Here is a 57671-nt window from a genome sequence, read left to right as displayed (position 1 = left end):
CCCGGAGTGCCTGATCGAGGCGAAGAGCGGAGCGCTGCGGATGGCCGAGCTGCTGCCGCACGCGTTCGACGCGGCGGATCTGGAGGCGGTGACCGGGGCGAACCCGGTTCCGGTGGTGCCGGAGCGGCTGGCTGCCTGGCGGGGGCGCGGTACGGTCTTCGTGCACCCGGACCTGTCGGCGGGACAGCAGGTGTGGACGGCGTACTGGGAACGCTCGGCGGGGGAGGCCGGCGACGGCGAGACCGGCGTTCTCGAGGAGGGGCCGAGCTGGGATGATCCAGCGGAGGCGATCACCTGGGGGCTGGCCCGGGTACCCCGGGTCGTGGTGGTGGACGCGGCGGGCACGATCTTCTGGGCGGGTGAGGGCGAGCCGCCGTTGGAGATCCCGATCCGGTGGCCGGGCTGAGCGTACGGGCCGAGGGCCGACCGACAGCGGGACACATCGGAGCGTGCGGGTAGCCAGCCCGGGCTGAGGGACGTGGGAAGAGAGAGTTAGCTCATGGCGGATTTTGCGGCGGTTGATGTCATTCGGGCCAAGCGGGACGGCGCGGTCCTCTCCGATGCCCAGGTCGACTGGGTGGTGGACGCCTACACCCGGGGCCGGGTGGCGGACGAGCAGATGGCCGCGCTCGCGATGGCGATCCTGCTGAACGGGATGACCACGCCGGAGATCGCCCGGTGGACCGCGGCGATGATCGCCAGCGGCGAGCGGCTGGATCTCTCGACGGTCGACCGGCCGACGGTGGACAAGCACTCGACCGGCGGTGTCGGAGACAAGATCACCCTGCCGCTGACTCCGTTGGTGGCGGCCTGTGGTGCGGCGGTGCCGCAGCTGAGCGGCCGGGGCCTCGGGCACACCGGCGGCACGCTGGACAAGCTGGAGTCCATTCCGGGCTGGCGGGCATCGCTGGGCAACGAGGAGTTCCTCGCCCAGCTCCGCGAGGTCGGCGCGGTGATCTGCGCGGCGAGTGCCGGTCTCGCACCGGCCGACCGCAAGCTGTACGCGTTGCGGGACGTGACCGGCACGGTGGAGGCCATCCCGCTGATCGCCAGTTCGATCATGAGCAAGAAGATCGCCGAGGGGACCGGCGCGCTGGTGCTCGACGTCAAGGTCGGTTCCGGCGCGTTCATGAAGTCGGTCGACCAGGCCCGGCAACTGGCCCGCACCATGGTCGAGCTGGGCGGCGCGCAGGGTGTCCGCACGGTCGCCCTGCTGACCGACATGTCCACCCCCCTGGGGCTGGCCATCGGCAATGCGGTCGAGGTGACCGAATCCGTGGAGGTGCTGGCGGGCGGCGGCCCGGCCGACGTGGTGGAGCTGACCCTGGCCCTGGCCCGCGAGATGCTGGACGCGGCCGGGCTACCGGACGCCGATCCGGCGGCGGCGTTGCGCGACGGCCGGGCGATGGACGCCTGGCGGGCGATGCTTCGGGCCCAGGGTGGGGACCCGGACGCCCCACTGCCCACCGCGCCGGAGGTCGAGGTGGTCCGCGCTGACGAGAGCGGTGTGGTGGCCCAGGTCGACGCGTACCGGATGGGGTTGGCCGCGTGGCGGCTCGGTGCCGGCCGGGCCCGCAAGGAGGACGCGGTGTCCGCGCCGGCGGGGGTGCTGCTGCACAAGCGTCCCGGTGATCCGGTCCGGGCTGGCGAGCCCCTCTTCGAGCTGCGGGCCGAGGAGGCCGATCGGATTCCGGCGGCCCGGACGGAGGCGGTGCGGGCGGTGCGGATCGCGGCGGCTGCCCCGGAACAGCAGCCGTTGGTGCTCGAGCGAATCAGCTGACCGTCCGTTCCGTTCCCCTCAGCGGAGGGCTATCCTGCCTGGCCAGGAGGACGATTCGGCCAGCCAGTCCACACAGACGAGGATAACTGTCGTGGTGGTACCTGCCCCAAACCCCCGAATGGTGCGTGCGGCCAGCCTGGAAGAGTTGTCACGGCTGGGTCTGCCACTGCCGCCGGCGCACTTTCCCCTGGTGTGGGAGCCCGGTGACGAGATCGAGCTGCGCCCGACCGGTGAGATCGAGACGCGGGTCGCGGTGCTGCACCTCATCCTGGCCCGCTGTTTCGGCATGCCGCCGCAGGCGGCGATGAGTTGGCTGCTCGCCTCGCATCTGGTGGAGACAGTCACCCCGCCGGAGTGGCAGTTCGTTACCGGCGGCAAGGGTGACCACCGCTCGTTCGTGCTGCACTACGATGCGCTCTACGCCCTGGCCTGGGTGCTTGGCCTGACTCGGCAGCTGGACCCGACACTGCCGGTGGACGAGCGGCTGGTGGAGCGGATGCCGAACCTCCTGGCGGGCGAGACGGTCCGGCGCTGGCGGTCGCGGACCCTCTCCGCCCCCCGGGATCCGGCGGACGCGGCGGCCCTGCTTGACCTGCACTACTGCCTGGACTGGGCTTATCTCGAGGTGGAGCACGCACACCGAACCCTGCCCGGCCTGGTGGACGCCAATGCGATCGGGCAGCGTCGGTGGGCGCTGGAGTGGGCAGTGGTCCTCCGGGGCCCCTACCACGACGAGCCCCCCGGCTGGGAAGAGGTGGATCTCTCTACCTAGCGGCGACGGTGGACGCCGAGTCGGACGGCCACGGTTACCTCGACCGGGTCGGGCAGGGTGGCAATCCGTTCGGTGAGCCGCGCCGGATCGGTGTGCCAGGCGCTGGGTCCCATCCCCACCAGAGTGGCGATCTCCGGGCGGGTCAACGTCAGCCGGGTTCGGTGTTCGGTCTCCGACTCGGTGGCGAAACGTGTGCCGAGGTGCCCGGCCACCCGGTCGGACTTCGCCGGATCAACCTGGAGCAGGCCGAGCGCGCCAACCAACTCGGTGAGGTGGTCGGCGGCCGGCGTGACGACCAGCAGCGCACCGGCCGGATCGAGTATCCGGTGAAACTCCGCTCCGTTGCGCGGGGCGAAGACGTTCAACAACACGGCGACCGAGGCGTCGGGCAGGGGCAACTGCTGCCAGGTGTCGGCGAGCGCAGCCCCGGCTCGTTCGTGGGCGCGGGCCGCGCGGCGTAGCGCCGGCTTCGACACGTCCAGGGCCAGGCCGACGGCGTCCGGCAGCGCCGCCAGCACCGCGCCGAGATGCCGGCCGGTGCCGGCGCCGGGCTCCACCACCAGGGGGTACGCCGCGGCGGTCGTCCCGGGCTGGGGGTGCGCGGCGCGGTAGCGGGCCGCGGCGACCGCGGCCGCTTCGGCCAGCGCCTGGGAGATCAGGTCGTAGTGACCGGCGGCGAGGAAGTCGGTGCGGGCGGCAACCATGTCGCCGGTGTCCCCGACGTGTGGTGCCCGGCCGGCCAGGAGGTTCACATAGCCCTGTCGGGCCACGTCGAAGCTGTGCCGGCGCGGACAGGTCAGCGTCCGGGTGGTGCCAGCGGTCGCCTCGGTCAGCGGAAGGGCGCAGATCGGGCAGCGCAGCCGCTGGCGGATGCGGGGATCCATGTCGGGCTCCGGGGCCGGTCGGTGGTCGGGCGTCGGGCGTCGGCCCCCGCAAGTCGGTGAGCCGGGCGGTCACCCGGTGGACCGGCATCCTATCGACCCCGGGCGGGCCCGTTGCCGAGGACGACCCGGTTGCCGCGTCGCGCACTGCCACGCCTGGCTGGCGGGTGACCCGGACAACGCGCCAACAGGGCTGACGCTGTGCAGACGTCGGTGCCGACTAGGGTCTGAACATGGTTGAGACTATCCGGTACGAGGACATCGTCAAGGTCCCCAAGGCGCTGCTGCACGACCACCTCGACGGTGGCCTGCGACCAGCGACGGTCGTCGAGCTGGCCGCCGAGGTGGGGCACGAGTTACCGACGACCGACCCGGAGACGTTGGGACACTGGTTTGTTGACGCGGCCAGCTCCGGCTCGTTGGAGCGGTATCTGGAGACCTTCACGCACACCGTTCAGGTCATGCAGACTGCTTCGGCGCTGCGGCGGGTCGCCCGGGAGTGCGCGCTGGACCTGGCGGCTGACGGTGTCGTCTACGCGGAGGTCCGGTTCGCGCCGGAGCTGCACCTGGAGCGGGGCCTCAACCTGGACGAGGTGGTCGCGGCGGTGATCGCCGGCTTCGCCGAGGGCAGCGACCTCGCCGCGGCGCAGGGCACGCCGATTCGGGTCGGCACGCTGCTGACCGCCATGCGGCACGCCGCCCGGTCGCAGGAGATCGCCGAACTGGCCGTGCGGCACCGGGACGTCGGCGTCGTGGGCTTCGACATCGCCGGGGCCGAGGCCGGTTTCCCGCCCACCCGGCACCTGGATGCCTTCGAGTACCTGCAGCGGGAGAACTCCCACTTCACGATCCACGCCGGCGAGGCGTTTGGGCTGCCGTCGATCTGGCAGGCCATCCAGTGGTGCGGAGCGGACCGGCTCGGCCACGGTGTGCGGATCGTGGATGACATCACGCCCGGTGCGGAGCCGGCACTCGGCCGGCTGGCCGCGTACGTGCGCGACAAGCGGATTCCGTTGGAGCTGTGCCCCTCGTCGAACGTGCAGACCGGGGCGGCCACGTCGATCGCCGACCACCCGATCGGGCTGCTGCGGGATCTGCGGTTCCGGGTCACCGTCAACACCGACAACCGGTTGATGAGCGGCACCTCGATGTCCCGGGAGATGGCCTTGCTGGTGGACGCGTTCGGGTACGGCTGGCGGGAACTGCAGTGGTTCACGATCAACGCCATGAAGAGCGCCTTTATCCCGTTCGACCAACGACTGCAGATAATCGACGAGGTGATCAAGCCGGCGTACGGGCGACTGTTGGCCGGTGCGGAGCCGCAGTAGGGTGGAGTCCCCTACTCGCGAGTAGGGGACTCCACCCTTGGCGTCGCGCGTAGCCTCCGTCAACAACACCCGTTCGGGGTAAAAAATTAGCAGGCTAGCTACCTTTTTTAACCGAATGACTGTACAAAAGTCGCAACCGATTGCGTATAATGCCGGACCGATTCGACGGGTGTTGGACTGAAGTGCCGTCCCCCTGCCGTGTCAGCGCGCGCAGGGCCGGCGCCACCCCGTCAACGTGGTCTTCGGTGGTAGCTGCAGCGGGTGCGCGGAGTAATGCGCATCCGTCGTTCACGTCAAGCCGGGAAGTCCGTTTCATCGAGCTATATGCGACTTTCGTCGGCCGGAGGGTTGCCTAACGGGACGACGTGGAGGGTCGCCCATTGCATTGGGTAACCCTGGTCGCACTCAAAGCAACCAAATTGCTAAAACATCTCACCGCGTCAGGGGTTCGGCCCGGGCCGGGCTTTCTCTTTCCCGGGCGGCGTGGTGGAATCTCGGATGGTCTGACCCAGTGGGTGGGTCACCCAGTGTTGCCCGCGGGCAACGAGAAGGCTGCAATCGCGAGGCGGTGACGTGAGCAAACGACCGAAGACGGCAGGTTCTCTCCTGTCGCGTCTGCGCCGGCCTGCAGGTCGGCTCCGCGACCTGCCGATCTGGTCCAAGCTCGGTCTCATCTTGATCGTGCCGACTGTGGCAACGGTCGTCGTGGGTACCAGTGGCATCGTCGACCACCTGCAGACGCTCAACAACGCCAACCGATCCGGCGACCTCGCCAGCCTGGTCGCCTACTCGGGCGACCTGGTTGGCGAGCTGCAGGCCGAGCGGACGGAAGCGATTCGGCTGCTGGGCGAAGATCGGCCGGCCGAGCGGGAGGAGCGCCGTAAGGCGTACGATGCGGCTTCCGCCCGGGTTGACAAGGCGAAGGAGCCGTACGCCGAGCGGCGGGGCGAGGTTACGGGCCTGCCCAACACGCTGGAGAACCAGCTCCGCTTCATTGACCAGACCCTCACCGACCTGCCCGGAACACGAAGTCAGGTTTTCAACGGTCGACTCAGCACCACCCAGGCGCAGCAGCAGTACGACAGCCTGCTCGCCGACCTGATCAACCTGCGGGACTCGGCCACCCAGTTGGCCGGTGACTCCGAGCTGAGCGACCTGATGCGGGCCGCGACCGCCCTCACCCGGAACAAGGAATACCTGTCCCAGCAGCGGGACGTGGTTCACGTAGCCCTTAACCGCGAGCTCACCTCCGAACTACGGAACACCTACATCTCCACCTGGACCGGCCAGCAACAGTGGCTGGAGACCTTCGCCGCCGTCGCCGACCGTGCCGACCAGGAGCTGTTCGACCAAACTGTCGCCGGTCCCGACGCCCGCGAGGCGGACTCCTACAACAGCAACCTGCGCGGCCTCTCCGACGCCAGGAACCTGGGGAGCGCCGGCTTCACGCCCGACCAGTGGGATAACGCGATGGCCGCGTACGCCGCCCTGGTTCGGGAGGTGGAGGCGAAGCTTGACCGGGATGCCGTCGGGCTCGCCGACGAGCTCCGGTCGGCCGTGCGGATGCAGGTGTTCCTGGAGACCGGGCTGCTACTCAGCATGCTGCTGCTCGCCGTCCTCTTCGCGTACCTGGTCGCCCGCTCGATGGCGCGGTCGCTGCGTGACCTGCGGCAGGGCGCTCTTATGATCGCCGGGCACGGGCTGCCGCAGGCCGTCGCCCGACTGCGGGAGACGCAGGCCACCGGCGGCCAGCAGACTCCGGTGCAACTCGCCAACCAGATCGCCGAGCCGCTGCCGGTGCGCAGCAAGGATGAGTTCGGTCAGGTGACCGAGGCGTTCAACGCGGTCCACCTGGAGGCGGTGCGTACCGCGGCGGAGCAGGCCGCCCTGCGGGCTTCCGTGGCGACCATGTTCGTCAACCTGGCCCGCCGGTCGCAGATCCTGGTCGACCGACTCATCGGTCAACTCGACCGGCTTGAACGGGGCGAGGAGGATCCCGATCGGCTGGCCGAGTTGTTCCAGCTCGACCACCTCGCCACCCGGATGCGCCGCAACGACGAGAACCTGCTGGTCCTCGCCGCGGCGGACTCCACCCGCGTACAGCGGGAGCCGGCCGCCCTGATCGACGTGCTCCGGGCCGCCCAGTCCGAGGTGGAGCACTACACGCGGATCGAGTTCGGGGTCATTGACCGCGATATCGAGGTCGCCGCCGCCGCCGTCAACGACCTGGTGCACCTCATCGCCGAGCTGTTCGACAACGCGACCGCGTTCTCGCCGCCCGAGTCGCAGGTCGTGGTGGAGGCCCGTCGGGCCGGCGACCGTGCCTCCCTCTACGTGGAGGACCGCGGCATCGGCATCAGCCCGGAGCAGCTGCGGGAGCTGAACGAGAAGCTCGCCACCCCGCCACAGGTGGACGTGGCGGTCTCCCGGATGATGGGCTTGGTCGTGGTTGCCCGGCTGGCGTCCCGGCACGGGGTCAAGGTGGAACTGCGCGCCGGCACCGATCGGGGAGCCGTCGCGGAGGTGAGCCTTCCGGCTGGTGTGCTGGTGCCCCGGGCGCTCGGCGCCGGGCAGCAGCTGCCCCCCGGCCTGCCGCCAGCGCCGAACCCCATCGCGGGGAGGGCGTCACTCGACGCCCTCCCCGCGTCGGGTGGCTCAATCTCTGGCCCCCGCCCGGGCGAGTCGGGTAACCAGGTAACGCTCGGTGGCCGGCCCTTCGATCCGGCCCACAGCAACGGGGCGGGCACGCCCTCGGGTTCGCCGCAGGCGATGCCAGCGTGGTCCGACCTCACCGGTGCGACCAGCGCCGTCACCGGCGGTGAGTCGCACGACCCGTACCCCATGCACGGGCAGCCGAACGGCATGCTGCCGCAACGGCGTTCCTCGAGTGAGGCGGACTCCACCGGGCAGCAGCCGGGGATTCCGCGACAACTGCCGAGGAGCCCGGAAGCCCAGCCGTACGGCACACCGTCGACTCCCTACTCCGGGTGGCCGGCTTCCGGCCAACCCGCCGCCGGCATGCCGACCTCCGCGTCACCGGTGTCGGCTACCCCGGCCTCCGGCCAACCGAGCTCGGGCCAGCCGTACGGGGCGCCGACCTCCGCGGCGCCGAGCTCGGGCCAGCCGTACGGGGCGCCGACCTCCGCGGCGCCGAGCTCGGGCCTGCCGTACCGGGCGCCGACCTCCGCGGCGCCGAGCTCGGGCCAGCCGTACGCGGCGCCGTTGCCGCAGTCGCCGGCCGCCACGGCCCCGAGTAGCGCCGCCCCACCGGCGTGGCCACCGGTGCCCAGCGCCGCTTCCTCGGTCTCCGAACAGGTCCCCACGGCCCCTGACCTGACTACCGAGCTGCCTCGGATAGCAGGTTCGGCCGGCTCCCCGCCCGCCGCATACCCCGCTGCGCCCGCGTCGGGCGGCGGCCCAGCCGCTCCGGTGCCGGGCTCCCCGCCGGTGGCGCCGGCCGCGCCACAGCCAGCCGTGCCGCCGGCCGCGGCGCCGCAGCCAGCCGCCCCGCAGCGCCAGCAGCCGTCAGCCGCGCCGCAGAGCCAGCAGCCGCCTGCCGACGCGACGATGGAATTGCCGATCTTCCGGGAGCTGGAGTCGGCCTGGTTCCGCACCCGCCGACCCGGCTCCGAGGAGACAGCCAAGAATGCCGACCCTGTCGGGGCCGGCGGCGCCACGGGGCAGGGTGGTGCCGCGACCCAGCAGTTCGCCAGAATAGCTGCGGACCGGCCGCAGCAGGCACCACCCGCAACGACAGGTAACACACCAATGGCAGAAAGCCCGACGAACGGCGGTACGTCGCGTCAGAACGGCCCGACCGCGAACGGGAACATCTTCCCCACGGGCGGGTTCACCTCGCCGCCGGGAAGAGCCGGTGAGGGTTGGAGCACCGCCGCCGACGACGGTTGGCGGGCCGCTACCGCCGCCAGCGACGTACCGGTGGCGGCGACCACCTCGACTGGTTTGCCGAAGCGTACGCCGATGGCGCAGCTGGTACCGGGCGCGGTGGAAAAACCGTCGGCTGCGGTTCAGCGGCGAACGCCTGAGTCGGTCCGAGGGCTGCTCTCCGCGTATCACCGTGGGGTCCAGCGAGGGCGTAATAATCCCTCGGACAGCAACCCGACCAGCCCGGAGGGGAATCCGGGTGGGCAGTCCTCGCAATCTGGCTCAGGCCCAATGGCTGGGAGCGGGCAGAAGGAGCAAGAAGGATGACTACTACGCAGGACCTCGGCTGGCTGCTCGCCAACTTCGCCGACCGGGTGCCGGGAGTCGCGCATGCGGTCGCCGTGTCGGCGGACGGCCTGCTCCTCGCGGCCTCACGGGACCTTCCGCGGGACCGAGCCGACCAGCTGGCTGCCATCGCATCCGGACTGGTAAGCCTTACTCAGGGTGCAGCCCGCTGTTTCGAGGGCGGCGCCGTGCTCCAGACCGTGGTGGAGATGGACAACGGTTTCCTCTTCCTGATGTCGATCTCGGATGGCTCGTCGTTCGCCGTGCTCGCTGCCCGCAACTCTGACGTCGGGCAGGTCGGTTACGAGATGGCCCTCCTGGTTGACCGGGTGGGGGATGTGTTGACCCCGCAGCCGCGTGCGGCCGCGGGTATGCCGGGCTGATGTTTCGCTGACCAGATGCTGGCCGGCGGGCAAGGACAACAAAGAGGGGTCGGCCCGCGCCGGCCCCGGGTGCGAAGGAGGTGAGCGGTGACATGACTGATCGTGACGAACCGACCGGCGCGTTGGTCCGTCCGTACGCCGTGACCCGGGGTCGCACCCGCCCCCGACTCGATATCGCGATGGAAGCGCTTATCGAGACAACGGTGCGCGGGCGGGCCGTTGCCACGGGCAACGGCGGGCACGGCCGTGAGCACCAGTACATCGCCGCACTCTGTGATGGACGTGTGCAGTCGTTAGCCGAGATCGCGGCGCGGATGCAGCTTCCGCTCGGAGTGGCCCGGGTGCTCATCGCCGACATGGCGACAGACGGCCTGGTCGCGGTCCATGAGCCGACCATCCTGGACGACTCGGACGACGTGGTAGGCACTGAACTGCTGGAAAGGGTGCTGAGTGGACTTCGCAGGCTCTGACGTGGCGCGTCCGCCGACCGCGAGCGGCCGCGTGACATCGGCAAAGATTGTCATTGCCGGTGGATTCGGCGTCGGCAAGACGACGTTGGTCGGCTCGGTCTCGGAGATCACGCCGCTGACAACGGAGGCGATCATGACCTCCGCGAGCGTGGGCGTTGACGACAATCGGCAGGTGCCGGGGAAGTCGACGACCACGGTCGCCATGGATTTTGGTCGGATCACGATCGACCGAGACCTGATTCTGTACCTGTTCGGTACGCCGGGTCAGACTCGGTTCTGGTTCATGTGGGACGAACTGGTCCGTGGCGCCATCGGTGCGGTTGTCTTGGTCGACACCCGTCGGCTCGCTGACTGTTTCGCGGCGATTGACTTCTTCGAGCACCGGCAGCTGCCCTACCTGGTGGCCATCAACTGCTTCGATGGGCTGCAGTACCACAACCCGCAGGAGGTCCGGGACGCGCTGGCAATCTCCAGCCACGTGCCGGTGGTGGCGTGTGACGCTCGCAACCGAGAGTCCACGAAACACGTGCTGATCTCGCTTGTCGAGTACGTGCTCACCATGCGTCGGTCCCGGGCTGTCGCCCGGGCCTGAATGACGTGCCGGTATCCGGCGACGGCAAGGCCGTCGCCGGATACCTATGCCCTCTCGGGCCAAGGAAATCGAACAGCCCCCGGCCAACTGCCGAGGGCTGTTCGCGAACCAGCTGGCGCTGATTGAGGCCGGGTCCCGGGAGTCAGGACCGGTATCCAACCGAGCGGTACTCGTACTCCTCTTCGTCGCGGTCACTGGTGTCCCGGGTGAAGTCCCAGCCGCCGGCGGCTTCCCGCCCTGGACGGCCACCAACCGCGAACCCCCCGATCTCTTGACCGCGACGCCAGCCGCGGAAGTAACCGGTGGTGTTCTCTGCGAGGCTGGCCGCGTCCCGCACAATCCGCAGCGGCCGATCGTCCCGCTTCGGTGAACCAGGGACCAGGTTGGCCTGTGGCACCCGGACCGGAAGGCCCGCTGCCGTCTTGGAGCCGGCCGTCGGTTTCGCCGACTGCTCCGCGGCCTGCTTCGCCGCCTGCTCCGCCGCCTGCTCGGCCGCCTGCCACCCGGTGTCGTTCAGCGACGACCAGTTCACCTCGTCGTCTTCGCTGTGACCGACGAACCAGGCCGATTTTGCCTGGGCGAAGATGAGCAGGTCTCCGTCCCCGTCGTCGGCGACCGGTGGGGGACCGTGCTCCACCGGCGGCAACTGCGGCCCGCTGGGGCGCTCGGTGGGCTGGTGGCTGCGGGGCCCGTCCCGATCAACGAGGCGGAGCGGTGGCGTGTCGAGCTGTTGGCCAACCCCGTCGAGGAGCGCGCGGTCGGCCAGCGGTGGCGGCTCGACCAGGCGCAGCACCGGCGGCTCCTGCGGCATGTCGTCGGCCAACCACGGCGGTGGCACTCGATTCTCCGCACCTGGATCGGTCGGGGCGTCCACCCCATGCCCGCCGTACGAGTCGGCCGTAGGGTTACGCGTAGCACCTTCCGCCGGGTCCGGGTTGTTGACCAGCGGCCAGTTCGCCCGCGAACCCGGGGGAGCGGGTTCCCGGCCGGGACGTGGGTTCGGCACCGGCACGCTGGGATCGGTCACGCTGAACCCGCTGCTCGGTGTCACCGGTTCGGGTTCCGGGTTGGGCCGTGGCGGGATGATGGTGCGCTGCCGCTCAGCGCGGGCATTCTGGATCGCCGCGGTGGTCAACGTCGCCCGGAACGGCTCACCTGCCTCCGCCGGTGAGCTCGAGCCGCGCTGCGACGGCGGGGCCGGGGCGTTGGCGGCCGACGAGATGGGGCGGTTCGTCGGGCCGTCAACGCGGCTCGGCGTCGCCTCCGGTTGGGTCGGTTCCACCGAGGCCGGCGAACCGGCCACGGCTACGGGGGTAATCGGCTCCGGGGCCACTGGTGGGGGTGCGACCGGCATCGGCGCGACCGGTGGGGGCCCCAGCGGTCGCGGGGACGGCGGGGCGGTCTGGCCCGGCGCCGGCTCTGGCTGGGGCCGGCGGGCGCTCTCCAGCCGGGTGGGCAGGGTGGCGCCAGCGGACGTTGGCTCGTGGCTCGGCGCACCGCGTCGGGCGGTAGACCGGCGGCCCGGCGCGGGAGCGCCCGCCCGGTCACGGAGCACACCGACCAGCGCCTCGCAGCCGACATCGCCGGCCCGGACCGCGGCGACGGCATGCCGGACGGTGGTGGAGACCGCCGAGGTGAGGGTTCGGCTGACCGCGGCGCGGCGCGGGGTCTCGGCGACCGCTATCCGGAGGGAGGTGATCGCCGCCTCGATCACTTCAGGTGCGGCGACACCCGCGGCAGCGAGGTCCGCGAGGACCCGGTCGGCCGGCTCGTCGGTCTCTGCGCCGGCCAGCATCCCGGGCTCGGGGAGGGCGTCGAGCACTGCCAGCGCAACCGGCTCGGCGGGGTCAGGGTAGGCCTGTAGGGCCGCCGGGAAGAGCTCCCGTAGCACCTCTCGCAGCGCGACCGCGGCCGAATGCCGGCCGCTGGCGAGCGCGGCGTGCGCGGCGAGGACCGGCTGGTAAACGGCCAGGTCCCGCGGAGCGGGTAGCGCGACGGCGGAGAGCGCACCGGCTTGTAGGGCGCGGGCGAGGCCGATGGCCCGTCGCTGCACCGGCGGCGCCTGCACCTCCTCCAGGGAGTCGTCGTCGGCGAACCGCTCGGCGAAGTCGTCCACCGAGTCGTCGTCGGCGACTGCCAGCGGACGACCAGCGGCCGTGACGAGGGAGGTGACAGTGTGGTCGTCGTTGTCGGCGGCGATCGCCGCGCCGCTGGGTCCGCCCGATCGCTCCACGAGCAGTGTGACCAACTGGGCGTAGCCGGCGGGGTCGTCGCTGATCTCGCAGACGTGCAGCAGACGACCAGCGTCGTCAACTACAGCGGATGTCAGCGTCGAACCGACCGAGGCCGGCCGCTCAGCCGGATCCACCGAGGCCAGACCGCAGTACACGCGCACGAGCGCCACGGCGTCGTCCTCCTCCCGGGACACAGGTCTTCTCTGCCAGAGAATGATGCTCCCTGGTGCGGGTCAGTCGCGCCAGTCCACAACGGCAGAGATCTTGCCGACAATGGTGCGCCAACCCAGGCTTGCGGTTTGGGCCCCGATCTTCTTGAGCCGCCGTCGGCCGCGAAACCCGCCAATTCCCCCGTTGGCTGCCGCCCGCAACGCCTCGTCCAGGTCGTCAAGGCTGGAGCCAGCGGAGAGCATGTCCAGCACAGCGGGCACCCGCAGCGCGTACGAGAGGTCCCGGGCGGCCTCGCCGGCCTCGATGAGTAGCGTCGAGTCCCACGCGTCGTGCCCGCCGCGCAGGTTCTCCACGACCAGGTCGAGCTCGTAGGTGTCCTCGTCGAGCGGCGTGACATCGCTCGGCTCCACCCGCTCGGCCAGCTCGCCCCAGCTGTCCAGCTGGGACAGATCGTTGGGTGCGCCGGAGCGCACGAAGCTGACCAGGGACTCGGCCGTCTTGAAGAGCAGCAGCCGACCCTTGTGACTGAGGAAGACCGGCACCTCCTCATCGCCCGCGTCGTCGGTGGACTCGGTTGAGGAGGCCTCCGCCTCGTCCCCGGAGCCCTCGTGGGCGTCGCGCTCCTCCTTGTCGCTCTCCGCGAACTCCTGGGCGACCTCCTCGTCGAGGATGACGACCTCCTCGTCGTCCTCTTCGGCCACCACCTGTCGCCGGGCGAGGAAGGGGTCGTCCTGGTCGCGCTCCTCGACGTCGGTCGGGGTCAGCTCCCGAGCCGGACGGTAGGCGCGCAGCGTGTAGCCGGTGCCGGAGGGTAGCGCGATCTCCACCGGGTCGATCCGCAGCTCCGCCCAGAGCGCGCGGGCGGCCTCAGTCGACGCGGCAGCGGTGCCGGAGGCAGCCGAGTCGTCGAGTTCGGGCTCGTCGGAATCGGGTCGTTGAGGCGACTGGCGGGCCACGCTGACCTCCGTGTGCTTCGGATTGCCCACCCACCAGGTCGACCCGGCGGGTGACTACGCGCACATACCCTAGTGGGCGGCGCCGGACTGTGGTGTCGGTACCCCGGCGGCGACTGGGAATTGCGGACGTGCGAGCGGGTGAAGGCAGGTGGCGGGGCGGTGGCCGGCGGAGCGGTGGCCGGCGGAGCGGTGGCCGGCGGAGCGGGTAACCCCGGCCCTTGGCCCAGCCCGGTCAGGGCAGTGGGCCAAGAGCCAGATAGCCGCGCTCGGCCGCCTCCTGGAGCTGCCACTGATCCCGGTACCAGCCGGGGGTGGCGACCAGGTCGGCGTGCTGGCCGCGCTGGACCACCCGACCAGCCTCGAGCACCAGGATCTCGTCAACCGCCTCGAGGCCGCGCAGTCGATGGCTGATCAGTAGCACGGAGCGTTGGGCCGGGGTGGCGGCCAGCACGGCGGCCAGTACGTCGTCCGCGGCCACCGGGTCGAGCCCTTCGGTCGGCTCGTCGAGCACCAGTACCGCCGGCTCGGCGAGGAGCGCGCGGGCCAGCGCGAGACGCTGCCGCTGGCCGCCGGAGAGCTGACCGCCCTCCTCCCCCACCACCGTCTCCCAGCCGTCGGGCTGCTCCCGTACCCAACCTGCCAACCCGGCGGTGGCGGCCGCCGCGGCGAGGTCCTCCTCGGTCGCCCCGGGGCGACCGAGCAACAGGTTCTCCCGGACCGTGGCGTGGAAGACGTACGCCTCGGCGAGTAGGCCCCCGACAAGCCGGGGGAGGAGCTCCGCCGGGTAGGCGGAGAGCTCCTGTCCGGCCAGGATGACCTGTCCGGTGGTCGGCCGTACGCTGCCGGTCAGGACGGCGGCGAGCGTGCTCTTGCCGGCGCCGCTCGGCCCCACCACGGCGACCCGCCGCCCGGGGGGTAGGTCCAGGCGGAACCGGTCGAGGGCGGGCGGCCCCTCGCTGCGGTACCGGACGGTGACATCGCTGAACCGGATCTCCACGGCGGTGGGGGCCGGGCGCACCGCGGGAGTGGCCGCGGGCACTGCCGGCGCCTCCCGAAGCAGCGCGGCGATCCGGGTGAGGCCGGCGCGGAGGCCGGTCCATTGTCGGGCGGCGCCGACGAGGGCGAGCGCGACCTCGACGGCGACCAGTGTGCCGACGGCGAGGACGCCGACCAGCACCCCGGTTACGCCGTCGGCCAGGGCCACCAGCAGCACCGCACCGGCGGTCAGCCCGGCCACCAGAACTCCCAGGGCATCCACCGCGAAACCGGCCGCCGCCAGCCGCCGTTCGATTCGGGCCAGCCGCCGGATCCGGCCGGTTGCCGCGCCCCGAGCCCGATCGGTGGCCCCGAAGGCGGCGAGGTCGGCAGCGCCGTGGGTGAGGTCAACGGCGTCGGTGGCCAGGGCGCCGCGTAACGGCGCCAGCTCGGCGGCGGCGCGTCGGGTCAGCGCGGTGGCCAGCGCCGGCAGCGCGACCCCCGCAAGCAGCAGTCCAACCGCGAGCGCTCCGGCGGCCGCCGGTGAGACGAAGGTGGTCGTGGCGACGGCCACCACGCCCACCAGCGCCGCTGCCGTAGCCGGAACGAGGACCCGTAGCAGCAGGTCCTGGACGGCTTCGACGTCGGACACCAGCCGGCTCAGGGCGTCGCCGGAGCGCTGCCCGGCGCTGTCCCGCCGGGACGCCAGGGCGGCGAAGACCCGGGTACGGACATCGGTGACCAGCCGCAGCACCGCGTCGTGCCCGGCCAGGCGTTCGGTGTAGCGGAGCACGCCGCGCCCGATGGCGAGCGCACGGACGGCGACGATCGCCACCGTCAGCCGGTCCAGCGGCGGCCGGCCGGCGGCGCTCATCAGCAGCCACGTCGCGGTGGACATCAGCGCCAGCGCGGCGAACTCGGTGGCGGCGGCGAGCAGGCCCGCCCCGAGTAGCCGGTTCAGGTAGGGGCGGGCCAGCCGCAGCACCACCCGCTCCGGCGCGTCGGCACGGCCGGTGGACAGCGGCGCCGCCGCGCCGGTGCCGTCGGCCGGGGGAGTACCTGGGCGGCCGGTCGGGTCGGAGACACGCATCAGGTGGTCCTCCCGGCGGGGGTCGGGGTGAGCTCGGTAACCCGCCCGTCGGCGACCCGCAGCACGCGGTCCGCGTCGGTCAGCAGTGCGGGACGGTGGGCCACCAGCAGCGCGGTGCGGCCGGCCACCAGCGCGCGGGTGGCCCTGAGGACGGCGGACTCGCTGCCCGAGTCCAGGCGGGCGGTCGGCTCGTCGAGGAGCACCACCGGGGCGTCCCGGAGGAAGGCACGGGCCAGCGCGACCCGTTGTCGTTGACCGCTGGAGAGGCCGTGCCCCCGTTCACCGAGGTGGGTGGCCAGCCCGTCCGGGAGCGCGGCGACGACCTCGGTCAGCGCTGCGTCGTGCACGGCGTCGGCCAGCGCGGCGTCGGGCGTGTCGGGGGAGCCGAGACGGATGTTGTCCGCCAGTGAGGCGGCGAAGAGGTGGGCCCGCTGCGGAACCCAGGCGAGGTTGCGGCGCCAGGCGTCCAGGTCGGCCTGAGCCAGGTCAACGCCGTCCACGGTGACCCGGCCGGAGGTGGGCCGAACAAATCCGAGCAGCAGGTTCAGCAGGGTGCTCTTGCCGGCGCCGCTCGGCCCGACCACCGCGATCCGTTCGCCGGGCCGGATGGTCAGCGTGACATCGCGCAGCGCGGTGGTGCGGGCGTAGGCGACGGTGACTCCCTCGAACCGGATCACGCCCCGGCCGTTCGGCTCGGCCCGACCCGCCCCGGTGCCGGCCTCGGGTGCCCCGGCGGAGAGGGTGAGCGCCTCGTCCAGCGCGGTGAGCCCCTCCATACTGGCGTGGAAGCGGCTGCCGGCGGTCCGCAGCGGCAGGTACGCCTCGGGGGTGAGGAGCAGCACCAGCAGCGCGGTCTGCAGGGTCAGCCCGCCGCCGAGCAGCCGGACCCCGACCGGCACCGCGACCAGCGCGACGGAGAGGGTGGCGACCAGCTCCAGCACCAGCGCGGAGAGGAACGCGATGCGCAGCGTCCGTATGGTCGCCACCCGGTGCCCGTCGGCCATCCGGCGGACCACCTCGGTCTGGGCCCGGGCCCGGCCGAACGTCCGCAGCGTCGGGAGTCCGGCGATCATGTCCAGGAAGTGCCCGCCGAGCAGCGCCAGCCGCCGCCACTGACGTTCCGTCGCCGCCTGCGCCTGCCAGCCGAGCAGCGCGCCGAAGATCGGAATGAGGGGGAGGGTGACCGCGATGATGAGGGCGGAGCTCCAGTCGGCGACGAAGATCCGGGCGAGTACGGCGATCGGCACGGTGACGCTGAGTACAAGCTGCGGCAGGTACCCGGTGAAGTAGGCGTCCAGCGCGTCCAGCCCGCGCCCGGCCAGCGTTGCCAGCTGTCCGGCCCGCTGCCCGGCGACCCAGGTCGGGCCGTGTCGACCGACCGCGGCGAGCAACTCGGCCCGCAGTGCTGCCTTGACCGTCGCGGCGACCCGGGCCGACACCGTTCCCTGCGCCCACACCAGCAGCGACCGGGCGCTGATCGCGGCGACGAAGCCGGCCAGCGCGGGCCGGTTGAGCTGCCCGTCGAAGGCGGTGGCGAGCAGTGCGGCGAGCGCGGTCGCCTGCGCCAGCACCAGGCCCGCGGCGAGTACGCCGAGGAGCGCGAGTACGGCGAGATCGCGCCGGGCCGCGGGGACCCGTCGCAGCAGACGTGGATCGAAGGGACGACGGTTCACCGCTGTCCCGGTGCCCTACCCTCGGTCCGTCCCCGGAACTCCCACCAGCGCATTTCGTAGAGCCTAGTCGGGCCGGAATCCGGTGGTGGCGTGGCCATCAGCTGAGGAACAGCGAGACCGGTAGGGCGACCAGCGTGGTCGTCACCGCCAGCGCCGCGGCGCCGACCAGTCGGGGTGGTCGTCTCGACTCCAGCAGCCGGTGGACCCGCAGTTCGAGATCGTGGTCGCCGAGGCCCAGGGCGCCCGCCGGGGTCAGTCGGTCACCAGCGGCGGCGAACCGGCGCAGCGCGCCGGCCAGGGGCGCCTCGGCGTGCCGCTCGCGGGCCTTGTCATCGGCGCGCATCTCGACAAGCAGGGTGACTCGCTCGTGCGCGTCCCGTACCCAGCGGAGCCAGGGCAGCGCCCGACGGAGCGCGGTGAACGGCAACAGGACGAGGTCATGTCGTTCCTGGGCGTGGGCCTGCTCATGGGTGAGCACAGCCGCCAACTCGGCCTGATCCAGCAGGTCGAGGGTGCCGGCACTGATCACGACCCGGGGTCGTACGCCGGGTAGGCAGTACGCGGCCGCACTCGGATGGTCGAGTACCAGCGCGCCGGGCACCGTCGGATCCTGCCGGGCGACCAGCGTGAGCAGATCCCGGTGGCGGCGTTGGGCCCGGACGGCGCCGTGCAGGCTGCGGAGGGTGGTGGTGAGCAGCACCACGCCGATTCCGCAGCCGAGACCGACGAGCCCGAGTTGGAGCGCGGTCACCCCGGCCGGCCACGCGCCGCGACGCAGGTCCCCGGCGAGGGCCCAGAGGGCGCTGCCGGTCGGCAGGTTGTACCCGGCCAGGCCGAGGGCCATCGGGAGACCCATCGCCGCCAGGCCCGCCGCCAGGCCGACCGCCTGCCAGCAGAGAATGGCCACCCGCGGGCTGCGCCAGGTCCAGGTCGACCGGGCCAACACCTGCGCGGTGAGCCAGCAGGCCAGCACCGTGAGCCCGAAGTGCAGCGCGTACGTCATGCTCGCCGCCCTAGTGCTTCGGCGTCTCGGCCGCCGGGGTGGCGGGGCCCGCCGGGGGGTTGGGCTCGCCGGACGCGATCAGGGCGGCGCGCAGCACCTCCGCCTCGGTGCCGGTCACCGACCGGGCGAAGCGCACCAGGGCGGCGTCTCGGCTACCGCCGAGGTCCAGCGCGTCGAGCATCAGTTGGGCGATGTGCGCCTCGCGGCTGGCGGCGGCCTGGTACCGCCAGGCCCGCCCCTCGCGTTCCCGCCGCACCATGCCCTTGCCGGCGAGCCGGTCCAGCACGGTCAGCACGGTGGTGTAGGCCAGCTCGCGCCCGGCGAGGGCGTCGGCGACCTCCCGCACCATCAGCCCGTCTGTGCTGCCGGGGGATAGGTCCCACAGCACATCCATCACTGCGCGTTCGAGCTCGCCGAGCCGGGTCACCCGGTAATCCTACCTCGCGTAGTAGTGCCCGCTACCCGCCCTTGGGGTGCCAGACCGTCTTCGTCTCCAGCAGTGCCGTCATCCGGGCCAGTCCGGGATCGGCGTACCAGTCGTGGTGGGCCGGGACCGGGCGCAGCACCCGCTTGAGGTTCTCCGCCGCCCTGACCTCCAGCCTCGTCGCCAGCTCGGCGTCGGCCACGCCCGTCAGGTCGAGGGCGTTGACATCCCGGTGGCCCGCCAGGGACGGGACCGTCTCCTCGATGGGGCCGGTCAGGATGTTGACCACCCCGGCGGGCAGGTCGGCGGTGGCCAGCACCTCGGCCAGGGTCACCGCGGCGAGGGGGCCGGTGGGCGAGGCCGCCACGACCACGGTGTTTCCGCTCACGATCGCCGGGGCGATCACACTGACCAGGCCGAGTAGCGCCGGCGCCGCGGGGGCCACCGCCGCCACCACCCCGGTTGGTTCCGGCGTCGACAGGTTGAGGTACGGGCCGGCGACCGGGTTCACGCCGCCCCGCACCTGGGGCAGCTTGTCCGACCAGCCGGCGTACCAGACCCACCGGTCGGTCGCGGCGTCCACCTCGTCGCCGGGGATGCCCAGGGCCACGAACTGCTCGCGCCGGCCCTCCAGCATCTCGGCGGCGCGGTAGAGGATCTGACCCCGGTTGTACGCGGTAGCGCCGGCCCAACCCGAGCCGGCGGCCCGGGCCGCCACGACCGCGTCCCGGGCGTCCTTGCGCGAGGCGAGCGCCACGTTGGCCGTGCTGTTCTCACCCGACTGCACGAGATACGACCGTCCCGACTCGCTGCGCGGGAACTTCCCGCCGATGTAGAGCTTGTACGTCTTTCGTACCGCGACCCGCTCAGACATTCAGGTACGCCTCCAGCCCGTGCCGGCCGCCCTCGCGACCGTAGCCCGACTCCTGGTAACCGCCGAACGGCGAGGTGGGGTCGAATCTGTTGAAGGTGTTGGCCCAGACCACGCCGGCGCGGAGCCGGTCGGCCAGCCACAGCATTCGGGAGCCCTTCTCCGTCCACACGCCGGCCGAGAGCCCGTACGGAGTGTTGTTGGCCTTTTCGACGGCCTCCGCCGGAGTGCGGAAGGTCAGCACGGACAGCACCGGGCCGAAGATCTCCTCGCGGGCGATCCGGTGGGCCTGCGTGACACCGGTGAAGATGGTGGGCGCGAACCAGAAGCCACGGTCGGGAAGCTCGCACGGGGGCGACCAGCGCTGGGCACCCTCGGCCGTGCCGGCGGCGGCGAGCTCGCTGATCCGGGCCAGCTGCGCCGCCGAGTTGATCGCCCCGATGTCGGTGTTCTTGTCCAGCGGGTCACCGACGCGCAGCTGGGCCATCCGCCGTTTGAGTGCCGCCAGCACCTGGTCGGCGACCGACTCCTGCAGCAGCAGGCGGGAGCCGGCGCAGCAGACGTGCCCCTGGTTGAAGAAGATGCCGTTGACGATGCCCTCCACCGCCTGGTCCACCGGGGCGTCGTCGAAGACGATGTTGGCGGCCTTCCCGCCCAGCTCCAGGGTGAGCCTCGTGTCGGTGCCGGCAACGGCGCGGGCGATGGCCTTGCCCACCTCGGTGGAGCCGGTGAAGGCGACCTTGTCCACGTCGTGGTGCTCGACCAGGGCCCGACCGGTCTCACCCGCGCCGGTGACGATGTTCACCACCCCGGCGGGGAGGTCGGCCTGTTGGCAGATCTCGGCGAAGAGCAGCGCGGTTAGCGAGGTCGTCTCCGCGGGTTTGAGTACCACGGTGTTTCCGGTGGCCAGCGCCGGGGCGATCTTCCACGCCAGCATGAGCAGGGGGAAGTTCCACGGGATGATCTGCGCGGCCACCCCGAGCGGCCGTGGGCCGGGCCCGAACCCCGCGTGGTCGAGCTTGTCCGCCCAGCCGGCGTAGTAGAAGAAGTGGGCGGCGACCAGCGGAAGGTCAACGTCCCGGGACTCCCTGATCGGTTTGCCGTTGTCCAGTGACTCCAGCACCGCCAACTCGCGGGACCGCTCCTGGATGAGGCGGGCGATCCGGAACAGGTACTTGGCCCGGTCTCGGCCCGGCATCGGACCCCAAACCCGGTCGTACGCGGTTCGCGCGGCGCGAACCGCGCGGTCGACATCGCCGACGCCGCCCGCGGCGACTTCGGCGAGGACCTCCTCGGAGGCGGGGTTGATCGACGGGAAGCTGTCGCCGTCGGTCGGATCAACGAACTCGCCGCCGATGAAGAGCCCGTAGGCGGGCTGGAGCCGTACCACCGAGCGCGACTCGGGGGCGGGGGCGTATTCGAACATCGCGCTCAGTCCCGGGTGAAGTAGTCGGGACCGGCGTAGTCGCCGGTCGTCAGCTTGGTGCGCTGCATCAGCAGGTCGTTGAGGAGGCTGGAGGCGCCGAACCGGAACCAGTCCGGGTCCAGCCAGTCCGTGCCGACCGTCTCGTTGACCAGCACGAGGTACTTGATGGCGTCTTTGGTGGTCTTGATGCCGCCGGCCGGCTTCACGCCGACCTGCCGTCCGGTCGCGGCGCGGAAGTCCCGGACTGCTTCCAGCATCACCAGCGTCACCGGCGGGGTGGCCGCCGCCGGGAGCTTGCCGGTGGAGGTCTTGATGAAGTCCGCCCCGGCCAGCATGGCGAGCCAGGAGGCGCGGCGGACGTTGTCGTAGGTGGCGAGCTCCCCGGTTTCCAGGATCACCTTGAGGTGGGCCGGGCCGCAGGCCTCCCGGGTGGCCACGATCTCGTCGTAGACCTCCTGGTAGCGGCCGGTCAGGAAGGCGCTCCGGTTGATCACCATGTCGATCTCGTCGGCGCCGGCGGCGACCGCTGCCCGGGTGTCGGCGAGCTTGACCTCCAGCGGCGCCTGGCCGGCGGGGAAGGCGGTCGCCACGCTGGCCAGGTGTACCACGCCGGCTCCGGCTGGTGCTGCTTCGGCGCCGACCGGTCCGGCCCCGCCGGCGGGCCCACGCAGCACCTCGGCCACGTACGGGACCATCGACGGGTAGACGCAGACGGCGCCGACGTGCGGGCAGGACGGGTCGGCGGGGTCGGGGCGCAGGGCCTTGGCGGCGAGCGCCCGAACCTTGCCGGGGGTGTCGGCCCCCTCCAGGGTGGTGAGGTCGACCATCCGGATTGCCAGGTCGATCGCCCGGGCCTTCGCCGTGGCCTTGATCGAACGGGTACCGAGCTGCGCCGCCCGCTGCTCGGCACCGACCTGGTCCACGCCGGGCAGGCCGTGGAGGAACGCCCGGAGCGCGGTCTCGGATCGTCCCAGCTCGGTTAGGTCCGACCGGGCCGACATCGCTGTCGCCGTCATGACCCGGAGTGTACGCCGGAGCGCCAGACTGTGATCTTGGTCATGGTGGTGGTGCCCGCCAGCGCCGTCGGTCCGGCCACACCGAGGGTGCCCAGGGCTGTGGGCGGGTAGGTTGAGCGACCGTGGAAGTACACGTCATTGACCACCCGCTCGCCCAGGCGCGGCTGACCGCGATGCGCGACGCCCGGACCGACTCGGCCTCGTTCCGCGCCGCGCTGCACGAACTCACCACCATGCTGGTGTACGAGGCGGCCCGCTCCTTCCCCGTCGAGCGTTACGCGGTGCAAACCCCGGTGACCGGCACCCAGGGCACCCGACTCGCCAATCCACCGCTGCTGGTGCCGGTGCTGCGGGCCGGGCTCGGCATGGCCGACGCCGCGCTGGGCCTGTTGCCGGAGTCTTCGATGGGCTTCGTCGGTCTGGCCCGGGACGAGGAGACCTTCGAGCCCCGCGCGTACATGGAGTCGCTCCCGCCCGACCTCACCGGACTGCCGGTGCTGGTGCTCGACCCGATGCTCGCCACCGGTGGGTCGTTGGAGCACTGTTGCCGGCTGCTCGCCGATCGGGGGTGTACCGAGATCACTGTGCTCTGCGTGCTCGCCGCGCCGGTCGGAATCGACCGGTTGAACCGCTCCGGCCTGCCCCTGCGTCTGGTGACGGCCGCAATCGATGAGGGCCTCAACGACCGTCGGTTCATCGTTCCCGGCCTGGGCGACGCCGGTGACCGGCAGTTCGGCGGTATGCCCCGCTTCTGACCGCGACTGGTCCACAGCGCGGCCGATCCGGGGCAGCCCGCTGCCCCGGATCGGACCCGCTACACCCCCAGGCTGGCGGCGATCTCGGTGCGCAACTCGGCGACGGCCGCGGCGGCGCGGCGCCGGGCGGTGGCGATGTCACCCGCCCCGACCGGCTGCACCACCTCCAGGTACGCCTTGAGCTTTGGTTCGGTGCCGGACGGTCGGATCACCACTCGGGCGGTGGCGCTGCGCAGGATCACCACATCGGCTGCCGGGAGCAGGTCCTGGGACTCGATGAGGGCTTCTCCGAGCAGCGTGCTCGGGGTCGCGGCGCGGATCCGGGCCATCGCATCTGTGATCACCTGTAGGTCGTCCACCCGGACCGAGAGCTGGTCGGTGTGGTGCACGCCGAACTCGGCCGCCAACTCGTCCAGCCGGTCGGCGAGGCCACGCCCCTCCGCCTTGAGCCCGGCGGCGAGCTCGGCGATGGTCAGCGCCGCCGTGATGCCGTCCTTGTCCCGGACATGGTCGGGGGCGACGCAGTAGCCCAGCGCCTCCTCGTAGCCGAAGACCAGCGGGGTGGACCCCCCGCCGGCCCGGACAATCCACTTGAACCCGGTCAGGGTCTCGTCATACGGCAGGTCCCGGGCGGTGCACATCGCGCGCAGCAGCGCCGACGACACGATGGTGGTCGCGTAGAGGCCGGTGCGGCCGCGCCGCATCAGGTGGTCGGCGAGGAGCGCCCCCACCTCGTCACCGCGAAGCATCCGCCACCCCGGAGTGCCCCGGTCCGCCGCGGATTCGGCCGGCTCCCGGATCACCACCGCGCAGCGGTCCGCGTCCGGGTCGTTGGCGATCGCGAGGTCCGCGCCGGTCGCGTCGGCCAGGGCGGTGAGCCGGTCAACGGCGCCGGGCTCCTCCGGGTTGGGGAAGGCGACCGTGGGGAACTTCGGATCCGGTTCAGCCTGGTCCGGTACGAGCTGTGGGGTGGGGAAACCGGCGTGGGTGAACGCCGCGGTGAGCACCGCGGCGCCAACTCCGTGTAGCGGCGTGTAGGCCACCTGCAGGTCACGTGGCCCGTCCGGTGTGATCACCGCGACGGCCTGCTGCACGTACGACGCCACCAGGGTGTCGTCGAGGAGCTGCCCGGGTGGGCCCAGCGGTACGGCAGCCAGCGGGCCGACCGCGCGGATGGCGGACTCGATCTCGGCGTCCGCCGGCGGCACGATCTGCGCGCCCGCCCCCAGTTCACCACCGAGCTGGGCGCCCAGGTAGACCTTGTAGCCGTTGTCCTGGGGCGGATTGTGACTGGCGGTCACCATCACTCCGGCGACTGCCCCGTGCTGGCGCACCGCATGGGCCAGCACGGGCGTCGGCAGCGGGCGGGGAAGCAGCAGCGCCGGGCGGCCCGCGCCGGTGGCGACCTGCGCGGTTCGTTCCGCGAAGGCGCGGGAGCCGGTTCGGGCGTCGTACCCGATCACCAGGGGACCGGCGCCACCCTGGGCGGTCAGCCAGGCGACCAGCCCGGCGGCGGCCTGGGTGACCACCGCGAGATTCATTCCGTTCGGGCCGGCACGCAACGGGCCGCGCAGGCCCGCGGTGCCGAAGGTCAGCGGGCCGGCGAAGCGGTCGGCCAGCTCCGGGGCGCTGGCCGGAAACCGGTCGAGCACCGCCTGTAGCTCGGCGCGGCCGGCCGGGTCCGGATCGTCGTCGAGCCAACGTTGGGCCTGCTCACGAAGGTCATTGAGGTGGTGGTGATCCGCCGACATGCCTCTTGATAGCACGTCGGCGGATCACCGCGTCGGCTCGCCCAGGCTCAGCTGGCCGCGGTCAGCTGGAAAGATGTGACCATCTCGTCGAAGATCGGTCGACTCTCCTCGAACCGGGCGTCGTTGGCGGTCAGGTAGAACGAGTACGACTGGCCCTCGTGGGCGACGCCACGCCAGATGCCGTGCCGCATCTCCGCGCCCGCACCACAGGTGTATTCAAGCTGGGCCGCCGGCTTGCCGGCCAGCTCGACCCCGACGTCCAGGGCGATCTGACGGTACGGCTCCGCGCAGGAGGAGTTGGCCTGCAGCCCGTCCTCGGCGATCTCTGCCCAGCGTGCTGACGTGTTGTTCCAGGTCTCGGTGATGACGCGGACCCGGCGGCCCTGGTCCTCCGGGTCAACGTAGTCGGTGTACAGCCCGCCGACCTTCTCCTCCCAACCCTGCGGCACCAGGACCCGCACCCCCCGCGCCGAGTACTCCATCAGTTCGGGAAGCTCGGCGGTGGGAGCGGCCGATGTCGGCGGGGCAGCCGGTGGTGCGACCGGTGGCTCCGGATCGTCTCCGCCGGTGAAGGTGAGGATGCCGATCAGGAGCACCACGGCCAGCCCGCCCGCGACGGCGAGCTGGACCTTGCCCGGCCAGCTCTTCACCCGGTGAACGAGTTGGTTGCCGCTGGCCCGGGCCTGACCGGCGAGGCCGCCGCCCGGTGCCGGTGCCGGTGGCGGCGATGCGTTGGTCCACGCCTGACCGGTGCCCGGAACTGACCACTGGGCCCCGGCGGGTGGAGCGGCCGGGCCCGGGTAGCCGCCGACGCGCTGGGTGACATCCCCGCCGTAGGTGCGGCTCGGCGCCGGCATCGCCCCGGTCGGTGTGTGCAACGGACCGGCGAGCGCGTTGGCGCTGGTTTCCTCCAGGGCGGCGGGGGTGGCCCGGGACTCCACTGCGGGACGCTCGCCCCGGCGCAGCGCGGCGAGTCGGTCGGTGAGCGACTCGCCGGCCGCGAGCATCGCGCGCCCGCCGATCGTGCCACTCGGTTGCGGTTGCGCCGGTTGCGCCGGAGTCGGTTGAGCGGGTTGGGCCGGCTGGGCGGGTTGGGTCGGCTGCGGGACCGCGGCTGGCTGTTGCTGGACCGGCACCACCGAGTACGGGTCGGTCACCGAGTGCACCGCAGCCGCGTTGTTGGTCAGCGGGCCGGCGAGTAGCTCGCGGAGCATGGCCCGGGCCGTGTGCACCGGCAGCCGGCGGTCCGGGTCCTTCTCCAGCAGTCCCATCAGTACGGGCACCAGCGGGCCACTGCGCTGGGGCGGGGCGGGCGGGTCCTCGACGACTGAGTGCATCGTCTCGATCGGATCGCCCTTGTCGAAGGGCGGGCGCCCCTCGGCGGCCGTGTAGAGGGTCACCCCGAGGGAGAACAGGTCGCTGGGCGGCCCGAAATCCTGGCCCATCGCCCGTTCGGGGGAGATGAAGTGTGGGGAGCCGAGCACCATGCCGGGCGTGGTGAGCTGCACGTCGGTGGGCATCCGGGCCACCCCGAAGTCGGTCAGCACGCAGCGGCCGTCCGAACAGATCAGCACGTTGGCGGGCTTGACATCACGATGCAGTACGCCGATCGCGTGCGCCACCTCCAGCGCGCCGAGCAGCGAGACGCCGATCTTGGCTACCACCCGCTGGGCCAACGGGCCGTCTTCGATCACCATGTCCGCGAGGCTGCGGGAGTCGAGCAGCTCCATCACGATCCACGGCCGGCCACCCTCGGTGACCACGTCGTAAACCTGGACGACGGCGGGGTGTTGGATCGCCGCCGCGGCGCGGGCCTCGCGCAGAGTGCGTTCGTACATGGCGTCGCGGTCGGAGGGGGCCAGCCCCTGGGGTAGGACGACCTCCTTGACGGCCACGTCTCGGCGCAGGAGTGTGTCTGCGGCACGCCAGACCGTGCCCATGCCGCCATTGCCCACCGCTGAGCGCAGTGAGTAGCGCCCGCCAATGATGGTGTTGGGTGTTGCGCGGTCGCTGGGAGGACTGACAGGTCCGCCGCTCCACGTCGGGATCTGAGTCACTGAAGAGCCACCGGGGATTTCGAGGGGGGCTGGGACACAACCCCCCTATCTTGCTGGGTCGGATGCCGGTTGCGAAAGCCGACGCGGCGGACATTTGGCAAAGTCGACGATGCGTGTCCGGACAGGCACGCTGAGGTGGCCGGGTGGGGTGTGTGCCCAATCCCTCATCCGGTGCCGGAGCTGGTCGTCTTACCATCCGGTAATGAGCGAACGGCGGTCAAGCGAGTCCGGTTTCCCGATTCAGGGCGTCTACACGACGGCCGACCTCCCGGGGGACCTGGACTCCCGGCTGGGCAACCCGGGGGAGTACCCGTACACCCGCGGGGTCTATCCCACCATGTACACGGCGCGCCCCTGGACGATGCGCCAGTATGCGGGCTTCGGCACCGCCGCGGAGTCCAACGCGCGTTACCACCAGCTGCTGCGGGCGGGCACAATGGGACTCTCCGTCGCCTTCGACCTGCCCACCCAGATGGGGTACGACTCGGACGAGTCGATCGCCCACGGTGAGGTCGGCAAGGTCGGTGTCGCCATTGACTCCATCGAGGACATGCGCCTGCTCTTCGACGGCATCCCGCTGGACAAGGTCTCCACGTCGATGACCATCAACGCGCCGGGCTCGGTGCTGTTGCTGCTCTATCAGTTGGTCGCCGAGGAGAACGGCGTGCCGGGGGCGGCACTTAGCGGCACGATCCAGAACGACATCCTCAAGGAGTACATCGCCCGCGGGACGTACATCTTCCCGCCGAAGCCCTCGCTGCGCCTGGTCGCGGACACCTTCGCCTACTGTCGCGCCGAGGTGCCGAAGTGGAACACCATCTCCATCTCCGGCTACCACATGGCCGAGGCGGGTGCGTCTCCCGTTCAGGAGATCGCCTTCACCCTGGCCAACGGGGCCGAGTACGTGCGCGCGGCGATCGCCGCCGGGCTCGCCGTGGATGACTTCGCCCCGCGGCTGTCGTTCTTCTTCGTCGCCCGGACGACGCTGTTGGAGGAGGTGGCGAAGTTCCGTGCCGCCCGGCGGATCTGGGCGCGGCTGATGCGGGACGAGTTCGGGGCGAAGAATCCGAAGTCGATGATGCTCCGTTTCCACACCCAGACGGCCGGCGTGCAGCTGACCGCCCAGCAGCCGGAGGTGAACCTGGTCCGGGTGGCGGTGCAGGGGCTCGGCGCCGTACTCGGCGGAACGCAGTCGTTGCACACCAACAGCTTCGACGAGGCGATCGCGTTGCCGACGGAGAAGGCCGCCCGGCTCGCGCTGCGGACGCAGCAGGTGCTCGCCTACGAGACGGACCTGACCGACACCGTTGACCCGTTCGCCGGCTCGTATGTGGTGGAGGCGATGACGGCCGAGATCGAGGCCGCGGCGGAGGGGCTGATGCAGCGGGTCTTCGAGCACGGTTCGGCGGTTGGGGCGATCGAGGTCGGGTTCCAGAAGCGGGAGATCGAGCAGTCGGCGTACCAGATCGCGCAGCAGATCGACTCCGGCGAGCGGGTCGTGGTGGGCCTCAACCGGTTCGCGGTGGACGAGGAGGAGCCGTACGAGCCGCTGCGGGTTGACCCGGCGATCGAGGCCGCGCAGGCCGAGCGGCTGGCGAAGTTGCGGGCGGAGCGGGACTCCGGTGCGGTGGAGCGGGCCCGGGCGCAGCTGCGGGCCGCTGCCGAGGGGAGCGGCAACGTGCTCTATCCGATGAAGGAGGCGTTGCGGGCTCGCGCCACGGTTGGCGAGGTTTGCGGCACGCTGCGTGAGGTCTGGGGGATATACCGGCCCGCTGACCGTTTCTGACCCGGCTTCCCGGCATTGCGGCCTCCCGGCGTCCTGGCGTCCCGGCCTCCCCGTGTCGAGGCGTCCCCGCGGTGCTGCCGTTGCCGGTGCCGCCAGTGGTTGCCGCCCCCTGCCCGCTGCCTCCGCCCGCTGCCCGTTCGCGGGTTGGGTGGCGGTCTGGGCGCGTAGCGGGCAGCAACCGTGGGTAACCCGTTCGAGTGAAGTAGACGCACACTGTGTGTGGTCGGTAACCAGGTGAATGTGTGACCGTCTGCGGGCCCGGTCGTGAGTGTGGTTGCTAGTTGTCGGAGTGCCCGTTAGTAGAACGGACTAATGCCACAATTCGGATGACGGTCTCGAGTGGTGGGTAAAAATTCTGCACTCGTGAATCGGTTACGCGTTGTAGGAGGTGTGGGGCAGATGGCAGCGTTCAACCGCGATCTACCTGCTGTCCCGCCGATGAACGAGCGCCCCGAGCAGGGCGTACGTGACGCAGAGCGGCCCGATCGCTACCAGAACGAGGTTGCGCAGCGTCACCGTCGGAGGTCTAGGCTGTCGGCGGTTCCGGAAGATTCATCCATTTCTAGTGATCGAGAATTCGACGTGACGAGTGCGTTGACGCTGCCGAGTAATGGCCAGCTGGCGTCGTCCTGGACGGAGGCGCCCGCCGGCTCCCAGCCCCTACCCCTCGACCTGGACCAGTTCCTCGCGCTCCGGGTGTCGGGCCTGATCGCCACCCGTCGGCGAATCCACTCGCATCCGGAGCTCTCCGGCGAGGAGTTCGAGACGGCCGCTCTGATCGCCCGGGAGCTGACCCAGGCCGGGTTGCGACCCCGGCTACTCCCCAAGGGCAATGGAGTCATCTGCGACATCGACGGTCGCCCAGACGGCCCGGTGATCGCGTTCCGGGCCGACATCGACGCGCTGCCGTTGACCGACAGCAAGGACGTGCCCTTCCGCTCTACGGTTGACGGGGTCTGTCACGCCTGCGGCCACGACGTGCACACCACGGTCCTGCTCGGCCTGGGAATGCTCCTCGCCCGCCTCGCCGAAGCGGGTGAGCTGCCGGGTCGGGTGCGCCTGATCTTCCAGCCGGCCGAGGAGATCCTGCCCTGTGGGTCGCTCGAGGTGATCGAGGCCGGCGGTCTCGACGAGGTGGTGCAGATATTCGCGCTGCACTGCGACCCGAACCTCCCGGTCGGCGAGGTCGGCCTCCGGGTCGGTCCGATCACCGCTGCCGCCGACAACGTCAGCGTGCGGCTGACCGGTCCCGGCGGGCACACCGCCCGCCCGCACCTCACCGTCGATCTGGTTGACGCCCTCGGCCGGCTGATCACCGAGGTGCCGGCCCTGGTCGCCCGGCGGGTACCGGCCAACAGCGGACTACTGCTGGTGTTCGGCCACGCCTCGGCCGGCACCCGCTACAACGTCATCCCGTCGGAGGCCTGCGCCTCCGGGACGCTGCGTGTGATGGATCGGGACACCTGGGCGATGGCCCCCAAGGTCGTCGCCCAGGTGGTCCAGGACGTGATCGCCCCCACCGGCGCCACCGTGGACCTGGACTATCAGCGTGGCCGACCACCGGTCAGCAACGATGCCCAGGCCATCCAGGTCCTCGCCGCCGCTACCACCGCCGCGCTCGGTCCGGCCGGCATCGCGGAGACCCCGCAGAGCATGGGGGGTGAGGACTTCTCCTGGTATCTGGAGTATGTCCCCGGCGCCCTGGCCCGACTCGGCGTCGGCCGCCCGGGCCCGAACGTTGACCTCCACCGCGCGTCGTTCGACCCGGACGAGCGGGCCATCCCGGTCGGTGTTCGGCTCATGGTGCAGACCGCGCTCCAGGCGCTTGCGGCGGCGGGCTGACCACGGGCGGAGCACCCCCGTCGCCGGCGGGATCGGCCGGCCCCCTCCCGGCGGGATCGGCCGGCCCCCTCCCGGCGGGATCGGCCGGCCCCCTCCCGGTGCCGTCCGCGGGGGGAGCGACCAGGGCCGGCCTCGCGTGGCGGCGGAGCAACCACACTGTCGTGCCCACCGGCACGCCGAGCAGGAGCAGCCACGGCAGTACCGCTCCGAGCACGGTCAGCAGGACCGTCCACGAGATCCGGAAGACCTTCCACCCGCCCTTGAGACCAGCCGCGAAGCCGAATACGGGAGCCTCGTCCTCGGTGGCGGCGTCCGGGCCGACCAGCGACACCACGATCGAGGAGAGCGCGGTCAGGTCCGCCAGCCGGCGCTGCTTCGCCTCCAGCGAGGCAAGGTCGGCCTCGCGGCGCGCCAACTCGTTCTCCAGCGACACCAGATCGCTGATCGACTGTGCCTCGCCGAGCAGCCGCCGGGCGTTGTCCACCCGGGCCCGTTGCGTGGTGATCCGGGCGTCGAGGTCGATCGTCTCCTCGGTGACGTCCTCGGTGGAGATCTCCTGTCGTTGCCGTTTGCCCAGTTCGGCGACCTGCTCCACCACCGTGGCGAACTTCGCGGCCGGCACCCGGAGCGTCAGTTCGACGGTGGCGTTCCCGGCCGCACTACGTCGCTGGTCACTGCCGACGAAACCGCCGGCCGCGGTCGTCCGGGCGATCGCTTCGCGGGCAGCCTGCTCGACGTCGGGCACCTGTACGCGCATCGAACCGGTGTAGACGATGGCCCGCTGGTCGACCCGGAGGTCCGCCGAAGCGTCGTCGCCCCCGGCCGGCCCGTCCGGCTGGCCGGCGCCCGCCGCGGTCGCCGCCGTGTCGTCGCCGGTGCCCGGACCGACGCGCTCGTCCGTGCCCGCACCGCAGCCACTGACGAGCAGGACCCCCATCAGTACCGCTATCAGCGCCGCCCCGCGGCGGCGCGTTTCACATCGATACATGTCCGCTCCGATCCGTTACATTCATCTGCTCCCGCCTGGGGTCTGTGACCCGGACGGCAGGGACGATCGGTCAGTCGGGACGTGATGCGGTGTCCCTTCCGGCAGACTGCGCTGAGGAGGTCACGTTTCGATTCTCGAGGAGTCACGAATGCGGCTGACCAAGTACACGCACTCCTGCATCCGGGTGGAGGACGAAGGCGGGGTGTTGGTCGTTGATCCCGGCGTCTACAGCGAGCGCGTCGCGCTGGATGGCGTGGACGCTGTGCTGATCACCCACGAGCACCCGGACCACGTGGACGTGGCGGCCCTGACCGAGCAACACGACCGGGGGCCGTTCGTCGTGTACGGGCCACCGTCGCTGGCGGCCGTGCTGGATGGCCTGGCCGCCGCGTTCGTCCCGGTCGAGGCGGGCGCGGAATTCACCGCCGCCGGCGTTCCGGTCCGCGCCTACGGCGGCCGACATGCCGTGATCCACTCCGACCTTCCGGTGGTGGAGAACCTGGCCTACCTGATCGACGACGTGGTCTACCACCCCGGTGATTCCTTCGTCGTGCCGCAGGACGTGCCGGTCGACACGCTGTTCCTGCCGATCCACGCGCCCTGGGCGAAGTTCGCCGAGTCGCTGGACTTCCTCCGCGCCGTCGCGCCCCGCCGGGCGTACGCGCTGCACGACGGGTTGCTCAACGACCGCGGCCTGGACGTGCTGAACAACAACTTCGTCCGTCTCTCCGACGTGGACTACCAGCGGCTGGTACCGGGCACCCTGGTGGATGCCTGAACCGCATGTCTGGTCCGTCCCGGGAGCTGCTGCGGCAGCTCTATCGCACGCCGCCCGACCGGTTTGTGGCCGCCCGGGACGAGGCGGTGGCCGAGGCGCGGCGAGCGGGCGACGTACCTGCCGCGCGGGAGATCGCCCGGCTTCGTCGCCCCACGGTCGCGGCGTGGCTGGTGAACCTGCTCGCGTTGGAGCGACCGGAGCTCGTCGCCGACCTGGGGCAGCTCGCGGAGTCACTCCGGTCGGCCCAGCGCGAGCTGCGCGGCGGGCAACTGCGGGAGCTCTCCACCCAACGGCGGGCGGTGGTCGGCGCGCTGCTCGCGGAGGTCCGCAGTCTGGCGACCGCGGTGCCCGGTGCCCCACCGCCCGGCAAGCTTCCACTCGGTGCGGTGGAGTCGACCCTCAACGCCGCGCTCTCCGACGCCGAGGTCGCCGAGCAGGTGCGCTCCGGCCGGCTGCTCCGGGCCGCCAGCTACGCCGGCTTCGGCGAGGTGCCGCGACCGCAGCTGCGGCTGGTCACCGAGGAGCCGGCGCCGCCGTCCCGGGCACCGGGTGGCGACCGGTCAGCCCCCCGTGACCGGCAGGCGGAGCGGGCCGCCCGCGCCGAGCGGGAACGGCGACGTCGGGCGTTGGCGACGGAGTTGGCGAAGGCCCGTACTGATCAGGAGCGGGCCGAGGCGGAGCTGGCCGGTGCGGCGGAGGCCGAGCGGGGCGGTGCGGACGGCCTCGCCGCGATCGAGACGGACATCGCCGAGCTGGAGCGGCAACGGGCCGCTGCCGAAGCGGAGCTGAGCCGGGCGAGGTCGGCGCGGCGGGCAGCCGAACGGGCGGTCACCGTCGCGCGGCGCCGGACCGGCGAGGTGGAGGCCGCGGCCGAGGCGTTCGCCGAGGAGGAGGCCGACCCACGCGGTGCCGGTCGACACCCGAATGTGTGATTGACGACGCACGGCGGGGCCGGCTCGTTGTCCCAACGTGGGCGATAGCAGACTGGGGGTCGTGCGACATCCCCCGAAAGACTGCCGGCCGTCAGGCCGAAGCGGTGCCGGTGGGGCGGGAGCGCAGTCCAGTGACGTAGTCGTCCGGTGCGCCCGCCTTCTCGGCGGCGTTGGCGATTTCGGAGAGGTACCACGAGGTCGGCAGGCCCCCCTCGTAACCGTCGAAGACGTAGATCCACGCCGTCACATCGCCGGTCAGGGCCGACACCCGCAGGTGGAGTTTCCGGTAGGTGTCGGAGGTTATGCCCTCGATCTCGTCGAGCTGCGCCGCGTCGTACGCGTGGATGTCGTAGAGCGCCACGAAGACGCGATCCCCGGGGGACTCGACCACGGTGCTGACCGCGCCCTCCCAGCCGATCACGCCTTCGCCGGCGAAGGTGAGCCGCCAGCCTTCGAGCCAGCCGGTGCCCACCATCGGCGAATGCGGACAGTAGGCGCGCATCCGGGCAGGGTCGAGGTTTGAGCCGTAGGCGGCGTAATGACGCACAACGATGACGATAGCCCGGCCGGCGGGTGGGGGAGAATACGACGGTGCGTGTCGGATGCGTTCGGGGGAAGAAAAACACTGTGAGTATGGACAGGGAGTGAGCGCTGTGAGCCGGATCGTGATCATCGGCGGGGGGCCGGCCGGTTACGAGGCGGCGTTGGTCGCCGCCCAACTGGACGCCGATGTCACCGTGGTCGAGGCAGACGGCGCCGGCGGTGCCTGCGTGCTGTCCGACTGTGTGCCGTCGAAGACCTTCATCGCCAGCTCGCAGCTGGTGACCGGGTATCGGGACACGGAGGAGTTCGGGGTCCACCCGGCCGGGCCGGCGGCGGTCACCGTTGACGCCCCGGCGGTGCACGCACGGGTCAAGCGGCTCGCGCTCGCGCAGTCCGCCGACATTCACGCCAAGTTGGTCAAGGCCGGGGTGACGTTCGTGGCCGGCAGCGCCCGGCTCGGCGAGGACACGCTCGGTCACAGTCACCGGGTGATCGTCACACCGGCGGACGGCGGGCCGGAGTACCGGATCGATGCCACCACCGTCCTGATCGCCACCGGCGCGACCCCGCGCCAACTCCCCACCGCGCTCCCGGACGGTGAGCGCATCCTCACCTGGCGGCAGGTGTACGACCTGCCCGAGTTGCCCCGGCACCTGGTCGTGGTCGGCTCCGGCGTCACCGGCGCCGAGTTCGCCAGCGCCTACCTGGCGATGGGGATCGAGGTCACCCTCGTCTCCAGCCGGGACCGGGTGATGCCGCACGAGGACGCCGACGCGGCGATGGCGATCGAACGGGTGTTTCGCAGCCGGGGGATGAGCATCCTGAACAACTCCCGGGCCAACGCCGTCCGCCGGACCGCCGACGGCGTCGAGGTCGAGCTCTCCGACGGGCGCCGGGTGCACGGTTCACACGCGCTGATCGCGGTGGGCTCCATTCCCAACACCACCGACCTTGGGCTGGCCGAGTACGGCGTCGGGCTGGCCGGGGGCGGGTACGTCGCGGTCGACCGGGTGTCCCGGACCAACGTGCCCGGCATCTACGCCGCCGGGGACTGCACCGGGATGCTGCCGTTGGCCAGCGTGGCCGCGATGCAGGGCCGGATCGCGATGTGGCACGCGCTCGGCGAGGCGGTTCGGCCGCTGCGGCTGCGTACGGTCGCGGCGAACGTCTTCACCGACCCGGAGTTGGCCACGGTCGGCGTCTCCCAGGACGAGGTGGACGCGGGGAAGGTGCCGGCCCGGCAGGTCATGCTGCCGCTCGCCGGCAACGCCCGGGCGAAGATGGACGAGGTCCCCGACGGCTTCGTCAAACTCTTCTGCCGGCCCGCCAGCGGCCAGGTGATCGGTGGCGTGGTGGTCGCCCCGAAGGCCAGCGAGCTGATCCTGCCGATCACGATGGCGGTGGAGAACCATCTGACGGTCAACGAGCTGGCGCAGACCATCACCATCTATCCCTCGCTCTCCGGCTCCGTCACCGAGGCCGCCCGGCAGTTGATGCTGCACGAGCCGGAGTGACCAGGTCCACATCGTGCTCTATCCGTAGTACCTCTGAGCCGCATCCCACCGTCAAAGCCCCGACTCGCACGGGTCGGGGCTTTGGCGTGTCTTCCCGCCCGTTGCGGACTACCCTCCATCCCAGGCCGAGTCGTAGCTTTCAGCCCGGAACCAACGGCAACGCTGGTCCAGCGGTCGCAGCACGAGCGACACCCGTCGCCCTGCGGTACGGGCTCTGACCAGCGTTGCTGTTGATCTTCGGTCGACTACTCCAGTTAGGCCGTTAGCGACCAAGCTGTCGCTTCAGCTCCTCGAGCATGTCGGTTATCTCGAGTCGGCTGACGGCGGCTGGCATGATCCGCGTGGTGCCGTAGGCGAGTTCCACCAACGCCGAGCGCGCGGCCGCAAGCTCGGCTGCAGTGGCGTTGAGCTGATGCCAGGATGCGTGGACTGCTGGGACGACATCGTCGCGCAGGCGGACGGCAAAGGCCCGAGCCGCCTCGGCGTCGGTGCCTGTCCGAGTCTGCCACTCGTCGTCTCCGAGATCCCCTAGGGCAGTATCGATGACGTCCGCCAGCAGGTGGAGCATCTGCTCGTCTCCGGCGAGCCGGACGTCGGACGCGGCAACCCGGAGAGCGGTACGAACAATTGGCACGTCGTCCAGGCCGGCGTGGCTCTCGCCCAGCATGAACTGGATGTTCTGACGTTGCCAGCCACGCGCAAGTTGCAGGGCCGTCATGCCATCGGCACTGACGGTGTCGATGGCGGCGCCGCCCAGCAGGAGGGTAGCGATGACCCGTCGTTCGTCGCGTTCGACTGCGTGCATCAAGGCGGTTCGTCCTTGCCGGTCGCGGGCGTTCACGTCGGCACCGGCCTCAAGGAGCACGTCGGTTGCGGCGTGATCGCCTCGACGCGCCGCCACCACGATCGCTGGTGTGGCGTCGGAACGCTGTTGGTTAGCGTCGGCTCCGTAGGCGAGGAGGAGTCGTAACACCGCCGGTGCGACGGGTTGCGTCACTGCGGTGATGAGTGGTGCTTCCTCGTTCGGGGCGGAGGTCGCTCCCGCTTCCACCAGCACCCGTAGCGTCGCAAGAGCTGATGGTGTCGGGCGGAATGCGGTGTGTGACACGGCCTGGGTCAGCAGGCTCGGCCCGGTGGCGGGTTCCGCGGTGAGCGCCCCGTGGGCGATGAGAAACAGCACCACCTCCGTGTGCGCCTCGCCTACGGCGGTACCCAACGGCGAGGCGGTGTAGGGATCGGCGGGGCCGATGCGCGCGCCGGCGTTCACCAGCATGCCCACGATCCCCCGCCGGCCGCTGCGCGCTGCCTCGGCCAGCACCGATCCTCGGAATCGGCCAACCGGGACGTTCGGGTCCGCGCCGTGGCCCAGCGCTTGTCCGACGGCTACCTCGTCCCCAGCCTGCACGGCATCGATCAGGCGCTGATCGGCAGTCTCGTTCATCGATCATCACCCGTCATCTCAGTGAATGCTCGCAGATGCAGCCGTGCCGCAGGGTTGCTGGCGAACCAGGCGAAGAAGTCGTTGTCCGCGTCAATGCCGGCGCGAACCGCGTCACACCAGTCCTGCCGATCAAGCACGGCCAGGTACTGCCGGACGAGGTGGTCTCGCTGTTCATTGGTGCATCCGGATCTCTGCGGAGTCTTGTCCGCCAGATGGTCGGCGATGCTCGCGGCGTCCACGTACCTTGTCGGGGTCGGTGTCTGCCGGCCGAGGCGAGCCACGTGCGCGGCGAGGACATGAGGCGCCGGCGGATAGTGCTCGAGGGTCATGCCCATGCCACTGGATTCCGTCATTATCTTCAATAGTCGACCGGTGTGGTCGACCAGGTCATCGTCGGTCTCAGTCCCGGTGATTGCTTCGTGTAGGTGAGCTGTAGTGGCAACGCGGCCGGCGAAGTAGCCGTTGAGAAAGTCGCCGTCGCAGGCGCGACGCAGCAGCCATCGACGCGAGGCGTATGCCCCCTGCTGGCAGAGCGTCTCGATGACGTAGACGCGTCCCCAGCCGGCAACACGCTGGGCCAGCCACAACAACGCGTGTTCACCTCCGCGGCGACGTCGCAGCGCCTCGGCGGCCAACGGCCCGAACCAACGCGACAGCAGGCCGATGGTCTGGATCAGCGGGATGTCTTCCTCCGCCGAGTCCGTGGCGAGCAGTGCCAGGCCAACAGTGGCTGAGCATCGATCGGGGCTGTGCCGTACGAGCCACCGGCCGGTCTGCCGTATCCGCTGCCGGTGCGCGCGCCGCGCCGCTGCAGCGATGTGCACGTTGGGATGAATCGGGACGTTAGCCTTGCAGAACGCGTCGACCAGTTCGCTCGGTGCCGCGTCAGCCTTGCCGAAGTGCTTGTCGAGGATGGCGGCAACGTCGACGCCGTGGCGGCGCTGATCTTTCCGGGTCTGCGTTCGCTGCCGCCGGAAGCGGTGGAGATCGCCGTCCGGATACGGCTCACCATCACGTGGCAGGGGTGAGTCCGAATCTTGCTGATGCAGGCGCAGGGCGTGTTCGAACAGTGCGGTCTGGGGTCCGAGCGATCCAGGCTCGGTCGTCACGCTCACCGGCGGACAGAGGACTCGATTCTCTCGATCATGGCCGGGATGATGCCAGTCCGGAACGTCTAAGGCAAATCGTCGAGCACTGGCCACGCGTCGACCAGTGCCCGGTCTGCTGCTGTGGGTGGCCATGTAGGCCGACCAGTACCGCCTACGACTACCTCACCTCGGTTGGCCAGGGCTGTTGGGTGCCTTCCGCTCGTTCGCGGGCTCGACGGTGAGGTCGGCAGTGGGCCATCGCGACCGGAGGTGGGCCAAATTCGCGTGCGGGCTCGGCCTTGCTCGCCGTAGCCTCGCCCCATGCAGGCTGCGGTAGGGAACACGACGCCGGGGAACCCCGGCCTGCCGCACTGACTTTCTCCGTCAACGAGGCCCCGGGGCGAACCGCCCCGGGGCCTCGGTTGCGTTCCGGGTACCGATCGCTCCGAGCGCCGTACCCGAACCAGGAGCGCGACATGATCGACCACCGTAGGCTCGGCCGCGAGCTGGGCCTGTTCACCTCCGACCCGCTCGCCGGCGCGGGGCTGCCGCTCTGGCTGCCGGCCGGGGCGGCGGCCCGGCACGCCGTCGAGGAGTACCTCCGGGACCTGGAACGCCAGGCCGGCTACCAGCACGTCCTCACCCCGCCCCTCGGTCGGCGGGAACTCTTCGAACGCTCCGGGCATCTCGGCCACTTCGCCGAGGAGATGTTTCCACCGATGCGGCTGTCGGCCGACGACGAGCTCCTGCTCCGCCCGGCGCTCTGCCCGCACCACGCGTTGGTCTACCGGTGCCGGGGACGATCCTGGCGGGACCTGCCGCTGCGGATCGCCGAGCTGGGCGGCATGTACCGGGCCGAGCGCTCCGGTGTGCTGGGCGGGCTGGCCCGGGTACGGGCGATCTCGCTCAACGACGCCCACAACTTCTGCACCCTGGAGCAGGTCGGGGCGGAGGTGGCGGAGATCCTTCGGCTGATCCGCGCGGCGCACGCCGCCCTCGGCGTACGGCCGGCGGGGTTCCGGCTGTCGCTGCGGGGCCCGGGCCAGCGCTACGTCGGCGCGGAGGACGACTGGGCGTGGGCCGAGGAGTTGCTCCGCGCCGCGCTCGACGGGGTGGCGTACACCGAGGATGTCGGTGCGGCGGCCTTCTACGGACCGAAGATCGATATCCAGGTGGCGGACGCCGCCGGTCGGGAGTGGACGCTCTCCACCGTCCAACTCGACTTCGACAAGCCGGAGCGGTTCGATCTGTCGTACGTCGACTCCGGTGGTGCCCGGCGCCGGCCGGTGCTGGTGCACCGCAGTCTCGTCGGGAGCATGGAGCGGCTGTTCAGCTACCTGATCGAGGTGCACGAGGGGGCGTTCCCCGTCTGGTACGCGCCGGTTCAGCTGGTGGTCCTGCCGGTCGCGAGCGCGCAGGACGGCGCGGCCGACGAGTTCGTCACCGCGGCGCGGGCGGCCGGACTGCGGGCCGAGGTGGACCGGAGCGGCTCGCTGGGCGGGCGGATCCGCGACGCGGCGCAGGCCCGGATCCCGTACGCCGCGGTCGTCGGCCCGCGGGAGGCCGCGGCCGGACGGGTGTCGCTGCGGCTGCGGGACGGTCAGCACCTGGCCCCGCTGCCCGTCGCCGAGGCCCTCGCCCTGGTTGCCCGGGTCGTCGCGACCCGCTCGCCGGAGCTCCTCCCACCGGGCTGAGCGGCACGCCGAGGACCGCCGGCTACGGAGCCGAGATCGGCTCGGACTCGGTCGGTTGGCCCTGGGTGAACTGGGACCGGTGCAGGCCGGCGTACGGGCCGTCGGCCGCGATCAGCTCGTCGTGGGTGCCCTGTTCGACGATGCGCCCGTCCACCATCATCAGGATCAGGTCGGCGTCGCGGATGGTGGAGAGCCGGTGTGCGATCACGAAGCTGGTGCGGTCGGAGCGCAGGGCCGCCATCGCCCGTTGGAGCAGCACCTCGGTCCGGGTGTCCACGGAGCTGGTGGCCTCGTCGAGGATCAGCAGCGACGGTTCGGCGAGGAAGGCGCGGGCGATGGTGATGAGCTGCCGCTCGCCAGCGCTGATGTTGCTCCCCTCCTCGTCGATCACGGTGTCGTAGCCGTCGGGCAGGCTGCGCACGAAGCGGTCCACGAAGGTCGCCCGGGCCGCCGTCAGGATCTCCTCCTCGGTGGCGTCGGGTCGGCCGTAGGCGATGTTCTCCCGGATCGTGCCGGTGAACAGCCAGGTGTCCTGGAGCACCATGCCGATCCGGCCGCGCAGGTCGTCCCGGCGCAGCCCGGTGATGTCCACCCCGTCGAGGGTGATCCGACCGGCGTTCAGCTCGTAGAAGCGCAGCACCAGGTTGACCAGGGTGGTCTTGCCGGCCCCGGTCGGCCCGACGATCGCCACCGTTTGGCCGGGTTCGGCGACCAGCGACAGGTCCTCGATCAACGGCTCGTCGGGGTTGTACCGGAAGGAGACGTGCTCGAACGCGACCCGTCCGCGGGGTGCGGTCAGGTGGGCCGGGGAGGTTGGTTCCGGAGCCTGCTCCTCGGCGTCGAGTACCGCGAAGACCCGCTCGGCGGAGGCGACCCCGGACTGGAGCAGGTTCGTCATCGCGGCGAGCTGGGTGAGCGGCTGGGTGAACTGGCGGGAGTACTGGATGAAGGCCTGCACGTCGCCGAGGGTCATCGTGCCCGATGCCACCCGGAGCCCGCCGACCACGGCGATCGCCACGTAGCTCAGGTTCCCGATGAACATCATCGCCGGCATGATGATTCCGGAGATGAACTGCGCCCCGAAGCTGGCCTGGAACAACTCCTCGTTCTTGGCCGCGAAGGAGGTCTGCACAGCCCGCTGCCGGCCGAAGACCTTGACCAACTCGTGGCCGGTGAAGGCCTCCTCGATCTGGCCGTTGAGCTCGGCGGTGTGCGTCCACTGGGCGACGAACCGCGGCTGGGACCGCTTCGCGATCTGCTGGGTGACGAGGACCGACAGGGGCACCGCCACCAGTGCGATCAGGGCCAACAGCGGCGAGATCCAGAACATCATGGCGAGCACACCGACCACGGTGAGTAGAGCGGTGAGCAGTTGGCTCAGGGTCTGCTGCAGGCTGACCGAGATGTTGTCGATGTCGTTGGTGACCCGGCTGAGCAGCTCACCCCGGGGCTGTCGGTCGAAGTAGGGCAGGGGCAGTCGGTTCAGCTTGGCCGCCACGTCCTCGCGCAGCCGGTGCACCGTCCGCTGCACGATTCCGGTGAGCAGCCAACCCTGCCCCCAGATGAGCAGGGACGCCGCGACGTAGAGGGCGAGCGCCAGCAGCAGCACCCGGGCCAACGCGGACGAGTCGATCCCGGCGCCCGGAACCACGCCCATCCGGGTGATGATGTCGGCGAAGCTGTCGTTGCCCGCCGCGCGCGCCGCCGCGGCGGCGGCCTCCGTCGTCGTGCCGGGTTCGAGTTGTCTCCCCAGCACCCCGGCGAAGATCAGGTTGGTGGCGTGGCCGAGCACTCTCGGGCCGACCACGTTCAGGCCGACACCGAGCACCGTCAGGGCGATCACCCCGATCAGGGGGAGGCGGTACGGGCGGAGCCGTCCGAGGAGGCGCCGGGCCGACGGCCCGAAGGACATCGACCGTTCGGCGGGCATGCCGGGCCCCGGCCAGGAGGGTCCGCCGCCGCGTTGGCCGCCGGCTGGTAGCCGCTGGGGCGTGGGCTCCTCGCCGGGTGGGTTCTTCTTCGGTACGACCGGAGCACTCACGCCGTCACCCCCGTGCTCTGCTGGGATGCGACGATCTCCGCGTACGTGGGGCAGGTCGTCAGTAATTCGGCGTGCCGGCCGATCCCCACGACGCCCCCGTCCTCCAGCACCACGATCCGGTCGGCGTCTGCCACGGTGGCGACCCGCTGCGCCACGACCACCACCGCCGCGTCGGCGGTGACCGGGCGCAGCGCCGCCCGTAGCCGCGCGTCGGTGCCGAGGTCAAGGGCGGAGAAGGAGTCGTCGAAGAGGTAGATCTCTGGTCGGCGCACCAGCGCCCGGGCGATGGCCAGCCGCTGCCGCTGCCCACCGGAGAGGTTGGTGCCCCCCTGGGCTACCGGCGCGTCCAGCCCGTCCGGCAGCGCGGCGACGAAGTCGCGGGCCTGCGCCACCTCCAGCGCCGCCCACAGCTCGGCCTCGGTCGCGTCCGGGTTGCCGTGCCGCAGGTTGGTGGCGATCGTGCCGGTGAACAGGTACGGGCGTTGGGGTACCAGGCCGATCCGCTGCCACAGCGCCTCCGGCGCGAGATCCCGGACGTTGACCCCGTCCACCAGCACCGCGCCGGAGGTGGCGTCGATCAACCGTGGGATCAGGGCGAGCAGGGTGCTCTTGCCGGCGCCGGTGCTGCCGATGATCGCGGTGGTCGTGCCCGGGGTCACCCCGAACGACACGTCCCGCAGCACCGGCTCGGCCGCGCCGGGGTACTGGAACCGCACCCTGCGCAGCTCCACCTCGGCCCGGCCCGGCGGTGCGGTGACCGGCTCCGGTGGGGGCGTGACCGAGGTTTCGGTCGCCAGCACCTCGCTGACCCGCTCGGCGCAGACCGCCGCTCTCGGCACCATCATCAGCATGAAGGTGGCCATCATGACCGCCATCAGGATCTGCATCAGGTACTGGAGGAAGGCGGTGAGGGAGCCGACCTCGATGGCGCCGGCGTCGACCCGTCCGGCGCCGAACCAGAGCACCGCGACGCTGGAGACGTTGAGGACCAGCATCACGATCGGGAAGATCAGTGCCGCCAGTCGGCCGGTCTGCAGGGCGGTCGCGGTCAGGTCGGTGTTGGCGGTGGCGAAGCGCCGGGTCTCGTCCGGTTCCCGGACGAATGCCCGGACCACCCGGATGCCGGTGATCTGCTCGCGGAGGACCCGGTTGACGGTGTCGATGCGGGTCTGCATGAGTCGGAATCCGGGCACCATCTTGCGGATCACCTGGCCCAGGCCGAGCGCCAGGACGGGGACGCAGACCAGCAGCAGCCAGGAGAGCCCGAGGTCCTCGCGGAGCGCCATCACCACCCCGCCGACGCTCATGATCGGCGCGGCGACCAGCATCGTGCAGCTCATCAGCACCAGCATCTGCACCTGCTGCACGTCGTTGGTGTTGCGAGTGATCAGCGATGGTGCGCCGAAGTGGGCGACCTCGCGCGCGGAGAAGGTGTTGACGTGGGCGAAGAGCGCCGCTCGGACATCCCGGCCGTACGCCATCGCGGTGCGGGCGCCGAGGTAGACGGCGGCGATCGAGCAGACGATCTGTACCAGGCTGACGACGAGCATCCAGCCCCCGGCGCGGAGGATGAAGCCGGTGTCGCCGCGGGCCACCCCGAGGTCGATGATGTCGGCGTTGAGGCTCGGCAGGTAGAGCGAGGCGATGGTGCCGACGAACTGGAGGGCGACCACGGCCGCCAGGGGGCGGTGGTAGGGGCGTAGGTAGGTGCGGAGCAGTTGGATCAGCAAGTGGGTTCTCCGGGAGGTTCGCCCTGGCTAGCCGGGCGATCAGCGCCCGAGCGGCGCGTGCTGGCGGTGGAGCACGTACACCCGGGCAGGCTAGCTCTCGGATGTTCAGGATCCAAGCGAAATAGCGACCGCTGCGGCGACAAGCGTCGCCTGCATCGCGGTACGGGCGGGCAGCGGGGTGACTGGGCGGCCGGCCAGGGTGAGCTTGCGCCGTGCTCCGGACACGTTTGCCGGGAACATCGCCAACATTAGGACGGCCAGCCCGGCGGCGGCCCACCGAGCGGTGGCGGGAGCGAGGAGTGCTGCCGCGCCGAGTAGCTCCAGCACCCCGGTGAGGGTTACCAGGAACCTGGGGTGGGGGAGCCGTGGTGGTACCAGCGCGACGAGGTCGGCCCGGCGTCGCGGACCGAAGTGCGCCAGGCCGGTGACCGTGAGCATCAGGGCGAGCCCCACCCGCAGGGCGGGGTGCCAGCCGTCGAGCGCACCCACGCCGGCCAGACCGGCCAGCCGGGCCAACCCGGTGCCGGCCACCAGTGTGATCAGTGGAACCATCGGAACCTCCACGCCGATCTTGTCGGTGCCAAGACTGCCTCCGTCCGAGCATCTTGTCAACGGCAAGATATGCTTCGGAGATGACCGATGCACGTGGCTACCATCACGGCGATCTTCGGCGGGTCCTGCTCGCCGCCGCCGCGGTGGCGATCGAGGAGTCCGGGCCCGCCGCCCTGAGCCTGCGCGACCTCGCCCGCCGAGCCGGCGTGTCGCACGCGGCGCCCGCCCATCACTTCGGCGACAAGCCGGGGTTGCTCACCGCGCTCGCGGTCGAGGGCTTCGACCTGCTCGCCGCGGCCCTGAAGGCCGGTGACGGTCTGCTCGAGATGGGGGTGGCCTACGTGGACTTCGCCGTCCGGCGTCGGGCGCACTTTGAGGTGATGTACCGCTCCGACCTCTACCGCGCCGACGCGCCGGAGGTGGTGGCGGCCCGAGGGCGGTCGCGTGCAGTCCTGCGCTCGGCAGTGGCTGACCTGCCGCCGGGGCCGGGCGCGGCGGGCGGTGTCGCCGGGGACGCGCTCGCCGCCTGGTCCATCGTGCATGGCTTCGCCACCCTGTGGAATGCGGGCGCCCTGCCGGACGAGGCGGGGGATGATCCGCGCGAGGCCGCACGGGTCGTCATTCGTCGGCTGTTCGGATCCCGCGTTGACGCGCGAGGTCGGGCGGCTCCTGCGGCGCGGTCACCACGTACTCCCGCATAACCTCGGCCACCTCCTGCAGGAAGGTGGCCGTGGCGACCGCCTGCTCCGGCGTGAGCCGGTCGACCGCCTGTTCGATGCCGGCCAGCATCGGCCGCAGTGCCGCCGACACCTCGTCGTACCCCTGGTCGGTGACCTGCAGCGCCACCCGGCGGCGATCCCGCGGATGCGGCGTGCGCGCCAGGTGGCCGGCTCGGACCAGCCGATCCACCAGCACGGTGGCCGAGGCGGACCGGATGCCGAGCCGGTTGCCCAACTCCACCGGCCCGAGCGGGTCCGGGCTGGCGGCGAGGTGGTCGATGGCGGCGGCGTCGGTGACCCCGATCCCGAGCCGGCGGGCCAGCGCCCCGGGGGTGCCGCTGGCAGCCCGGATCACCTCGCGCAGCGCCCGGGCGGTGCCGCTGGTTGAGGGCGCTTCGCTGTACGGCCCGCGACGCGAGCCGGGGGTGGTTGACGCGGCGCTGTCCACAGGACGAAGCTAGCAGCTCAGGTAGCTAGATAAACTAGCGATCGGAGCGGGTATGCCGGAGCAGGGACGCGGCCGCTGGTGGGGGCTGCTCGCCATCAGTCTCGGAGTCGCCACGATCATCGTCGACGTGACGATCGTCAACGTCGCCGTCCCGGCGATCATCGCCGACCTCGGGGTCAGCTCCGCCGGGGCGCAGTGGGTCCAGGAGGCGTACACCCTCGTCTTCGCCGCCCTGCTCCTGGTCGCCGGCCGCTTCGCCGACCGGGCCGGCCGGCGGCGGATGTTCGTCGTCGGCGTGCTGGTCTTCGTCGTGGCCAGCCTGCTCGCCGCGTCCGCCGGCTCCGGTGCCGAGCTGATCGGGGCGCGGGTACTCCAGGGGCTCGGCGGCGCGATGATGCTGCCCACCTCGCTGTCCCTGCTGAACGCGAACTTCGTCGGACGGGAGCGGGCGATCGCCTTCGCGGTCTGGGGCTCCACCATCGGCGGGGCCGCCGCGCTCGGCCCGCTGCTCGGCGGCTGGCTCACCACCGAGCTCTCCTGGCGGTGGGCCTTCGGCATCAATCTCCCGATCGGCGCGCTGGTCGTCGTCGCCACGCTCGCGCTGGTCCCCGAATCCCGCGACGACCGGGTCGAGCGCGGCATCGACCTGATCGGAGCGCTGCTGTCGGTGCTCGGCATGACCGGCGTCGTCTTCGCCCTCATCGAGGGGCGCACGTATGGCTGGTGGGGGTTGGCGAAGCCGATCACCCTCTTCGGCCTGGACTGGCCCGCCGCGATCTCCCCGGTGCCGGTCGTCGGGCTGACCGGCCTGGCCGCCCTCGCCCTGCTGGTCACCCACCAGGTGCGCCGCAACCGGATCGGTCGGCCGGCGCTGGTCGATCTGTCGCTGTTTCGGATCGGCTCCTTCCGGACCGGCGTCACCGCCGCCGGGATCGTCAGCCTGGGCGAGTTCGGTCTCCTCTTCGCGCTCCCGCTCTGGTATCAGAACGTGCTCGGCTACAGCGCCTTCCACACCGGCCTGGCGCTGCTGCCCCTCGCCGTCGGTAGCTTCCTCTCCAGTGCGCTCGGCGCGCTTCTCGTCAAACGATGGGGTGCCACCCGGGTGGTGCAGCTCGGCGTAGCCGCGGAGATCGCTGGCATCGCCGGACTCGGCCTCGTGGTTGCCCCCGACACCCGCTGGTGGGCTCCGCTCGGCCTGCTCTTCGTCTACGGCGTCGGCGTCGGCCTGGCCACCGCCCAACTCACCGGGGTGTCGTTGCGCGAGGTGCCGGTCCGGCGCAGTGGCCAGGGATCCGGGGTGCAGAGCACCGCGCGGCAGGTCGGATCCGCCCTCGGCATCGCCGTGCTCGGCACGGTCCTCTTCGCCGGGCTCAGCGGGCTGCTCGGCGCGCGGCTCGCTGATCGCCCCGAGCTCGATTCCGCCCAGCGGGAACAGGTGGTGACCGAGGTCCGGGAGAGTGGCGGAGCGGCGATCGCCGGGCTCGCCGCCGACCCCCGCACCGCGCCGATCGCCGAGGAGGCGAAGGCCGCCTTCGCCGACGCCACCCGGTACGCCGCCTTCACCGCCGCCGGCTTCCTGCTCATCGGGCTGATCGCCTGTGCCCGACTGCCCCGGGATCGCCCCGGGGCGGCGGAGCCGGCACCGACGCCGCAGCCGGCCGGCAGTCCGGCTGGCTAGACCGCGGCGGGCCGCCGGCACCGGGTGGCCCCCGGTGCCAACACCGGGGGCTTAGGTTCTTGCTTGTCAGCGCCGGGCGTGCTGTACGAACGCCTGCCACGCCTCCGGACCGAACACCAGGGCTGGTCCGGTGGGGTCCTTGCTGTCACGGACGCCGACGACGCCGGGAAGGTTGTCGGCGACCTCCACGCAGTTGTTGCCGTTGCCGCTCCGCGTGCTCTTGCGCCACCGGGCGCCGGTCAGGTTAGTCACCGCTCAGTTCCTCCAATGCAGTTGTGATCATCTTCTTGGATGCCGCCTCGTCGACTGCTCGGTCATCGAGGTCTTCCCAGACCAGCCGGTATGCGCTGGACTCATCGGGCTTGTTGAGGTACAAGGCGCCGGTCAACGTGTCGACATAGGCCAGCGGAGGCTCCAGCACCTCGCCTACCGGATCGGCCGGGAAGTCCAGCAGTGAGAACGGCGTGCTCGCCGCCATGCCGCCGTGGACACCGGCGGCGAAGGGCAGGACCCGCACGGATATGTTGCCGCGCTGGGTGACGTCGAGCAGGTACTTGAACTGCTCGGCCATCACATCAGCTCCACCAACCAGCCGATGCAACACTGCCTCGTTGAGAATCACGCTCAGGTGCGGCGCACGCGGTCGGGACAGCAGAGACTGCCGCGCCAGTCTGACGGTCACCCGGCGATCCCGCTCCGCTTGATCGACGTAGCCCTTCGGCACCTGGTGTACCTGCTCTGCGTAGGCCCGCGTTTGCAGCAGGCCAGGGATCAACTCGACCTCGTACTGTCGGATCGTTTCCGCGCTGTCCTCCAGGGACACGTACAACCCGAAGAACTGAGGTAGCTCCGTCTCCGTGTAGTCGTGCCACCAGCTCTTCTTCCGGCCGTTGCGCGTTTCAGCCGTCAACGCCAGGAGAAGATCCAGATCGGCCTGTTCGGCACCGTACAGCTCACACATCGCCTTCACGTCGATGTCCCGGAACCTGACGCCCTCGGTGCCGTCCTCCATCCGGGCGATGGTTGCGCGCCCCTTCTGGAGGTGTTCGGCCGCTTGTTCCTGGGTCAGGTTCGCCGCCCGGCGCAGGATCCCCAGCCGGCGACCGATGGACCGGCGCACCAGGGCTGAGCCGACCATGTCTGCCACCCGTGACCACCTCCCACTCAATTAGTTGGACGCGTGTCTCGCTCAATTAGAACATGCTTGCCTTGTCTTGCTGAAGCCTAGCGATGCCAATTCGGACACGCCTAGATGAGTGATCTTTAGTTAAGTGACGCTCTTCCGACACTGGCCTGCTTGAGTGGTTGTTTTTTGGGCGCGCTCAAAGTGTAATGAGATGCATCGACGAGTACCGACTGGTTGAACCTTCGCCCAAGGGGACATCGTGCTGCTGTTCTTAGCTCTGACCGTGTACCGCTCGCGGCGCAACCGAGATGGCGTCTCAGGAGCAAATGCGACACATCGCATTCCCGGAGTTATGTCCGGTCCAAGAGGGAAGTGGACTGTGGTTCGCTGGCGATTCCGCCGCCAGCGGAAGAGCTCGCCGCCCCCCGTGAACGCACCGCAGCAGCGGAACGACGTCCCGTACCCCGTGATGGTGCAGCGCGGTAGGTCGGTCAATCTGCCGGCGTGGATGACCCAGCCCACCGTCGCCAGCCCTCAGGTAGGCCGCGTCGGTTGGCTTACCCCGGCTCAGCAGTGGCGAGCCAACGGAGGCCGCTGGTGACCGTGCACCGGCCCGCCCGCACTGCCGAGAGGCGAGACTGAGATGGCATCGGTAGTTGTCGTTGCTATTGCCGTGGTCGTTGGGCTCGCCGTCGGGGCGGTCCTGGGCCTGGTGACCAAGAGCCGTTCGGGCAGTTGGTGCGCCCGGTGTGGTGACCTCAAGCGCTGCCTACGTGACCACCACGCGGGCGGGAGCCGGCCGTGGTGAGAAGGGCACACGACCCGATGCGCCCGCTCTGGCGGTGCCGGGCCTGCGGCGCCGACTGGCCCTGCCAGCCCGCGCGGCTCGCGTTGCTGGCGGAGTATCGCGGCAGGAGGTCAGCCCTGCTGGCCCACCAGGGCAAGCTCCTGGCCGAGGCATCTGATCAGCTATCCCGACTCAACGGCACCAGGCCGGACCTCAGGGAGAGGTTTGTCAACTGGTGCTGGCGGGTGGAACCCGAACACCCCACGACCAGCGCCTCCGAGCCGGGAGACCCGGACCCAGACCTGGTGTTTCGCGGCATCGAAATGATCATTCGTAGCCACTGGGGAGGGCGGACCTGCCCCCGGTGCGTGAACACAGGTTGTCCGCATCTCGACTGAGCCGACGGCTGGCTGGCCCACCTACGACGGCCACCGCAAGGCCGTCCTGAGGCGGAGGGTCCAAAGCGGTAGCAAGTGCCTCAACCGAAGAGCCGGCCGTAGCTCATCCACTCAAGCACGATCACCCTCGACATGATCGACACCTCGCCAACTACGGGCTTCGGTGTGGCCCGTTGGTCGCGTGGAAGGCAGTACCCACTCCGAGCAGGACCACGGCGGCCACTGTGTATGGCACGGCGTCGAGTGGCGCGAGATCCCACAGAAACAGACTCGCGCCGTTCCCGTTCTGGGTGAACTGCCCGGCCACCAGTGCCCGAACGATCACCAGCCCACAAGCTATGACGGTGCTGGTCCAGACCTGGACGATCAACCCTATGCCGAGGGCGATCATGAATGAGCGGATAGTCGGCATCGGTCCGGGTAGGTCCTCGGCCACAGAGGAGGGCCGCAGGAGCAGGATCATCACGCCCAGAATGCCGTACGTCGCCACAGTGAACGTGCGGACGCCGACCAGACCGGGATGGCGTCGTTCGAGGAATTCCACTCCACTGCCGAGGCCGAGCAGCGCACCGACGGCCAGGACGGCTGGAAGAAACGTGACGTCGTTGTTCAGGGGGAAGGGCCAGTCGGCCGATTCGAGCCGCTGCCACAGGTAACAGGCAGCCACCACGGCACCGGCCGCCAGGTAACCGGCGAGTCCGTGCACGCGGAGCCACAGTAGGGGCAGCGGTGCGCCTTCGCGGATACGTGAGGTCGTCATGGCGCGGTCAGCACGCCGAGGCGGCGGCGTGGCGGCCACGCCAGGCAGCGAGGTCGTCAACCGGGCCGGCGAGCGCGGCCGTAAACAATTCTTGGTACAGGTCATCCAGCTCCGGGTAAGCGGTGAACCGTTCCTCCTGTGGTGTGCCGCAGCGTTCTTTGTGCGCGCTGTGCCACTGGTCGGCGAGTTGTTCGACCAACGTCTCGTCCTTCATGAACCCGGTATCAATGTGAATTACTCCATCGCCGCCTCGGAAAAAGTCCGGGTTGCCGGCCGGCGCGCTCATGCCCCACTCCTCGTACTGCCGCACATCCCCGGGCACGACTCCGCTGACCTGCTTAGCTGTCTCGACCATCCGGACGACATCGTCCAGATGCCGCCGGTGGTCATCCCAGAGGCAAACCCGTGGCTGCTGCCCACCGCACACCTGATGTTGCGCCCCCGAAAACCGGGCCATCGGCTCCCACCCGACGTCGGACAGCGCCTGCCCGATCGGGATCCCGGCGGCCCCCACCACTGCGACGCCGACAGCCGCCATGCCGACCCGACGCCAGCGCATCGGACTCGTCACGCCCCACCCGAAACCGGCGGCGACCAGCGTGAACAGGGCGATCAGCGCGGCAACCCAGACCAGCTTCAGGACCAACACGTCCACCCTCGGCTCACCCCACAGCGGACCAGCACCGTGGTAGAGAAAGAGGTGGCGAACATTGTCCGGCGCATCAAAACCCGTCACCATCAGGACCAGGCCGCCGATTAGCACAAGCAACGGAGTGATCGGCTTCGGCCAGAGCGAGCCGACGACGGTGCCAGCCACCAATGCCAGGACGATGCCCGCCGCACCGAGCACAACATTGCCCACGCCGAGCCGGCTTCCGGGTTCCACTGCCGCTGATACCGCGACCGCGCCCACCACCAGAAACAGGTATCCAGCCAGCACCCACAGCCCAATAGCGGCTGCCCGGAACAGGACCAAGTGCCACGCGGGTCTACTCGAGAGCGGATCAAGGGCCGCGGTACGGCGCCGGTTGCGGGAGGGAAACGCAGCCGCGGCGACACCCGCGCAAACAGCGGCCAGAACAGGCGTGATCTGCTGAATGGCCCCCGTGGTCAGCAACGGAGACCCGAACCAGACCCGACGAGACGGAAACAGTAGCAGCGCACCGAGAACAAACACCCCCGCCATCAGCGCCGGACCGACCCAACGGGGATAACCCAACCTACTCACGCCGACACCCCAGCCTTCGTGGCAAGCTGCAGGTAGCCCGACTCGATCGCACTCATACCTTCAGTCCCAGTACTCGCATCGCCAGCATTGGCCAGCTCTGCCGGCGACCCGTCGAAGACCACCCGACCCTGCAGAAAAACCAGCACCGAGTCACAGGTGTGCAGCACATCGTCCACGATATGCGTGCTGACCAAAACGAGCCGTGACCGCGCCGACTCCCGGAGTTGATTACGCAGACCGACACGCTGCGCCGGATCAAGCCCGACAGTCGGCTCATCAAGGATGACGACCTCTGGGTCGTGCACAATCGCCTGGGCCACCCCCACGCGCTGCAACGTGCCACCGGAAAGGGTACGCAGTTTGGCCTTCGCATATTCCTGCAGGCCGAGTCGCTCGATCGCCCGCGCGACAGCAGCACCGGTCTGGTCTCGCGGGAACTCACGAAGCCAGGCGGCATAGCGGAGAAACTCCATGACCGTCAGCCCACCAGGGTACGGGAAGTTCTGTGGCTGGAACCCGATCCTGCGTCGCAACCGACGCACCGACCTGAGGCCGGACGCCCGTTCCCCATTCAAACTGATCGACCCCGAGGTGGGCGGATTCAACAGCGCCAGGGTGTTGAGCAACGTCGTCTTACCCGCACCGTTCGGACCGAGAAGCCCCACTACCCCCGGACGGAAGTCGTGAGTGAAGTCGTGCACCACCTGCTTCCGGCCGTAGCCCTGACACAGGTTGCTCGCCACCAAACTCGCCACGTGATCGTCTCCGCTGGTGATGTGGAGCCACACCTGAGCGTGGCCACTGGACGTGGCTCCACATCGTACTACTACTAGGTTGTCACCAGGATCCGGGTGAGCCCAAAGGTGCACTCAAAACCTTGTCCCATTCCCCGGTGTTGCAGTCGAAACGAACGTCCTTGATTTTATATCCGCCACCGGTAGTGGTGCAGGTGGCCTTTCCTTAGGTGTTCTGCACGTTCTTCACGCAATTAATCCCAGCCCCGCCGTAACCCTCCCCGACGTCACCCAGTTGCGTCTCCAGCGTGGACCGCGACGTTGCGAGTCACCAACTCGTCGGGAGCGGCATCCCCTCGGTGTAGCCGGCCGCGCTCTGCACCCCGACCAGCGCCCGCTCGTGGAACTCGGTGAGGTTGTGCGCCCCGGCGTAGGTGAAGGCGCTGCGTACCCCGGAAATGATCTCGTCAACGAGGTCCTCCACGCCTGGCCGGTCCGGGTCCAGGTACATCCGCGCCGACGAGATGCCCTCCTCGAAGATCGCCTTCCGGGCGCGGTCGTACGCGGAGTCCTCCGCCGTCCGAGCGCTGACCGCCCGGGCCGAGGCCATGCCGAAGCTCTCCTTGTAGCGGCGGCCGTCGGCGTCGGAGTAGAGGTCGCCCGGGGACTCGTAGGTGCCGGCGAACCAAGAGCCGATCATGACGTTCGAGGCCCCCGCGGCCAGCGCCAACGCCACATCGCGGGGGTACCGGACCCCGCCGTCCGCCCACACGTGCCGGCCCACCGCCCGCGCCGCCGCGGCACAGTCCAGGACCGCCGAGAACTGGGGACGGCCCACCCCGGTCATCATCCGCGTGGTGCACATCGCCCCCGGCCCCACGCCGACCTTCACGATGTCCGCACCCGCCGCGACGAGATCGCGTACGCCGTCGGCGGTGACCACGTTGCCGGCCGCGACCGGAACGGCCGGGTCGAGCACGCGTACCGCCCGGAGTGCGGAGATCATCCGTTCCTGGTGGCCGTGCGCCGTGTCCACGACCAGGGTGTCCACCCCGGCCTCCAGCAGGGCGCGCGCCTTGCCGGTGACGTCGCCGTTGATGCCCACCGCCGCGGCGATGCGCAGCCGGCCCCGGTCGTCGAGCGCCGGTCGGTACAGCGTGGCGCGCAGCGCACCCGACCGGGTCAGCACGCCGACCAACCGTTGCTGCTCGTCCACCACCGGTGCCAGCCGACGCCGGCCGGCTGAGAGCCGGTCGAAGCCGGTACGCGGATCGGCGTCCGCCGGAACCGTGTGCAGCTCCACCGACATCACGTGCCGTAGCTGCGCGAACCGGTCCACGCCCACCGTGTCCGCCTCGGTGACCACCCCGACCGGCCGGCCGGACTCGTCCACCACGACCACCGCGCCGTGCGACCGCTTCGGCAGCAGATGGATGGCGTCGCCGACCGTATTGGTCGGCCCCAGGGTGATCGGGGTGTCGTACACCAGGTGCCGCTGCTTGACCCAGGCGACGACGTTCGCGACCACCTCGATCGGGATGTCCTGCGGGATGACCGCGATGCCACCCCGCCGGGCCACGGTCTCGGCCATCCGGCGGCCCGCCACCGCGGTCATGTTCGACACCACCAACGGGATGGTGGTGCCGGTGCCGTCACCGGTCGACAGGTCGACGTCGAGCCGGGACGCCACCTCGGAGCGGGCCGGGGTCATGAAGACGTCGTTGTAGGTCAGGTCGTGCGCGGGGACCGCGCCGTGTAGGAACCGCACCTGGTCATCATGACTGGCTGTCCCGGCTCGCGTTCCCCGGGTCGGACAACATCCCGCCGGCTGGCCGACCGGGCGGCGCCGCTACGCCGCAGCGCGGGCGGCGTCTACCTTCCGAACCGCGGCAGCCAGCGCCCCTCAGGCGATGGTGCAGATCGCGCCACCGGCGGTGATGACCGCGCCGATCTCGGCGGCGAGGCTGCTGACCGTGCCCGCCTGGTGCGCGTGCAGCGGCTGCTCCATCTTCATCGCCTCCAGGACCACGACCAGGTCGCCCTCGGCCACGATGTCTCCGTCGGCGACCGCGATCTTCACGATCGTGCCCTGCATGGGGGAGGTGAGCGTGTCGCCGCTGACCGCGGCCCCGGCCTTCGCCCCGCCGCGCCGACGGGCCGGCTTCTTCGCGGTGGGCGCGGCGGCGGCCGTACCGGCGCCGAAGCCGGCCGGGAGGCTGACCTCCAGCCGCTTGCCGCCCACCTCCACCACCACGGTGTCGCGCTCCGCCGGGCCCTCGGTGGGGCCGGCGATGGCGGTGAAGGGCGGCACGGTGTTGTCGAACTCGGTCTCGATCCACCGGGTGTGCACCGTGAACGGCTCGGCGGTGAAGGCCTCGTCCCGGACCACCAGCCGGTGGAACGGCAGCGCGGTGGCCATGCCCTCGACCACCATCTCGTCCAGCACGCGACGGGCCCGCTCCAGGGCCTCGATACGCGTCTCGCCAGTCACGATCACCTTGGCGAGGAGCGAGTCGAAGTTGCCGCCGATCACATCGCCGGCGGTGACCCCGGTGTCGACCCGTACTCCCGGACCGGTCGGCAGGCGCAGCGCCGTGATCGTGCCCGGGGCGGGCAGGAAGCTCCGGCCCGGGTCCTCACCGTTGATCCGGAACTCGATGGAGTGCCCGCGCGGCGTCGGGTCCTCGGTGAACCGCAGCTGCTCCCCGTCCGCGATGCGGAACTGCTCCCGGACTAGGTCGACCCCGGCCGTCTCCTCGGTCACCGGATGCTCCACCTGAAGCCGGGTGTTGACCTCCAGGAAGGAGATGGTGCCGTCGGCGCCGACCAGATACTCCACGGTGCCGGCACCGTGGTAGCCGGCTTCCCGGCAGATGGCCTTGGCCGAGTCGTGGATCTGCTGGCGCTGCGCGTCGGTGAGGAACGGCGCCGGCGCCTCCTCGACCAGCTTCTGGTGCCGGCGCTGGAGGGAGCAGTCCCGCGTGCCCACCACGATGACGTTGCCGTGTTGGTCGGCGAGGACCTGGGCCTCCACGTGCCGAGGCTGGTCCAGGTACCGCTCGACGAAACACTCACCCCGGCCGAACGCGGCGACCGCCTCCCGGGTGGCCGATTCGAACAGGTGGGGGATCTCCTCCATGGTTCGGGCCACCTTGAGGCCGCGACCGCCCCCGCCGAAGGCCGCCTTGATGGCGACCGGCAGGCCGTGGTCAGCGGCGAAGGTCAACACCTCGTCGGCGCTGCCGACCGGGTCCGGGGTGCCGGGGACCAGCGGTGCGCCCGCGCGTTGCGCGATGTGTCGGGCGGTCACCTTGTCGCCCAGGTCGCGGATGGCCTGTGGGCTCGGCCCGATCCAGGTCAGCCCGGCGTCGATCACCGCCTGGGCGAAGTCGGCGTTCTCGGAGAGGAAGCCGTAGCCCGGGTGCACCGCGTCGGCGCCCGACCGCGCCGCGACCTCGACCAACTTCTCCATGCGCAGGTAGCTGTCGGCGGCGGTGTCACCGCCGAGCGCGTACGCCTCGTCGGCCAGGATGGCGTGCAGGGCGTCGCGGTCGGAGTCCGCGTAGACGGCGACGCTGGCCAGGCCGGCATCGCGGCACGCGCGGATGACGCGGACAGCAATCTCGCCGCGGTTGGCGATGAGTACCTTGCGCACCTTGGGGGCTCCTCCCGGGTGTTCGTTGACGGGGAGTGTATCGGCCCTGCCGAGGCTCCCTAACGAGCGCTCAGTGTGGGATGCCGCACTGTCCGTTCGCCGACCCCGCCCCGGGCGGGATGGCCCAGGGCGGGTGCCGGGTCCTGTGGCGGGCCGGTCAGCGCACCCGGGCCAGGGTCAGCCCGTCGGCGATCGGCAGCATCACCGGGTCAACCCGGACGTCGGCCAGCACCTCGTCGTTGAACGCGGCGATGGCCCGGTCGCCGGCGTCCTGCGGGGCGAGCACCCGGCCGTCGCGGAGGACGTTGTCGACGGCGATCACTCCGCCGGGCCGCATCCGGGGCACCAACTCCGCCCAGTACGCCGAGTAGCCGACCTTGTCCGCGTCGATGAAAGCGAAGTCGAGGTGGCGGTCGGCCGGTAGTTCCCTCAGCGTCTCTCCGGCGGGGCCGATCCGTAGCCGCACCCGGTCGTCCACACCGGCCCGGGTCCAGTAGCGCCGCGCGATCCCGGTGAACTCCTCCGAGACGTCGAAGCAGTTCAGCTGCCCGTCCTCGGCCAGCCCGCGGGCGATCGCCAGCGCGGAGAGCCCGGTGAAGGTGCCGACCTCGACCGCTCGTCGCACCCCCAGCAGCCGGGTCAGAAAGGTCAGGAAGGCGGCCTGCTCCGGCGCCACCTGCATCTGTGCGTCCTCCGGCAGGTGCGCCCGGGTCTCCTCGATCAGGTCGAGCATGACCTGATCCGGTGGGCTTCCGTGGGTGACCAGGTACGCGTGCAACTCCGACGTCAACGGGATGGATTTGGTGCTCAACGCTGCTCCTTCGTGCTCTCGACGGCGAGACTCGCTGGTCAGGATCCAGGGTTCGGCTTCGGGGCGGCCGGGGCGCCGGACGTTGGGGTGTTCGGCGTGCCCCGGTGCCACAGGTCGGTGATCTGTAGACCAAGCTCGGCCAGGAGGCGGCGCAGCAGCGGCAGGGAGAGGCCCACCACCGTGCCGGGGTCGCCCTCGATCCGCTCCACGAACGGCCCACCCAACCCGTCGATCGTGAAGGCGCCGGCCACTGCCAGGGGCTCACCCGTGTTGACGTACGTGGCGATCTCGTCGTCACTGACCGCGGCGAAGTGCACGGTCGTGGCGGCGACGGCTTCCGCCCGCCGGGACGCCGTCACGTCAATGAGGCAGTGCCCGCTGTGCAGGATTCCGCTGCGCCCCCGCATCCGCTCCCACCGGCGGACGGCGTCAGCCCCATCAGCGGGCTTGCCGAAGATCTGGCCGTCGAACTCCAGCACCGAGTCGCACCCGATCACCAGGGTGCGCTGGTCCTTGGCGGGGTGCAGCCGGGTCAGGACCGCCTGCGCTTTCAGCCGGGCCAGCTCAAGGCAGAGCTCATCCGCGCGTTCGCTGGCCACGAGGGACTCGTCAACGCCGCTGACCAGCACATCCGGCTCGATCCCCGCTGCCTGGAGGGTCTTGCGGCGGGCCGGGCTCGCGGAGGCGAGGACGAGGCGAAGCGGTAGAGATCCAGACACGACACCGACGTTACCCGCTCCGTCCCCGGCACTGGGGAGGCTGAGCTCCCGGCCAGTGGGAGCACCGCGCCGGACTCACTCCTGATCTGACTCCCCCCGATGGTCGGGATCCCAGGTGCGCGGCGGCTCCGTGGAGTTGAGGTGGGTCGGGCCCGCCGGGCGGTCCGTCGGTGCCGGGGGCCCCGGTGTGGCTCCGAGGGGCGGGATGGTGGGCTCGCCGGGGATGCCCCTGCCGCCCCCCGGGCGCGAACCGGCTGCGCCGGTGGGTGCGGTGCCCGCGCCGCCACCGCCGATCACTCCGCCGCGGGGGCGGCGTGGCGGGCCGTCGGTGGGGGAGGGGCAGCCCGCTCCCGCGCTTGTGTCGGTGCTGCTGGGGGCGGGGGTGGTCTGGTTCTTCGACGGGGCCGGCGTTGGCTCGGGGGCGGGGCCGGGCGGCGGGGGTGAAAGGGGCACGGGAACACCCGACTTCGGGCCTGCCGCCTCCGACTCGTACGGCCGCTCTTGTTGGCGCTTCGCCTGGTGCTCCTCGGGTATCTCCACAACGCCGCTGAGGCTGGGAATCTGGGCCGCTGGACGACCCTCACCCTCCTCGATCATCATCCCTCCTGTCTGTCACCGCGCCGTTTCCATGAGTGAGGGTAGCGGGTGCGGGAGGGGAGTCGCAGCCCGGAAGCCGGTAGCCCCGCCCCACCGGCTTCGGGGCCGCCGCGGCGTGGATCTCCGTTGCGCGGTGACATGCCGCCCGACTGGCCGTTTTCGGCGCCCGGTACCGTTTTAGGTGATGTCGAACGCACCCTCGGAACTCGTCGCTGGTCGGTACCGGCTCTTGTCGCCGCTCGGC

47 protein-coding genes and 1 pseudogene (1 of these 48 running past the window's edge) are annotated in these 57671 nt (G+C 70.9%); 19 read left to right on the top strand and 29 right to left on the bottom strand.

Annotated features, from left to right (window positions below; translation table 11 throughout):
• From H0524_RS23050 to H0524_RS23040, 3 genes are all read left to right on the top strand, one after another.
• Positions 1-406 carry the 3' portion of a cytidine deaminase gene (locus H0524_RS23050; protein WP_180200532.1) on the top strand. It extends 299 nt beyond the left edge of the window, so the window shows 406 of its 705 coding nt (coding positions 300-705); its start codon lies off the left edge, out of view; the stop codon is at positions 404-406.
• Positions 407-499: 93 nt separating this feature from the next.
• Positions 500-1780 carry a thymidine phosphorylase gene (locus H0524_RS23045; protein ID WP_180200531.1) on the top strand — a complete coding sequence of 427 codons (1281 nt, stop codon included), beginning with the start codon at positions 500-502 and terminating at the stop codon, positions 1778-1780.
• A gap of 118 nt (positions 1781-1898) precedes the next feature.
• A complete protein-coding gene (locus H0524_RS23040; RefSeq protein ID WP_180200607.1) occupies positions 1899-2552 on the top strand; it encodes a DUF4272 domain-containing protein in 654 nt (217 codons plus the stop codon).
• Here the strand turns inward: H0524_RS23040 and H0524_RS23035 are convergent.
• On the bottom strand, positions 2549-3436 hold the full coding sequence (locus tag H0524_RS23035; RefSeq protein WP_180200530.1) for a putative RNA methyltransferase: 888 nt from the start codon (positions 3434-3436) through the stop codon (positions 2549-2551). The two genes, H0524_RS23040 and H0524_RS23035, sit on opposite strands and share 4 nt — an antisense overlap.
• A gap of 230 nt (positions 3437-3666) precedes the next feature.
• Between H0524_RS23035 and H0524_RS23030 the strand changes: the two genes are divergently transcribed.
• The 5 genes from H0524_RS23030 to H0524_RS23010 all read left to right on the top strand — a co-directional run bounded on the left by H0524_RS23030 (position 3667) and on the right by H0524_RS23010 (position 10436).
• The gene (locus H0524_RS23030; protein WP_180200529.1) at positions 3667-4761 is read left to right on the top strand and encodes an adenosine deaminase; all 1095 of its coding nucleotides are present in this window, start codon (positions 3667-3669) and stop codon (positions 4759-4761) included.
• A gap of 573 nt (positions 4762-5334) precedes the next feature.
• Positions 5335-8973, top strand: coding sequence for a nitrate- and nitrite sensing domain-containing protein (locus tag H0524_RS23025; RefSeq protein ID WP_180200528.1), 3639 nt, complete (start codon positions 5335-5337; stop codon positions 8971-8973).
• Positions 8970-9374, top strand: a complete 405-nt coding sequence (locus H0524_RS23020; protein WP_018218529.1) for a roadblock/LC7 domain-containing protein — start codon at positions 8970-8972, stop codon at positions 9372-9374. The genes H0524_RS23025 and H0524_RS23020 overlap by 4 nt, the downstream gene beginning before the upstream one ends.
• 92 nt (positions 9375-9466) lie before the next feature.
• A complete protein-coding gene (locus tag H0524_RS23015) occupies positions 9467-9844 on the top strand; it encodes a DUF742 domain-containing protein (protein ID WP_018218530.1) in 378 nt (125 codons plus the stop codon).
• Between the two features lies 1 nt (position 9845).
• Positions 9846-10436 (top strand): ATP/GTP-binding protein, encoded by a 591-nt coding sequence (locus H0524_RS23010; RefSeq protein WP_018221184.1) that lies wholly within the window; start codon positions 9846-9848, stop codon positions 10434-10436.
• Between the two features lie 142 nt (positions 10437-10578).
• On the opposite strand, the gene H0524_RS23005 is transcribed toward H0524_RS23010, so the two are convergent.
• Positions 10579-12489 (bottom strand): transposase, encoded by a 1911-nt coding sequence (locus H0524_RS23005; RefSeq protein WP_180200527.1) that lies wholly within the window; start codon positions 12487-12489, stop codon positions 10579-10581.
• Here H0524_RS23005 and H0524_RS25685 point away from each other — a divergent pair.
• Positions 12473-12694: a secretin N-terminal domain-containing protein gene (locus tag H0524_RS25685; RefSeq protein WP_180200526.1), complete on the top strand. Its 222-nt coding sequence runs from the start codon at positions 12473-12475 to the stop codon at positions 12692-12694. The genes H0524_RS23005 and H0524_RS25685 overlap by 17 nt on opposite strands.
• Before the next feature lie 209 nt (positions 12695-12903).
• On the opposite strand, the gene H0524_RS22995 is transcribed toward H0524_RS25685, so the two are convergent.
• The 8 genes from H0524_RS22995 to deoC form a co-directional block, all read right to left on the bottom strand.
• Complete coding sequence (locus tag H0524_RS22995) at positions 12904-13827, bottom strand: DNA primase (protein ID WP_180200525.1); 924 nt, start codon at positions 13825-13827, stop codon at positions 12904-12906.
• A 202-nt stretch (positions 13828-14029) separates the two neighbouring features.
• The gene (gene cydC, locus H0524_RS22990; RefSeq protein ID WP_180200524.1) at positions 14030-15862 is read right to left on the bottom strand and encodes a thiol reductant ABC exporter subunit CydC; all 1833 of its coding nucleotides are present in this window, start codon (positions 15860-15862) and stop codon (positions 14030-14032) included.
• A complete protein-coding gene (gene cydD, locus H0524_RS22985; RefSeq protein WP_180200523.1) occupies positions 15862-17535 on the bottom strand; it encodes a thiol reductant ABC exporter subunit CydD in 1674 nt (557 codons plus the stop codon). The genes cydC and cydD overlap by 1 nt, the downstream gene beginning before the upstream one ends.
• 97 nt (positions 17536-17632) lie before the next feature.
• A complete protein-coding gene (locus H0524_RS22980; RefSeq protein ID WP_180200522.1) occupies positions 17633-18538 on the bottom strand; it encodes a M56 family metallopeptidase in 906 nt (301 codons plus the stop codon).
• 10 nt (positions 18539-18548) lie between these two features.
• A complete protein-coding gene (locus H0524_RS22975; RefSeq protein ID WP_180200521.1) occupies positions 18549-18965 on the bottom strand; it encodes a BlaI/MecI/CopY family transcriptional regulator in 417 nt (138 codons plus the stop codon).
• A gap of 31 nt (positions 18966-18996) precedes the next feature.
• Complete coding sequence (locus H0524_RS22970; protein ID WP_180200520.1) at positions 18997-19836, bottom strand: aldehyde dehydrogenase family protein; 840 nt, start codon at positions 19834-19836, stop codon at positions 18997-18999.
• Positions 19829-21259 carry an aldehyde dehydrogenase family protein gene (locus H0524_RS22965; protein WP_180200519.1) on the bottom strand — a complete coding sequence of 477 codons (1431 nt, stop codon included), beginning with the start codon at positions 21257-21259 and terminating at the stop codon, positions 19829-19831. Before H0524_RS22965 ends, H0524_RS22970 begins: the two co-directional genes overlap by 8 nt.
• Before the next feature lie 5 nt (positions 21260-21264).
• Complete coding sequence (gene deoC, locus H0524_RS22960) at positions 21265-22275, bottom strand: deoxyribose-phosphate aldolase (protein WP_180200518.1); 1011 nt, start codon at positions 22273-22275, stop codon at positions 21265-21267.
• Positions 22276-22397: 122 nt separating this feature from the next.
• Here deoC and upp point away from each other — a divergent pair, with 122 nt between their 5' ends.
• Entirely contained in the window at positions 22398-23030 is a 633-nt protein-coding gene (gene upp / locus H0524_RS22955) for a uracil phosphoribosyltransferase (RefSeq protein WP_180200517.1), read from the top strand.
• A gap of 59 nt (positions 23031-23089) precedes the next feature.
• On the opposite strand, the gene H0524_RS22950 is transcribed toward upp, so the two are convergent.
• Together H0524_RS22950 and H0524_RS22945 are read right to left on the bottom strand one after the other, a co-directional pair.
• Positions 23090-24781, bottom strand: coding sequence for a phospho-sugar mutase (locus tag H0524_RS22950; RefSeq protein ID WP_180200516.1), 1692 nt, complete (start codon positions 24779-24781; stop codon positions 23090-23092).
• A 47-nt stretch (positions 24782-24828) separates the two neighbouring features.
• Positions 24829-26838 (bottom strand): serine/threonine-protein kinase, encoded by a 2010-nt coding sequence (locus H0524_RS22945; RefSeq protein ID WP_180200515.1) that lies wholly within the window; start codon positions 26836-26838, stop codon positions 24829-24831.
• 202 nt (positions 26839-27040) lie between these two features.
• Between H0524_RS22945 and H0524_RS22940 the strand changes: the two genes are divergently transcribed.
• Positions 27041-28624 (top strand): methylmalonyl-CoA mutase, encoded by a 1584-nt coding sequence (locus tag H0524_RS22940; protein ID WP_180200514.1) that lies wholly within the window; start codon positions 27041-27043, stop codon positions 28622-28624.
• Positions 28625-29206: 582 nt separating this feature from the next.
• On the top strand, positions 29207-30466 hold the full coding sequence (locus H0524_RS22935; protein WP_018727424.1) for an amidohydrolase: 1260 nt from the start codon (positions 29207-29209) through the stop codon (positions 30464-30466).
• Here H0524_RS22935 and H0524_RS22930 read toward each other — a convergent pair.
• Entirely contained in the window at positions 30423-31454 is a 1032-nt protein-coding gene (locus H0524_RS22930; RefSeq protein ID WP_180200513.1) for a DUF4349 domain-containing protein, read from the bottom strand. The two genes, H0524_RS22935 and H0524_RS22930, sit on opposite strands and share 44 nt — an antisense overlap.
• A gap of 148 nt (positions 31455-31602) precedes the next feature.
• Here H0524_RS22930 and H0524_RS22925 point away from each other — a divergent pair, with 148 nt between their 5' ends.
• Together H0524_RS22925 and H0524_RS22920 are read left to right on the top strand one after the other, a co-directional pair.
• Positions 31603-32232 (top strand): MBL fold metallo-hydrolase, encoded by a 630-nt coding sequence (locus tag H0524_RS22925; protein ID WP_180200512.1) that lies wholly within the window; start codon positions 31603-31605, stop codon positions 32230-32232.
• A 5-nt stretch (positions 32233-32237) separates the two neighbouring features.
• Positions 32238-33164 carry a hypothetical protein gene (locus tag H0524_RS22920; protein WP_180200511.1) on the top strand — a complete coding sequence of 309 codons (927 nt, stop codon included), beginning with the start codon at positions 32238-32240 and terminating at the stop codon, positions 33162-33164.
• A gap of 91 nt (positions 33165-33255) precedes the next feature.
• On the opposite strand, the gene H0524_RS22915 is transcribed toward H0524_RS22920, so the two are convergent.
• Positions 33256-33711, bottom strand: coding sequence for a gamma-glutamylcyclotransferase (locus H0524_RS22915; RefSeq protein WP_180200510.1), 456 nt, complete (start codon positions 33709-33711; stop codon positions 33256-33258).
• A gap of 106 nt (positions 33712-33817) precedes the next feature.
• On the opposite strand from H0524_RS22915, the gene H0524_RS22910 reads away from it, so the two are divergent.
• Positions 33818-35221 carry an NAD(P)H-quinone dehydrogenase gene (locus H0524_RS22910; protein WP_180200606.1) on the top strand — a complete coding sequence of 468 codons (1404 nt, stop codon included), beginning with the start codon at positions 33818-33820 and terminating at the stop codon, positions 35219-35221.
• 262 nt (positions 35222-35483) lie between these two features.
• Here H0524_RS22910 and H0524_RS22905 read toward each other — a convergent pair whose 3' ends face one another.
• Both H0524_RS22905 and H0524_RS22900 read right to left on the bottom strand, forming a co-directional pair.
• The gene (locus H0524_RS22905; protein WP_180200509.1) at positions 35484-36494 is read right to left on the bottom strand and encodes an ankyrin repeat domain-containing protein; all 1011 of its coding nucleotides are present in this window, start codon (positions 36492-36494) and stop codon (positions 35484-35486) included.
• Positions 36495-36658: 164 nt separating this feature from the next.
• Positions 36659-37903, bottom strand: a complete 1245-nt coding sequence (locus tag H0524_RS22900) for a hypothetical protein (RefSeq protein WP_255436192.1) — start codon at positions 37901-37903, stop codon at positions 36659-36661.
• Positions 37904-38226: 323 nt separating this feature from the next.
• On the opposite strand from H0524_RS22900, the gene thrS reads away from it, so the two are divergent.
• A complete protein-coding gene (thrS, locus tag H0524_RS22895; protein WP_180200508.1) occupies positions 38227-39444 on the top strand; it encodes a threonine--tRNA ligase in 1218 nt (405 codons plus the stop codon).
• A 22-nt stretch (positions 39445-39466) separates the two neighbouring features.
• On the opposite strand, the gene H0524_RS22890 is transcribed toward thrS, so the two are convergent.
• The 3 genes from H0524_RS22890 to H0524_RS22880 all read right to left on the bottom strand — a co-directional run bounded on the left by H0524_RS22890 (position 39467) and on the right by H0524_RS22880 (position 43767).
• Complete coding sequence (locus tag H0524_RS22890; RefSeq protein ID WP_180200507.1) at positions 39467-41485, bottom strand: ABC transporter ATP-binding protein; 2019 nt, start codon at positions 41483-41485, stop codon at positions 39467-39469.
• Positions 41482-43215: an ABC transporter ATP-binding protein gene (locus H0524_RS22885; protein ID WP_180200506.1), complete on the bottom strand. Its 1734-nt coding sequence runs from the start codon at positions 43213-43215 to the stop codon at positions 41482-41484. Before H0524_RS22885 ends, H0524_RS22890 begins: the two co-directional genes overlap by 4 nt.
• Before the next feature lie 105 nt (positions 43216-43320).
• A complete protein-coding gene (locus tag H0524_RS22880) occupies positions 43321-43767 on the bottom strand; it encodes a DoxX family membrane protein (RefSeq protein WP_180200505.1) in 447 nt (148 codons plus the stop codon).
• Positions 43768-43847: 80 nt separating this feature from the next.
• On the opposite strand from H0524_RS22880, the gene H0524_RS22875 reads away from it, so the two are divergent.
• Positions 43848-44468: a TetR/AcrR family transcriptional regulator gene (locus tag H0524_RS22875; protein WP_180200504.1), complete on the top strand. Its 621-nt coding sequence runs from the start codon at positions 43848-43850 to the stop codon at positions 44466-44468.
• On the opposite strand, the gene H0524_RS22870 is transcribed toward H0524_RS22875, so the two are convergent.
• Positions 44386-44934 carry a MarR family transcriptional regulator gene (locus H0524_RS22870; RefSeq protein WP_180200503.1) on the bottom strand — a complete coding sequence of 183 codons (549 nt, stop codon included), beginning with the start codon at positions 44932-44934 and terminating at the stop codon, positions 44386-44388. The two genes, H0524_RS22875 and H0524_RS22870, sit on opposite strands and share 83 nt — an antisense overlap.
• Positions 44935-44986: 52 nt before the next feature.
• Here H0524_RS22870 and H0524_RS22865 point away from each other — a divergent pair, with 52 nt between their 5' ends.
• Positions 44987-46612, top strand: coding sequence for a DHA2 family efflux MFS transporter permease subunit (locus H0524_RS22865; protein ID WP_180200502.1), 1626 nt, complete (start codon positions 44987-44989; stop codon positions 46610-46612).
• Between the two features lie 66 nt (positions 46613-46678).
• On the opposite strand, the gene H0524_RS22860 is transcribed toward H0524_RS22865, so the two are convergent.
• Both H0524_RS22860 and H0524_RS22855 read right to left on the bottom strand, forming a co-directional pair.
• Positions 46679-46864, bottom strand: a complete 186-nt coding sequence (locus tag H0524_RS22860; protein ID WP_018727410.1) for a DUF397 domain-containing protein — start codon at positions 46862-46864, stop codon at positions 46679-46681.
• Positions 46857-47750, bottom strand: a complete 894-nt coding sequence (locus tag H0524_RS22855) for a helix-turn-helix transcriptional regulator (RefSeq protein ID WP_180200604.1) — start codon at positions 47748-47750, stop codon at positions 46857-46859. Before H0524_RS22855 ends, H0524_RS22860 begins: the two co-directional genes overlap by 8 nt.
• An 813-nt stretch (positions 47751-48563) precedes the next feature.
• On the opposite strand from H0524_RS22855, the pseudogene H0524_RS25205 reads away from it, so the two are divergent.
• Positions 48564-48920 (top strand): annotated as a pseudogene (locus tag H0524_RS25205) (flavin reductase); the annotation flags it as partial.
• A gap of 154 nt (positions 48921-49074) precedes the next feature.
• Here the strand turns inward: H0524_RS25205 and H0524_RS22850 are convergent.
• The 7 genes from H0524_RS22850 to H0524_RS22820 form a co-directional block, all read right to left on the bottom strand.
• Entirely contained in the window at positions 49075-49722 is a 648-nt protein-coding gene (locus tag H0524_RS22850) for a hypothetical protein (protein ID WP_180200501.1), read from the bottom strand.
• Positions 49691-50911 (bottom strand): hypothetical protein, encoded by a 1221-nt coding sequence (locus tag H0524_RS22845; RefSeq protein ID WP_309225205.1) that lies wholly within the window; start codon positions 50909-50911, stop codon positions 49691-49693. Before H0524_RS22845 ends, H0524_RS22850 begins: the two co-directional genes overlap by 32 nt.
• Complete coding sequence (locus H0524_RS22840) at positions 50908-51666, bottom strand: ABC transporter ATP-binding protein (protein ID WP_180200500.1); 759 nt, start codon at positions 51664-51666, stop codon at positions 50908-50910. Before H0524_RS22840 ends, H0524_RS22845 begins: the two co-directional genes overlap by 4 nt.
• A 307-nt stretch (positions 51667-51973) precedes the next feature.
• Positions 51974-53413, bottom strand: coding sequence for a GuaB1 family IMP dehydrogenase-related protein (locus H0524_RS22835; protein WP_180200499.1), 1440 nt, complete (start codon positions 53411-53413; stop codon positions 51974-51976).
• A 135-nt stretch (positions 53414-53548) separates the two neighbouring features.
• Positions 53549-55300: a biotin carboxylase N-terminal domain-containing protein gene (locus H0524_RS22830; protein WP_180200498.1), complete on the bottom strand. Its 1752-nt coding sequence runs from the start codon at positions 55298-55300 to the stop codon at positions 53549-53551.
• Between the two features lie 157 nt (positions 55301-55457).
• Positions 55458-56111 carry an O-methyltransferase gene (locus H0524_RS22825; RefSeq protein ID WP_180200497.1) on the bottom strand — a complete coding sequence of 218 codons (654 nt, stop codon included), beginning with the start codon at positions 56109-56111 and terminating at the stop codon, positions 55458-55460.
• 38 nt (positions 56112-56149) lie between these two features.
• On the bottom strand, positions 56150-56830 hold the full coding sequence (locus H0524_RS22820) for a nucleoside triphosphate pyrophosphatase (RefSeq protein WP_180200496.1): 681 nt from the start codon (positions 56828-56830) through the stop codon (positions 56150-56152).
• Between the last annotated feature and the right edge of the window lie 841 nt (positions 56831-57671).

Origin of the sequence: Salinispora sp. H7-4, assembly GCF_013416675.1 — a bacterium.
Classification (GTDB): domain Bacteria; phylum Actinomycetota; class Actinomycetes; order Mycobacteriales; family Micromonosporaceae; genus Micromonospora; species Micromonospora vitiensis.
The sequence above is the reverse complement of the archived record's forward strand: the minus strand, read 5'-3'. Positions and strand labels throughout refer to the sequence as shown.

Coding starts and splice junctions, on each gene's coding strand:
- H0524_RS22880 (WP_180200505.1), bottom strand. CDS start 43,767: ATGGTTCCACTGATCACACTGGTGGCCGGCACCGGGTTGGCCCGGCTG.
- H0524_RS23045 (WP_180200531.1), top strand. CDS start 500: ATGGCGGATTTTGCGGCGGTTGATGTCATTCGGGCCAAGCGGGACGGC.
- H0524_RS23035 (WP_180200530.1), bottom strand. CDS start 3,436: ATGGATCCCCGCATCCGCCAGCGGCTGCGCTGCCCGATCTGCGCCCTT.
- H0524_RS22865 (WP_180200502.1), top strand. CDS start 44,987: ATGCCGGAGCAGGGACGCGGCCGCTGGTGGGGGCTGCTCGCCATCAGT.
- H0524_RS22950 (WP_180200516.1), bottom strand. CDS start 24,781: ATGTCGGCGGATCACCACCACCTCAATGACCTTCGTGAGCAGGCCCAA.
- H0524_RS22905 (WP_180200509.1), bottom strand. CDS start 36,494: ATGCTGGTGAACGCCGGCGCGCGCATCGGCCCCGCCGATCCCTACACC.
- H0524_RS22970 (WP_180200520.1), bottom strand. CDS start 19,836: ATGTCTGAGCGGGTCGCGGTACGAAAGACGTACAAGCTCTACATCGGC.
- H0524_RS23040 (WP_180200607.1), top strand. CDS start 1,899: ATGGTGCGTGCGGCCAGCCTGGAAGAGTTGTCACGGCTGGGTCTGCCA.
- H0524_RS22925 (WP_180200512.1), top strand. CDS start 31,603: ATGCGGCTGACCAAGTACACGCACTCCTGCATCCGGGTGGAGGACGAA.
- H0524_RS22940 (WP_180200514.1), top strand. CDS start 27,041: ATGAGCGAACGGCGGTCAAGCGAGTCCGGTTTCCCGATTCAGGGCGTC.
- H0524_RS22980 (WP_180200522.1), bottom strand. CDS start 18,538: ATGACGTACGCGCTGCACTTCGGGCTCACGGTGCTGGCCTGCTGGCTC.
- H0524_RS23015 (WP_018218530.1), top strand. CDS start 9,467: ATGACTGATCGTGACGAACCGACCGGCGCGTTGGTCCGTCCGTACGCC.
- thrS (WP_180200508.1), top strand. CDS start 38,227: ATGATCGACCACCGTAGGCTCGGCCGCGAGCTGGGCCTGTTCACCTCC.
- H0524_RS22875 (WP_180200504.1), top strand. CDS start 43,848: ATGACCGATGCACGTGGCTACCATCACGGCGATCTTCGGCGGGTCCTG.
- H0524_RS22900 (WP_255436192.1), bottom strand. CDS start 37,903: ATGGCCACCCACAGCAGCAGACCGGGCACTGGTCGACGCGTGGCCAGT.
- H0524_RS23030 (WP_180200529.1), top strand. CDS start 3,667: ATGGTTGAGACTATCCGGTACGAGGACATCGTCAAGGTCCCCAAGGCG.
- cydC (WP_180200524.1), bottom strand. CDS start 15,862: ATGCGTGTCTCCGACCCGACCGGCCGCCCAGGTACTCCCCCGGCCGAC.
- H0524_RS22920 (WP_180200511.1), top strand. CDS start 32,238: ATGTCTGGTCCGTCCCGGGAGCTGCTGCGGCAGCTCTATCGCACGCCG.
- H0524_RS22855 (WP_180200604.1), bottom strand. CDS start 47,750: ATGGTCGGCTCAGCCCTGGTGCGCCGGTCCATCGGTCGCCGGCTGGGG.
- H0524_RS22930 (WP_180200513.1), bottom strand. CDS start 31,454: ATGTATCGATGTGAAACGCGCCGCCGCGGGGCGGCGCTGATAGCGGTA.
- H0524_RS22965 (WP_180200519.1), bottom strand. CDS start 21,259: ATGTTCGAATACGCCCCCGCCCCCGAGTCGCGCTCGGTGGTACGGCTC.
- deoC (WP_180200518.1), bottom strand. CDS start 22,275: ATGACGGCGACAGCGATGTCGGCCCGGTCGGACCTAACCGAGCTGGGA.
- H0524_RS23020 (WP_018218529.1), top strand. CDS start 8,970: ATGACTACTACGCAGGACCTCGGCTGGCTGCTCGCCAACTTCGCCGAC.
- H0524_RS25685 (WP_180200526.1), top strand. CDS start 12,473: ATGGCCCGTCGCTGCACCGGCGGCGCCTGCACCTCCTCCAGGGAGTCG.